Origin of the sequence: Acinetobacter defluvii, from assembly GCF_001704615.3 — a bacterium.
GTDB classification, from domain to species: Bacteria; Pseudomonadota; Gammaproteobacteria; order Pseudomonadales; family Moraxellaceae; genus Acinetobacter; species Acinetobacter defluvii.
In genome coordinates this window covers 2,768,231-2,825,901 of record NZ_CP029397.2, presented here as the reverse complement: position 1 = coordinate 2,825,901, position 57,671 = coordinate 2,768,231, and the positions used below count along the sequence as shown (strand labels likewise).

Sequence of the window (57,671 nt, the reverse complement as noted above, 5' to 3'; positions counted from 1 at the left end):
TACGTGAGATCGTACAACCACGCCGTGAACTTGCACCGTTGTTGGTATCACGTATTAAAGTCATGGCAAAACTGGATATTGCCGAAAAGCGTATTCCTCAAGATGGGCGTATTTCCTTACGTTTGGCAGGGCGTGAAGTGGATGTTCGTGTATCGACTTTGCCATCGTCACATGGTGAGCGTGTCGTGATGCGTTTGCTTGATAAACAAGCAGGACGTTTGAATATGACGCATTTGGGTTTAATGCCAAATGATTATGAACGTTTGACACAATTGGTACATCGCCCACATGGGATTATTTTGGTGACTGGTCCTACAGGTTCAGGTAAAACTACGACACTTTATGCAGCTTTATCAGACTTAAATGATGGTTCTAAAAATATTCTCACGGCTGAAGATCCGATTGAATATCAGCTTGAAGGGATTGGACAGACACAAGTCAACACCAAAGTAGATATGACTTTTGCACGTGCGTTGAAAGCGATGCTCCGTCAAGATCCTGATGTGGTGATGGTGGGGGAGATTCGTGATCTTGAAACAGCTGAAATTGCGGTTCAGGCATCTTTAACAGGTCACTTGGTCTTATCGACATTGCATACCAATACGGCTATTGGTGCGGTGACACGTTTAAAAGATATGGGCATTGAACCCTTTTTATTATCGAGTTCTTTGATTGGGGTAATTGCACAGCGTTTGGTGAGAACGATTTGTTCGCATTGTCATACATGGCGTGAAGCGGATGATTTTGAAAAGGAAATATTTAAGCCAGTTTCAAATGCGACAGATTTAAAACTTCCTGTGCCAAATGGTTGTGATCATTGTTCGCATACTGGGTTTACTGGTCGTACAGCGATTTATGAAATTGTGCCGATAGATGAGCAAATGCGTCGTTTGATTCATGGTAATGCTGCGGAATATGAGCTTGAGGAATATGCACGTCGTGATGCAGGTTCGATTCGTGATGATGGTTTGCGTAAAGTCTTGGCAGGTAAAACGACGATGGAAGAAGTTTTACGTGTAACCAATGAAGCCGTAGAATAATAAAAACATAATTTATTTTTTGTTTTTTAGGAGGATGTGTTGAATATTCAGTTTGATTATTTAAGAAACATGAGCCAGCAAGATATTATTGAACTGAATACGAATGAACATGTCCTCAAACACATGCCTTTAGCCCGTGGTATTGTTTTTGATGAAGAGCAATGTATTGCGTGGGTCAAAGCAAAAGAACAACAGTGGATTAAATATGGTTATGGTCCTTGGGCATTTGTTGTTGATGGCAAATTTGCAGGTTGGGGCGGTTTGCAATATGAAGAGGGAGACGCTGATTTAGCATTAGTACTACATCCTCGGTATTGGGGCTTAGGTAAAACAATTTTTCATAAGATTTTAAAAAAAGCTTTTACTGAAATGGGCTTTGAATCAATAACTATTTTATTGCCTCCTACTAGAAAAAAGTTGGAAGCTATTTATTCGCTAGGATTTGAATTCGATGGAGAAGTGACGATAAATGATGAGCGTTTTATACGGTATAGATTGTATAAGTCAGTATCGATATAACTTAGCTTTATATCATGCTCCCTAGACGTCATTAAAAATTGTTGGAGAATGAAATTTAAAAAATCATAACCAGTCACAAAAATAACTACAAAATCAATGCCATGAAATATAAGCTAATCTAAGATAGATAAAAGAAGGGTTAAGATAAGGCGTATTATGACGAGTTACTCAATAGGTATAGATCTGGGTGGAACCAAATTATTAATTCTATATGACCAAATTGAAGAAAGGTTTGATACTGGTGTCTCGTTTACCCCTGAAAAATTAATATCACACCTTAGGTCTTTTATTTTACGACATAAAATTCAGCCAAAAAGTATAAGTTTAGCCGTACCAGGATTGGTGGCTGAAGATGAGTATATTGTTAATTGTGATGTTCTTCCTCACTTTACGGGGTGGCGAGCGAAAAATGCTCTAGAGTTATTTTGCAGTAAGGTAATGATATTGAATGACGTAAAAGCTGCTATGTATGAGGAACTTTATGAGCGTTTAGATCATACCACCAGTGGTATCATTATAAGTGGTACTGCTATTGGCGCTACCTTTATTATAAATGGCAAACCTTTGTTGGGAGCGAGTGGTTGGGCAGGAGAATTAGGGTATTTGCCTCTTCAATGTAATGCAGAAGTGAAGCGACTAGATGAAATTGCAAGTGGTTTAGCGATATCAAAATTCTGCAATCTAACCCCATCGAATCTTGCCATACGAGCCAATAATGGAGATTTGGAAATTTTAACTGCGATAAGAGAAGCGGGAACATTTTTGGGACTTGGGATAGCCGCAGTAATTAATCTTTTAAATCCATCATTGCTCTTGATTGGAGGGAGAACAACTGAATTACCAGGTTATTTAGAGTCCGCTTTCATAAGTGCTAAGCAAAACACTCTTTCGGAACTTTGGCAGGACTGCCATCTCTCAAAAGTCAAAGCAGGAAGAAAAGTGGTTGCATTAGGCGCTATACGTGCAGCTGAGAAAAAGTTTTATTAGTTTTATATCAACAATGTTAAATTAATTGATATTTCTAAATGTGTTAAGAATCTCTATCTTTCTTCGGCGATCTAAATCTTATAGTTAAAGTCTTGCTAATACTGAACGAGTTTTCGATGTTGCATCAAAGGCATGGAGGCACGTATTTTTTCTTGTTCAGCTAAATCAAAAGGTACTGTTAAAAGTTGAGCACCTTCTTGAGCAGTAATTTGCAAAATTTGCCCACGGCTATTGGTTGCACCTGCATGTCCCCAAGTTTGACGCTTTTCACCATGCCAACCTTGTTGTGCTGCACCTAAAACCTGACATTGACTGTCCATCGCACGTGCTTGTAGTAGTAACTTCCAGTGCATTTCACCTGTAGTATAGGTAAAAGCCGCAGGCGCAGTTAAAATATTGGCACCTTGCGAACGTAGGGTTAAAGCCAATTCGGGAAAACGTAAATCATAACAGACCATCAAGCCGATATTGCCAAAAGGGGTTTTCGCCACAACCACATCGCTACCAGGTTCAAAGAACTTGGATTCTTGATAACCCCCCACCGAATCACCGACTTGCACATCAAACAAATGAATTTTGTCATAACGTACTTCAGTACGTTCAGGGCTGATACATAAGCTTACCGTACGCACCCGACCATCTGAAATCGTCGAACCATCAGGACGGAAAGGGCAAGGCAAAGTGCCTGCAACAATCCAAATTTGATACTGAGCAGCAAGATGCTCTAAACGCTGTTGAAACTCTTCAAAACGTTCAGCCGTTTCTCGTTGTTTCCCAGCGGCAAAGCATACAAAGTTTTCAGGGAAAACGATTAAAGATGCACCATTTGCTTTACTTTGTTGTATCAACGACTCAGCCACACCGAAGTTTGCTTCAATGTCATTTTGTGAGTTCATTTGAACAACAGAAAGTAAAGTCATTGTTTTTCCTTATTTTAGCTAAGCGTTATGCTGTGGCTCAGTGTCAGATGCACATTCCATATCATCTTGCTGTTTTTCGAGTTGTTTGACCAATGGCTCAAACATATTTTGATTATTCTTATTGAGTTTCATTAAAGTTTTATGAGCATCTAAAACGGTCGTCAACATCGTGCTGTGATTTACATTATCATCGAGCAATGCCTGCGTACAGACAGTTGGATCACCGCAATAATTTAAGATGACAAAAACCTGCCCTAAGCCCATGCTATTGGCAAGCGTAGTGATGTCAGGATTTGTGGATAACATAACAGCTTGGATGTGATGGGCTTGTTTGAGCTTTAAGCCTAACTTTGCCAGTACACCTAAAACTGTACTATCTATAAATGTGGTTTGGGTTAAATCAACAATAGCGCCAACGACGTTTTCTTGTTGTTCAATCCGTGCCAAAAGTTTGTCTAAGCTTATACAAGATTGGGCTCGCACTTCACCAATGAGTTTGAAAATATGCGTTCCATTCAAGCTTGCATATTCAACATGACCTGTTGACATATAAATGCCATTTGCAGAGAAGGATTGGAAAATTATCACATAGCGCAACTCTATACTCAAGTATTGATGCGTTAGAGAATAGTCTATATTTGATTAAATTATTGAATTTTAACTTAATTCATTCTGCGTAAACTCAGAATAGCAATATCATCAGCAACGTGATTTGGTGTCTTGAATGATTGATTTTGCAAATGATAGACCAATTGTGAGAACTGTTCATTTAGACCACCCTTATAGGGCTCAAGTGCACCATCAGAACAAATAATAAAACGTGCATGACGATTTAAGACCAATTCAAATTCTTCAACCTCAAGGTCTTCCGTTAAGCCCAAAGGAAAGCTACTGGTATTTAATACACGAGGTGCTTGATTTGGCTCAAAAATAATCGGAGGAGGGTAATGCCCAGCACTAGACCATTTTAGGGCATGGGTTTCTAGGTTTAAAACACCCACGATCATGGTGATGTGTTTTTCAATATTTTCCTGTACCAACATTCCATTCAGTTTTTTGATCAATTCACGTGGTGTTTTAGAACGACCATGAAAAGCAGCCATCCATGAAGTAAGTAAAGAGCTGGTTACGCCATGACCTGAAACATCAGCTAAATAAAAAATAATTTCTTTATCGCTAATTTTCCAATAGTCATACCAATCACCTGATAAATAAGCCGAAGGCTTAAATAAAGTTTCTACCTTGTAGTTTTGTAGTTCAATTGGGTTGGGTAAAAGTTTCTTTTGTAATTCTGCAGCAGACGGTAAATCACGACTGTCTTGATTACGCTTATATTGTGCATCAATTTTTAATAAAGAATGTTCAGGATGGGCAGGTAGTCGTGTCCAAATCCAACCTGCTAAAGCACCAAGTTCCCAGGCTTGAGAAAGTGCAGTACCTTCATTTTCAAAAGCAATTGCAACCGTTGGAAGATTCCATTGATGTTGTAAATAATCTTGTACATCCGCAATCGCAATCACAGTGGGATCATATAAATGAATATCTTCAATGTTGATCATTTGCAGACTCGGAAGCGCATTTAGGACTTGGTCTAAATTGGGTATGGTGCGAGTGGGCTGAATGAAATACATAAAGTTAATCAATAATCCTAAAGTAAAACTTATGATGCTGAATACAAATATATGGTAGACGATGTAAATATGATAACCAAGAGGTGTTGAGCACTCTAAAGAGCGATCAACACCAAAGATTTTTTACAAAATATGTTTAAATATGCTCGAAATTATTGTTCGCTATCTATTGTTTCATCATCAGCTACATCATCAACAAAAGAAATCGCTTCAGCATCTAAGCCTTTTTTCTTTGCAATATTATAGCCTTGACGCTGTAAATAAATATCACGAATAGCTGCATATCTATCACCTTGTAATGCACTTTCAAACTCTAATAAACGGGAACGGGCATTAATACCACCCATTAGGCGATTACCCCAGATGTAACCATCTTGATCTGAATTATCGACCATATAAGTCAACGGGTTTGCATAACTTTCAGCAACGTAATCTAAAGAGTTACGCAAAGTACTTGGACCAAAGAGTGGCAACATTAAATAAGGACCACTTGGCACACCATAATAACCTAGGGTCGTCCCGAGCGTTTCATCTTCATTTGGCATGCCTAAACGTTTTGCTGGGTCGGCCAGACCTAAAGAGGTTACAGTATTGATCGTAAAGCGTCCTAAAGTTTTAGCTGCACGTTTAAAACGCCCTTGAGCCAATTGATTGACTGCATTCCATGGTTCACTGAGGTTTTTACGGAATGAACTATAAGAGCCACGAACATCTTGGGGGATTTTTTCAGAATATTGTACAGCCAATGGACGAGCAATGTGGCGATCTAACATATCATTAAAAGCATAAATTTCACGATTCAATGGCTGTAGTGGATCTTTTACTTCATCTGCTTGGGCAGCATTGGCATTTACTTTTAGGTTATCTACTTTGACATTCTTTAATTCTTTTAAAGCATCCAGACGAGGATGTTTACTATCAACAGTTGAGTCTGCCTCAATTCCAGTTTGAATATCCTCTACACTTTCATCTGCTTGAGTGAGAGTATTGTTTAAAGATGCATCTTGAGCAAATGCATTTGAGGTCAAGCCTATGCACAGCATACTTGCCCATAAAAAATTTAAACGATGCATATGAATCCTTGATTGAAGTCAATGAAACGAAATAGTGAAATCACGTAGTCACATTTAGTTTTCAGAATAAATCTATTCTAACAGCAGTTCATTGCGATGTATTTAACCAAAAACATTTAAAAAATGTAAAAAAAATGCTGTTTAGCTTAAAAAAACAACGCTTAGGCATAAAATTAATAAATTTTCTCAATAAATTTAAAAAAGGGGTTGCGTCTGTTTTGAAATACTGTAGAATGTACATCCATCGGCGGTGATGAAGATTAAAACTTCTGATAAAACAGTGACTTAGTATTAAATGATTAAGTTGGGTTTTAGAAAGAAGGGTTAAAAATAATTTTCATTACATGTTGACTTTCTACTTTAAGAGAGTAATATAGCCGACCTAGCTTGATGCTGATGAAGCATTAAGAAGATCATTAAGAGTATATGAAGAACAACTTGTGTGGATTTTTACTGATTGATTAATCGAAATATTATCATTGATTGATTGGTTTAAATTACTCGAAGTTTATTTGAGAGAATTTGTCAGTAATTGATGAGCCAGAATTGGTGTCTTATTCTATAATAAAGGCACAAATGATTTTAACTGAAGAGTTTGATCATGGCTCAGATTGAACGCTGGCGGCAGGCTTAACACATGCAAGTCGAGCGGGGTGAGTTACTTCGGTAACTGACCTAGCGGCGGACGGGTGAGTAATACTTAGGAATCTGCCTATTAGTGGGGGACAACGTTCCGAAAGGGACGCTAATACCGCATACGCCCTACGGGGGAAAGGAGGGGATCACTTGTGACCTTTCGCTAATAGATGAGCCTAAGTCGGATTAGCTAGTTGGTGGGGTAAAGGCCTACCAAGGCGACGATCTGTAGCGGGTCTGAGAGGATGATCCGCCACACTGGGACTGAGACACGGCCCAGACTCCTACGGGAGGCAGCAGTGGGGAATATTGGACAATGGGGGGAACCCTGATCCAGCCATGCCGCGTGTGTGAAGAAGGCCTTATGGTTGTAAAGCACTTTAAGCGAGGAGGAGGCTCCTATAGATAATACCTATAGAGAGTGGACGTTACTCGCAGAATAAGCACCGGCTAACTCTGTGCCAGCAGCCGCGGTAATACAGAGGGTGCGAGCGTTAATCGGATTTACTGGGCGTAAAGCGTACGTAGGCGGCTTTTTAAGTCGGATGTGAAATCCCCGAGCTTAACTTGGGAATTGCATTCGATACTGGGAAGCTAGAGTATGGGAGAGGATGGTAGAATTCCAGGTGTAGCGGTGAAATGCGTAGAGATCTGGAGGAATACCGATGGCGAAGGCAGCCATCTGGCCTAATACTGACGCTGAGGTACGAAAGCATGGGGAGCAAACAGGATTAGATACCCTGGTAGTCCATGCCGTAAACGATGTCTACTAGCCGTTGGGGCCTTTGAGGCTTTAGTGGCGCAGCTAACGCGATAAGTAGACCGCCTGGGGAGTACGGTCGCAAGACTAAAACTCAAATGAATTGACGGGGGCCCGCACAAGCGGTGGAGCATGTGGTTTAATTCGATGCAACGCGAAGAACCTTACCTGGTCTTGACATAGTAGAAACTTTCCAGAGATGGATTGGTGCCTTCGGGAATCTACATACAGGTGCTGCATGGCTGTCGTCAGCTCGTGTCGTGAGATGTTGGGTTAAGTCCCGCAACGAGCGCAACCCTTTTCCTTACTTGCCAGCATTTCGGATGGGAACTTTAAGGATACTGCCAGTGACAAACTGGAGGAAGGCGGGGACGACGTCAAGTCATCATGGCCCTTACGACCAGGGCTACACACGTGCTACAATGGTCGGTACAAAGGGTTGCTACCTAGCGATAGGATGCTAATCTCAAAAAGCCGATCGTAGTCCGGATTGGAGTCTGCAACTCGACTCCATGAAGTCGGAATCGCTAGTAATCGCGGATCAGAATGCCGCGGTGAATACGTTCCCGGGCCTTGTACACACCGCCCGTCACACCATGGGAGTTTATTGCACCAGAAGTAGGTAGTCTAACCGCAAGGAGGACGCTTACCACGGTGTGGTCGACGACTGGGGTGAAGTCGTAACAAGGTAGCCGTAGGGGAACCTGCGGCTGGATCACCTCCTTAACGAAAGATTGACGATTGGTAAGAATCCACAACAAGTTGTTCTTCATTGATGTATCTGAGGGTCTGTAGCTCAGTTGGTTAGAGCACACGCTTGATAAGCGTGGGGTCACAAGTTCAAGTCTTGTCAGACCCACCATTCTGACTAACAAAATATTTGAATGAGAGTTTAAGTATTGAATGCAGGAAATTAGATATATTGGTCTTAAGCTGGGGACTTAGCTTAGTTGGTAGAGCGCCTGCTTTGCACGCAGGAGGTCAGGAGTTCGACTCTCCTAGTCTCCACCAAGTACTTTCAAGAGTACGAGCTAAAATAGATTATAGAAATTAATGAATTTGATGAAAATTGAATTGATTAATTTCTGTGATTTATCACAGTTTACTACGTGCTGACGAGGCAGTAGTTAATCATTAACAGAATATATTTGAGTTGAAATAAATTGTTCATACTCGTTTCAATTAAACATAAGAATATGACACGCAAGTGACATGTTTGAATGTTTGAAAGAAATTGAGTTACTAGCGATAAAACTGAATCAAGCGTTTTGGTATATGAATTTAGATTGAAGCTGTACAGTGCTTAAGTGCACAGACAACAAACTGTAGGTTTGATAAATATGAATATTTATTAAATTGTCTTAATCCTACTTGTAGGGATTAACGACTGTTTGGGGTTGTATAGTCAAGTAATTAAGTGCATGTGGTGGATGCCTTGGCAGTCAGAGGCGATGAAAGACGTAATAGCCTGCGATAAGCTTCGGGGAGGCGGCAAATATCCTGTGATCCGGAGATTTCTGAATGGGGAAACCCACTTACCATAAGGTAGGTATCGCATGATGAATACATAGTCATGCGAGGCGAACGAGGGGAAGTGAAACATCTCAGTACCCTTAGGAAAAGAAATCAATTGAGATTCCCTCAGTAGCGGCGAGCGAACGGGGATCAGCCCATTAAGTTATATGTGTTTTAGCGGAATGCTCTGGGAAGTGCAACCGTAGAGGGTGATAGTCCCGTACACGAAAGGGCACATATAATGATGACGAGTAGGGCGAGGCACGTGAAACCTTGTCTGAATATGGGGGGACCATCCTCCAAGGCTAAATACTCCTGACTGACCGATAGTGAACCAGTACCGTGAGGGAAAGGCGAAAAGAACCCCTGTGAGGGGAGTGAAATAGATCCTGAAACCGCATGCATACAAGCAGTGGGAGCCGACTTGTTCGGTGACTGCGTACCTTTTGTATAATGGGTCAGCGACTTATATTCAGTAGCAAGGTTAACCGAATAGGGGAGCCGTAGAGAAATCGAGTCTTAATAGGGCGCATAGTTGCTGGGTATAGACCCGAAACCGGGTGATCTATCCATGAGCAGGTTGAAGGTTGGGTAACACTAACTGGAGGACCGAACCCACTGTCGTTGAAAAGCCAGGGGATGACTTGTGGATAGGGGTGAAAGGCTAATCAAACTCGGTGATAGCTGGTTCTCCCCGAAAGCTATTTAGGTAGCGCCTCGGACGAATACCATTGGGGGTAGAGCACTGTTTCGGCTAGGGGGTCATCCCGACTTACCAAACCGATGCAAACTCCGAATACCAATGAGTACTATCCGGGAGACAGACTGCGGGTGCTAACGTCCGTAGTCAAGAGGAAAACAATCCAGACCGCCAGCTAAGGTCCCAAAATCTATATTAAGTGGGAAACGATGTGGGAAGGCATAGACAGCTAGGAGGTTGGCTTAGAAGCAGCCACCCTTTAAAGAAAGCGTAATAGCTCACTAGTCGAGTCGGCCTGCGCGGAAGATGTAACGGGGCTAAAATATAGTACCGAAGCTGCGGATGTATACTATGTATACGTGGTAGGGGAGCGTTCTGTAAGCCGATGAAGGTGGATTGAGAAGTCTGCTGGAGGTATCAGAAGTGCGAATGCTGACGTGAGTAACGACAAAACGGGTGAAAAACCCGTTCGCTGAAAGACCAAGGGTTCCAGTCCAACGTTAATCGGGGCTGGGTGAGTCGACCCCTAAGGCGAGGCCGAGAGGCGTAGTCGATGGGAAATTGGTTAATATTCCAATACTTCTGTGTAATGCGATGAGAGGACGGAGAAGGTTAAGTCAGCCTGGCGTTGGTTGTCCAGGTGAAAGGTTGTAGGCATGTATCTTAGGCAAATCCGGGGTACTCTATGCTGAGAACTGATAGCAAGCTGTACTTGTACAGTAAAGTGGCTGATACCATACTTCCAAGAAAAGTCTCTAAGCTTCAGTTACACAGGAATCGTACCCGAAACCGACACAGGTGGTCAGGTCGAGTAGACCAAAGCGCTTGAGAGAACTCTGCTGAAGGAACTAGGCAAAATGGTACCGTAACTTCGGGAGAAGGTACGCTGCCGGTGGTGATAGAACTTGCTTCTTGAGCTGCTGGCAGCCACAGAAACTAGGCCCCTGCAACTGTTTATTAAAAACATAGCACTCTGCAAACACGAAAGTGGACGTATAGGGTGTGATGCCTGCCCGGTGCTGGAAGGTTAATTGATGGGGTTAGCGTAAGCGAAGCTCTTGATCGAAGCCCCAGTAAACGGCGGCCGTAACTATAACGGTCCTAAGGTAGCGAAATTCCTTGTCGGGTAAGTTCCGACCTGCACGAATGGCATAATGATGGGGGCGCTGTCTCCAGCAGAGACTCAGTGAAATCGAATTCGCCGTGAAGATGCGGTGTACCCGCGGCTAGACGGAAAGACCCCGTGAACCTTTACTGCAGCTTGACATTGAACTTTGATCTTACTTGTGTAGGATAGGTGGGAGGCTTTGAAACCGAGACGCTAGTTTCGGTGGAGCCAATCTTGAAATACCACCCTGGTAATATTGAGGTTCTAACTCTGTCCCGTTATCCGGGACGAGGACCATGTCTGGTGGGTAGTTTGACTGGGGCGGTCTCCTCCTAAAGAGTAACGGAGGAGTACGAAGGTGCGCTCAGCGTGGTCGGAAATCACGCGTAGAGTATAAAGGCAAAAGCGCGCTTAACTGCGAGACCCACAAGTCGAGCAGGTACGAAAGTAGGTCTTAGTGATCCGGTGGTTCTGTATGGAAGGGCCATCGCTCAACGGATAAAAGGTACTCTGGGGATAACAGGCTGATACCGCCCAAGAGTTCATATCGACGGCGGTGTTTGGCACCTCGATGTCGGCTCATCTCATCCTGGGGCTGAAGCAGGTCCCAAGGGTATGGCTGTTCGCCATTTAAAGAGGTACGCGAGCTGGGTTTAGAACGTCGTGAGACAGTTCGGTCCCTATCTACCGTGGGCGCTGGAAATTTGAGAGGATCTGCTCCTAGTACGAGAGGACCAGAGTGGACGAACCTCTGGTGTACCGGTTGTGACGCCAGTCGCATCGCCGGGTAGCTATGTTCGGAAGGGATAACCGCTGAAAGCATCTAAGCGGGAAGCCTACCTCAAGATAAGATTTCCCCGAGGCTTTATGCCTCCTAAAGAGCCGTTCAAGACTAGGACGTTGATAGGTTGGATGTGGAAGTACGGCGACGTATGAAGCTGACCAATACTAATTGCTCGTGAGGCTTGACTATACAACACCCAAACAGTTGTATGTTTCGATAAATTCAATGCAAAATACTTGATTTAGTGAAAAAGCTAGTTAAAATATCCAACTCAAATAAATTTCTGTTAATAACTCATTTGACCAAAGCTAGGCACATCGAAGCACAAAGCATCGTAATTAAGACCAAGTGATTAATCATAAACAGTTTGCTGGCGACAATAGCAAGAGTGAACCACCTGATCCCTTCCCGAACTCAGAAGTGAAACCTCTTTGCGCTGATGGTAGTGTGGGGTTACCCATGTGAGAGTAAGTCATCGCCAGCTTTTAAATCTAAAACACCCTCTGTCAGAAGACAGAGGGTGTTTTTTTATGGGGATAAAAGAATAAAGGAAATGCTAATTAAGCAGAAAAAATGTTAATTAAGAATAAAAGTGGAATTAGCTAGATCGAATAATTTATAGGATTTGTAAATATTAAAGAAAAGAGGAATAAAACTTTATTTATGATTTATTCTTCTTTATAAACTAAATGCTATTTTATTAATTGTCTTCTTGCATGCTTTAGAGCGGTTCTTAAGCCTTCTTCAAGTGTAGGATGATAATAAGGTTTATCTAAAATTTCATCTAATGTGACCTCTTCTGCAATCATCCATGCCAACAAATGAGCCATATGTTCCGCAGATTCAACAAAAAGTTCAGAACCAAGCAACTTTCTTGTTTTTTTGTCAATGTAGACTTCTACGGCACCTTTATTTTTACCTAAAACAATTGCACGACCTTGTTTTTCATATGAGACAAATCCTGTTACAAACTCAATATTTTTTTGCTTTAATGTTTTATAACTTTGCCCAACGGTTGCCATTTCTGGTGAGCTAAACATAATTCCTAAAGAAGTCAGTGTCTTAATATTCTTTATTTTTGAGTTATTTAAACAATTGTATACAGCCATTCTACCTTCGTGTGCTGCTTCATGTTGGATGGGAGTATTAGTAAAGGCATCGCCAACAATAAAAATTGGTAAATGATCAAGTTGTTTGGTCTCAGAATTAATCGGTAAACTTGTTATGTCCTGATATTGACTATTAATATTTTCAAGTGACAACGTATTTAATAAAGATTGTCTCCCTGTAGCCACTAAAAGATAATCTGCTTGTAACTGTTGATCTTCATTTTGATATAAATAGTTGATTTTTACACCATGATCTGTTTTTTGAATTTTTTGAGGGAGTGTTTCAAATAAAATTTTTAATTCTTGTGAAATAACATTTTGTGCAAGCTCTTGTAGCTGAGGACTAGAAAGTGAACCTACTTTTTTACTGCGTGCAAAAATAGTCGTTTCTACACCTAAACGCTGCATCGCTTGTGCTAATTCAATAGCAATTACGCCACTTCCAATAACTGCTAAGGATTTAGGAAGTTTTTCTAATTCAAAGATTTGATCTGAGGTAATTAGTCGCTCTCCTAATTCTTTTTTCCATGCTATGTCAAAGCTTGGTGTTGAACCTACTGCAATAATAAAGCTTTTGGCTTGAAATTGTTGCTGGTTAACTTGAATTGTGTTGGCATCAATAAATATGGCTTTACCATTTATTTTATGTGCTGGATTCCAACTATTTACATCTTTAAGTGTCGCCTGAGTAAAACGGTCACGCAGTTGACGAACATGGGTCATTATTTGGGAAGTATCAAACTTTGCTTCAATATTGAGTGCTACTTCATGCGAATTTTGGATGTCATGTAAGCGATTTGCACTTGAAATAAGGACTTTGCTTGGCATACAACCTACACGAGCGCATGTCGTATCCCAAGGACCGTCATTGATGATAAGAAGATTGTGTGTGTGTTTAATCGCTTCTTTATATGCAGCAATACCCGCGGTGCCAGCACCAATAATGATCAGATCTAACATTTTTAAATTCCTAACTAATAAAAAGATATTTAACCCACTCTTATCTATATATCATTATTTACAGAAAACATTAATTATGGTTACATAGCAAGGGTTTTAATTACAAATTTATTAAGAAAATAACCGTAGGGTTTGGGGGTACAAATGACAAATAATAAGGTCGGTTTAAAGCTTTCTACTATTGTAACTTCTGTTCTTTTAGCAAGTTGTGGTGGCGGTGGTAGTGATGGGTATTATGGAGGGGAAAGCTCAAATAATAATCAAAATGGAACAGGAACTGGTGGTAACCAGACAGCAATTAAAGAAGCTTCTGCTTTAGTATTAAGTTCCTTTGATAAAGATGGTAAATCGAAAACTAATATTAATCGTAATGGTGATACTTTAATTGTAAAATTACAAGCAGTAGATAAAGACGGTGGTGGAGTAAAAGATAAGAAGGTAAAGTTATCAATAACTGACTTTCAAAAATTTGGTATCACGAGTGATGCATCTGAAAAAATAACGGATGCTGATGGATATGCTATATTTACTGTTACCGTGCCTAAAATAACACAAGACATTCAAAAAATAACAATTACTGGTACAGTTGTGGGAACTTCCATCTCACAAGTAAGTTTAATTGGTGTTTCTGGAAGTACAGAGTCTATCGCTCAAAGTAAATTAGAGGCAGTTTTTGACCCAATTAATGCGATTAATGTTACAGGTGGTACCGCTGTTATTAAAGTAAGAGCAAAAGATGTAAATGGTGGTGGTGTTGCGAATCAAAAGATTGCATTAGCAATTCCAAAAGCTTTACAAAATGAGATTTCGATCACAGGAACTTCAGAGGTTATCACTGATGAAAATGGTTATTCGACATTCAATATAAAACTAGTGAATGGTAAAGAAATAAATCGTCAAGAATTATTAAAAAATGGAGTTCTACTAACTGCAACTTTGACAGATACAGAAGGAGCAGTTGCGAGTCAAAATACAACTTTACAGGTTCGATCAGCTGTTGGATTAGTCGATAAAGTGATATTTGATACGAATCTATCAAATAATAAAATTGCTGCATCGAATGGTAATGCAACAATTAAAATTAAAGTATTAAACCCGGAAGGTTTGCCTGTAAAAAAACAAAAGGTTAAGTTAGAAATTGTTGATACAGTTAAAAATATTGATGGTTTTATTTATACTGAAAATGCAGCAACGCGCGGTGCAAACATTATCAATCCAATGGTGGATACAGATGAGGAAGGGTTTGCAACTTTTACTGTGACTATTGCGGCTAATGAAAAAAATGTACAACAAATTTTAGCTGAGTGGGGAGTGAATTTAAAAGCAACAGTAACGGATTCAACCAATAAAACAGTGACGCAACAGCATAGACTGACTGCTGTCTCTAATATGAATGAATCAGTAACTCAATTGGCATTTTTATCACAACAGTTAGATATTACTGAAGGTAGTGGAAAGGTCGTAATTAAAGCAATTGATGAATATGGTGGTGCCGTTGCGGGACAAAATATTACACTTAAAATTAATGGAAGCGATCAGTTGGGAGTTATCTCTAACTCATCCTCATCATTAACAAGTGATGCAAAAGGTGAAGTTACTTTTGATTTGGCATTTACTAAATTGAATGATGAAGATACCTTTAAAGAGTTGATGGCAAAAGGACTTACTGTTGTTGCAACACATGTCAATACTAAGAATCAAACTATTAGCCAGACACATAACATTAAACTAACTTCTCAGAATAATAATACAAGTTCAACTGTAGAGCGCATTCAGATTACTTCAAATGTAGGTACTGTTGCTGCAACAGGTAATAATAAAGTTAAATTTACTATAACAGCATTCAATGGTGATGGTACTAAGGCAATAAATCAACGTATCGGTTTGGGTTTAAATGAAGTTGCGCTACAAAATGGTGTGACATTCACTCAAGGTCAGACAGTTACAACGAATGCCCAAGGTAATGCTACTTTCGAAGTAAATGTAAATGCACAAAATTTAGATGCAATTACAAATCTAGTGAGAAGCGGTATTACTTTAGCTGCAAATTACAAGCGTACTGATGGTACTAGTGTAACTCAGGTATATAGAGTAGCTGTGACTGAACCTGCAGTAGCAGAAACCTTGGTTGATCAGTTAATTATTAAGCCGAGTGCAACAAATATTAGTGGCTTAGGTGGTGAGGTTACTGTAGTTGTACAGGCTGTTGATATAAATGGAAAGGGTTTAGAAGGTAAAACACTAACACTAGGTTTACCAAATAGTGTTTCCTCAAGAGTACAAGTGGATAACTCTACCGCAATAACAAATGCACAAGGTTATGCATATTTTAAATTATCTGTCACCTCTGGAACCATTGATGAAGCACTGGTTAAAGCAGGTATTACATATGCGATAACTGCAATTAATACAAGTAATGGCTCAATAAAAACTCAAGCAAATAAACTCGCAGTAGTTGTGCCAGAACAAGCTTTAGATGTTAGTTTAAGTACAATACGCAATAGTGTGTCAGAAGATGGTGATAGTCTAGACATTAATATTAAGGTTTCAAGCGCTGATATTGCAGTTACAGGTTATCCAGTGGCAATGGAAGTTATTGATGGAAATTTAACGGGTGTTAAACTAAATGCAATTAGTTATACTGTAGATGCAAATGGAAATGCTAAAGCAACATTAACTGTCCCTGCAGGTTTAACTGAAGCACAACGCCAAAAGTTGATTACTGATGGTATTAATATTAAAGCAACGATTACTTTGCCGAATGGAGAAAAACGAGGTAAAGTTTTAAAATTACAAGTTAAACAAGTAATGAATCAAAACCATTTGGCAATTTCATTGAATAAAAATTCAATGGTAAATATTGGTGAAAATAGTTTAGTTACAGTGAAATTACTTGATCCTAATAATGGTGGCGTAGCAAATCAACCAATTCAATTAAAAGTTGCTGGTAATACAGCAGTTAGTATTAATGGTGCTTCAACACAAATGACAAATGAGTTTGGTGAAGCTGTATTTGAAGTAAAATTAACACAGACAACTGATTTATCTGCGATCACATTATTGGCGACCAATACAAATTCAGCTTCGAAAACTATTCAACAAATTGGAGTAATTGGTGTTCATCAAGCAACAAGTTTAGCGCCATTACTTGATCTAAAATTAAAAGCATCAAAAGATAAATTGAATGTTAGAGGTGATGCGGTTGAAATTTCTGTACTGGTTACCGATACAGATGGATCAAGTCAACCAGGCAAAGCGGTAACATTAGCAATTCCAAATTATGTAAATAATGGAGCTTATATTCGCGGTGCTTCAACTGTAGAAAGTGATGAAAATGGCTGGGCAAAATTTACTGTAGTTGTAGATGAGTCATTGAGAAAAGCCAATTATCCTACTGCTAGTTTTGTTGCTGAGGATTTAGCTGTATTGGCATCATTGAAAGATAAAAACTCAACGCAAGTTGCTCAAACATTGCTTGTTGATATTGTCAACTCAGAGGTTCCTGTACCAGTAGGTTCTATTTCAGTAAATGTAAATAGAACTGCTTTAAGCTCATCTTCAAATGGTATTTATTATAATCTTGAAGGTTCTGCGCAATTGGTAGATGTTGATGGTAAACCAATTGCTAACCAAGATGTTGTACTTAATACACGACCGACATCTTATACTATTGGTCAATATTTATTTGCTATTCAAAAAAATCCATGGAATAAAGAGGGTGAGTTGAATGGTGAGTATCCATTTGATGCTTTAAAAGCTTGGATTGAACCTTATAATCAGTATTTTGCACTGAAAGGGACAATTCCAGAAAAAACTATGACAACAAACCTTGCAACAACATGTAATATTAATGTGGCAAATACCTCCTGGGTTGCAAATGGTGCAGCCTTACGTGTAGTGAGATTAATAGGTAGTGATACAAGTCATCCATCTACAGCAACTTATAGAACTAATAATTATGGACGTTTTGATTTCCAAATTGAATATCCTAAGGCAAATGCATATTGGGTAGATGTAACAATTGGTGCGAAAACAAACTTAGCAAAAACACCTATTCATGGAAGCTTAGAATTCAAACTGCCTGCTTCAAGTGCTGATTATGCTACAGACGGAAGCTATGCACCAAATAGAGTAAGTCCATATACTACTTGTAAAAACTAATGAAATGATTATAAAAAACAGCGCTTCGGCGCTGTTTTTTATTTACAGGCTAAACTTAAATTGAAGTCCCCATACTTACCCCCACAGTTGGCTTAACATTCATAGAACTACATGCAGCTAGACTCAAACAACATAAAATAACTAATAACAACTTATTCATAACTTTAATTCCCACGTATGTTTAATTGCTAGATTCAATTTAAAATATTCCTATAAAGAATAAAGCAATAAAAGAAGAGAATCTGTTGTAGATATTTACTTGAGTTGTTTCATTAGAGCGAGATAGTGAAAATTAAAAATATGTTGATCTATAACCCTAAATCCATTTAGAAATACAACATATAGCTGTATGCTATAGATCAAACATCATATTCAGTAATCTATCAGTCGTCTAACAAATCCATTTGTTTGGCAAGTTGATAAAGATTATTTGAACGATTTCCTGTACGACAGAACATTAATATAGGTTTTGGAAGCTCATTAAAATGGTTGGCAAATGCACGTACATCGACTTCAGTAATCTGTCCTGAAACAACAGGTTGATAGACATAATCTAAACCTGCTGTACGGGCAGCTTCTTCAATTTGTACGCTGGTAGGTTGTTCAGCACCACCTTCCAGATCAGGACGGTTATTAATAACAGATTTAAAGCCTTTCTCCACCACTTGAGAAATGTGTTCAGGACCAATTTGACCAGCAAATCCTACATTTTCACTCATTTTGTCACTCCAAAATATTTAAAATAGAACTATGCTAGTATCATAGCATTAAGCTTTACATTACTATTTAGTGAAAAAGCAGATTTATAAGATAAAACTAACAAAATATAACGGAATGGAGTGCCTATGTACGCTTATACAGTCGAACCACTGTATGTTCCAAGCGGTCAAGAGGTGATTGCTGCTGATTTTTATCGACCTAAAAATATTAAAAAACCCGCAGTGATTGTGATGGCGCATGGATTTGCTGCCTTAAGACAATTTCGCTTGATTGATTATGCTAAACGTTTTGCCCAAGCAGGTTATGCTGTGGTGTTATTTGATTATCGTTATTGGGGAGGAAGTACAGGATATCCACGAGAACAAATCTCATTAACAGATCAGTTGGATGATTGGAAGACAGTTATTTATTATATCAGTAGTAAAAAATGTATTAATTCACGCAAAATTGTATTGTGGGGAACATCATTAAGTGGAGGTTATGTTTTAACACTCGCTTCAGAGGTCAAAAATATTCAAGCAGTCATGGTGCAAATTCCTTATGTGGATGGTGCAGCAACTGCAAAGCTTTACCCAATTCATTATTTGCCCAAAGCTTTGAAGCTGTCTAGCCAAGACTATATGAGTGCAAAAATCGGTATGCAGCCGAAAACTTTGCCTGTAGTGCATCCTTTTAGTTTGTGTTTTATTCCAACCCAAGATAGTTATAACGGCTATATGTCGATTGTAAATCCTGATTACTATTGGAGTGGGGAAGTTCCAGCTCGTGTGTTTTTTAATCTCATTCGTTATCGTCCTATTCAAACAGTTCGAACGATTAACATTCCTGTATTGTTTATTGCAGCGAAAAAAGATGCCGTTGTTCCGATTGAGTCTAGTCGTGAAACAGCCACCAATATTGCGCCCTTTGTGCAGTATTATGAATGGAATATGTCACACTATGATATTTATCATGGGCAATGGTTGGAAAAAGCAATTTTGACCCAATTAGAGTTTTTACATCAACATATTGGAGTGAGTTCATGATTATTGTATGTCCATCATGTGGCGCTAAAAATAGGATTCCTGAAGACAAATTGGATGCACAGCCAACTTGTGGAAAATGTCATGAAAATCTAATTCCATTCGCACCCATTGAGTTAAATGAACAAAATTTTAGTAATTTTATCTCTCATAGTGATTTACCGATTTTAATTGATCTGTGGGCGGACTGGTGCGGTCCTTGTAAAATGATGGCACCACATTTTGCAGAAGTTGCACAACATAATCCGCATGTCGTATTTGGTAAAATTGATACCGAAGCGAATCCTCGTTTAAGTAGTGCATTTAATGTGCGTAGTATTCCAACATTAGTTTTAATGAATAAAACCACAGAAATTGCTAGAATAAGCGGTGCTTTACGTTCGAGCCAATTACAAGATTGGTTAGATGAGCAATTAAAATCTTTTCAGTAAATTGACCAATTTGGAGTTCATGTGTCAGATTCTCATGTAAAACCTGAAGGTACGCTTTCCCTTCAAACCATCGCAATGCCTGCAGATACCAACTGGAGTGGTGATGTCTTTGGTGGATGGATTGTTTCACAAATGGATTTGGCAGGTGCAATTCATGCAGAACGTTTTAGTAAGGGGCGCTGTGCAACGATTTCAATTAATCAGATGACCTTCTTAGTGCCTGTGAAAGTGGGTGATGTGATCAGTTGTTATACTAAAATTTTAAAAGTGGGAAATACCTCGATTCAAATGCAAATCGAAGTGTGGGACAGTCATGACAGCTCACGTTCTCCAAAACGGGTTACTGAAGGCGTATTTACTTTTGTTGCTGTAGATGTAGCGGGCAATAAACGTAAAATTCCGGAAGATGTAAAAGAGAAATTTCTAGCATCATAAAATACTTAAATTTGCCTAAATATTGAAATAAAAATCCCAACACTGTTTGGGATTTTTTATAGATGACTTTAACAATAACATCTTAAAACATTGTATTGCGGTTGGCACTTTATTCAGGAATAGCCTGTTGTACATCCCAATGTTCTACGATTTTGCCATTTTGCACTCTAAAAATATCGACAATCGCTTCACCACGATCTTGTGCATTTTGACTTGAATGTACGTGTAATACGACCAAATCATCTTCAGCAATCGCACGCTTGATGACATTTTTCGCCTGCGGATTCTCTTTAAAATAGCCTGTAAAATAATTCACAAAAGGTGCTTTCCCATCAGGCACATGTGGATTATGTTGAATATATTGATTACCAATATAACGATCTGAATATTTTTGTACTTGATGTTTTAAAAATACGCCTTCATAAAAATCTGTAACGATTTTTTTATTTTGTGCTGCAAGGTTTTGAGCTGTTGTGACATTGGGTGGCATTGTATTTTGTGAGTTTTGTATTGGATTTTGACTACAAGCCGTCACGAATAATGGCATTAAAATGACACTAGAAATGAATACCTTTTTTAAAAGTGATTTTAACATGATGTTCTCAAGATGATTATTTTAGAAATATCATCTTGAGGGTTTAGTCTGATGATTTACAGTATGTTCTCGTCACTGAATTTCAGGAGTTTAGTAAATTTTTAACTTACCTAAAAGTAAGTTTTATTTACATTTTTTCATTTTTCATTTATTGGCTTTAAGCTGTGATTTTGCCACCCAAGCCCATAACATTTCACATTGAATTGGTTCTTGACCAGATTCATCTGTAACCGTCACAGCGACAATGGTTTCACCTTTTTCTGTTTCTTGCATCTGTTTACGTTGTTCTTCAGTCAACGTTGCAATCGCAGTTAATCCACCTTTGGATGGGCGTTTAAATTGAATATTCATGTGTTTAATGAGTACGATGCATGAATCAGGAATGTTCATGCCAGTGACAAAACCTGTTGCAGTTTCTGCAACTAATGCCATCGCACAAGCATGTGCTTGTCCGATATGGTTTTGCATATTTTTGTTATTTGCAAGCTTAACTTCAACACGTGATGGAGTGATGTCGATGTAACGTAGTTTTGCCGTTCCGACCATTGGAACAACTCGACCAAACGCTTTACTTAATACTGTACTACGAATGCCCGCAGGTAATTTAGACGTTGCTTTAACGATTTTTGCTAAACGGTTGGTCTGAGTCATATTAAATTCCTGAGCGAAAGAGCTTAGTCTTTGAAGTTGTTGAATTATAAAATTAATTTAATTTTTTGATCATGTTGGTCTAATTTTTTAATTTCAAAGTTGTACTCATTTTAAAACGGATACAAACAAGTAAAGAATAAGCCCAACATGGGGAGCATATTAACAAATCAATTGGAATTAGGAAATGAAATCTGATTTTTTAAAAAAGTATATTGCTCATATTTTACATTAAAATCTAAAATTAAGTATTTAGCCTTGAGCCAAGCTCTAAATTTAAGTAAGGTTATTCTTATAAATAAAATGAATAGGAAAATAAATGATGATGGTTTTAGAAGAAACTTACAAAAGTAAGAAAGCACAAAAACTCAGATCCATTTAATTTAAGAATCCATCGGGGCTTAAGCTGGTTAAAACAGGCAGTATTATTAGATGAAGCCTTAGATTTAAAATTTATTAGTTTATGGATCGCATTTAATGCCATATATGCTAAAGATGGGGAGGAGATTAAAGACAGACAACAGTTTAGACAATTTTTATCGGATGTTTGTCAGGCAGACAGCGAGCATAAAATTTATCATTTAATTTGGACTAAATACAGTCATGCAATCCGTATTTTGCTCGACAATCCTTATACATTTCAACCTTTTTGGGATTATCAAAATCAAAAAATCAGCCAACAAGTTTGGAGAGAGAGTTTTGAGAAAGATAAAAATAAAGTTCATCGTGCCCTACAGCAAAAAGACAGCATCGAAGTCCTTTATGTAATTTTTAATCGATTATATACGCTGCGTAATCAAATTATGCATGGCGGTTCTACTTATAATAGTTCATTAAACCGTGCACAGCTGCAAGATGCATGTAATATTCTGACCGCATTATTGCCTGCATTTATCCATATTTTATTGGAGAACGAAAAAATTCTAAACTTAGGTAAACCTTTTTATCCAGTCGTGCAAATGTCTTAAAGTTATTCATATATTTAAAGTCCCTAAATTAGGGACTTTTTATTTATTGGGTAGTTTGAGTTTTATTTAAAAATAGACGATCTAATACTGCGAAAAAAGCTGATCCAATAACCAAACTTAAACCGACTATACAACTCATTGTCCAGCCACCATGATGCCATGCGTAGATGCCTAAAGCAGAGCCACAAGCACCTCCTGTAAAATACGTCGTCATATAAATAGAGTTAATGCGTGATTTTGCATCAGGGCGTAAACGGAAAATAATATTTTGGTTGCTACTATGTACGATGGCTAAACCTAAACTGATAATGCCATAACCGAGAATGTAGCTGATTAGAGATGTTCCACCAAAATATAAAAAGCCCCAGCTGAGTGCTAAAATGGCAATTCCAATCCAAGTTAAACTATTGGTATAACCTTGATCAGCAATTTTACCGATTTTCGTGGTACTTAAAGCACCAAACACGCCGATTAAAGTTGCAACACCGACCATCACATCAGGTAATTCAAAAGGTTTTGACGTCAATAACACTGCAATGGTGGAAAATAAAATACTCATGGCTGCAAAAGCAAAACCACCAATCAATGAACGAAAAACCAAACGTTTTTCTTCAACAATTAATTGTACCATCGACTGAAAAATACGGTGATAACTCATTTTAAATGTGGTGACTGTGGGTAAGCGAGTACTCAACAAAAAAGCGAGAATGAACATGAAAATGGCACTCACCGCATAGATCACTTTCCAATGAAAAAGGTCTGATAATAATCCCGCTAAACTAGTTGAGAGTAATAGACCCACCAGTAAGCCACTCATTAAAAAGCCAACAACTTCACCTGTTTTTTCAGGTTTAACTGCCATGGTTGCAAGGGGAATCAGAACTTGAGCTGCAACAGAAAATAATCCTGCGATAATTGTGCCTATCCAAAGCATAGGTAGATTTACTGCAAAAGCACAGAGCAATAAACCTAAGGCGGCAAAAGACATCAGCAAAGGAATAAATTTGGTTTTATTAACAATGTCACCGATAGGTACGATAAATAATAAACCTAAAGCATACGACACCTGTGCAAATGTAACGGTGAGTGCAACTTGTGACTCAGGAACATGAAAATATTGCTGTATGGAGTGCACCAAGGGCTGACAATAATAATTTGCTCCCGCACATAAACCACAGGCAATCGCCATTAGCCACAATAATGCTTTATTTTGGCTAATATCGAGTTCAGCTTGCATAAATGCTCCGCATCAGGGTTATAAACAATAAGCTGTTGCTTCAATTTCTATTTGCATTGCAGGAAGCGCAAGACAAGGCACAGGAATCAAAGTACATGCAGGAAAAGGGTGATTTTTCCATAATGTTTGCATTTCTTGAATTAAAAATTGGTGTTTTTTTGTGGAGTGATCGACCACGAAAATGCGTAAAACAGCGATATCCAATAATGAAGCATCCAGATGTGCCAAAGCCAATTGGAGGTTCAGAAATGCTTGATGCGTTTGTGCTGAAAAATCACAGGATAATTGACCTTGTTGGTTTTCTCCACCTTGTCCAGAAATGTGAAGCACACGTAAAAAATGCTTTACTTCGGCAATGTGACTATACGCAAATGCACGTGGATTATAAAGTGTGTTTGGGTTAATAAGCTGAAAGGCTTGGATACGTGAAAGAGAAGTTTCTGAGTTCATAGAATGACGTTCTATATAGCAAGATATAATTTTGCTAGTATCAAAGCTAAAGTTAACTTGAGGTCAAGTGGTTGGTGAAAAATAATCAAACGTATACGTGGCTGACGATTGGCGAACTGGCAGAGCGTAGTGGTGTAAGCATTCCGACGGTACGTTTTTATGAAGAAAAACAATTGATTTGGAGTACTCGTACACAAGGTAATCAACGCCGATATCAACGGGCGATGTTGAGAAGAATTGCAATTATCAAAGTTGCCCAGCAGGTTGGAATCAGTTTGCAACAAGTCAAAGATGCATTTTCAGTCTTACCCAAACAGCAAATTGCCAGTAAAAAAGATTGGGCAAAAATGTCTAAAACATGGCAAGCACAACTTGATCAGCAGATAATTGCTTTATTGCAATTGCGCAATCAACTCGATAAGTGTATTGGTTGCGGATGCTTATCCTTGCAAGAATGCCCACTACGTAATCCTGATGATCAGTTTGCAGAGCATTCATCAGGAGCACATTTTCAAACTGTTCTGCTGTCATTGTTGGAAAATGGTCAAAATGAAAATTAGATCGTTAATAATCCGTCTTGAATACTGCCTGTTTTACCGAGCCAAAAAGGGCGATTATGCTCACCATGCCCAAACCAGTCACATTGATATAAAGGAATATTCAGGGCTTCAAGATGTTCATTTAAAATTTGTGTCAAACTATGTGGCACATTTTTTTGTGGACAATGATAAAAATCACCTAAAACCACCGCTGTTAATAAACCAGTATCAATACTTTGTAATAACTGTATAAAAGAGCGTTCAATACGATAGTACGGTTCACCGACATCTTCAATCAATAAGATCGAAGGTTGTTTTAATTGAAGATGATATGGCGTGCCTTGTAATGTACATAGAACTGTTAAATTGCCCCCTAAAATATGGGCATCTGTAATGCTAAAACACTGTGCAAAACTATTTAATGCCGTTAAAGCATAAGTATGCGCTGATTGAGTGTTGAGTAAGGCGATACTTTCTAAGGCATCAGTAGAAAGTGGTGCATTTTCTAGATTTTTACAGGCGATTTCCTGAAATACCGGGGCATGCAGCGCAAAGCCGCCTTGCATGGCAATATAATTCAACAAAACTGTACTGTCTGAATAGCCAATGATTGGTTTGCTTAAAATCCATTCTTGTAAATAAGGCAGAAGCATTGCTGCGCCTGTGCCACCTCGTGCACACCAAATTGCATCAATTTTGGGATCTTCACAAGCCTTTTTTAAATCTTGTAGACGTTGCTCTGTAGTTCCTGCCAAATAACGATATTGTTCAAACACATGCTCAGCAAGACTAACTTCATGTCCTAAACGTTGTAACTTTTCTTGTGCGAGTTCAACTTTTTCAATATCTACACACGCACTTGGCGCAACAATGTGAAAATGCATAATTTACCCAGATTATTGTGCGAGTTTCTTTTTCGACAGGGTGATCATCATGACACCAATGATATTCAAGATGCAACCTAACCATTGAATTGTATTCATATGCTCGCCTAATAAAGCAACAGCCAAAATGATCGTTAGGATCGGGCCCATTGAGCCAATCATGGCAGATTGTGCTGCACCTAAACGAGAAATACTCTGTGCAATTAAAATGGTGGGTAAGACTGTGACGAGTAGACCGAGAGCGATACCATACCAAATAATTTCACTTGGCAAGCGTATAAGTAAAGTCAAAGGTTGTGGCGTGGTGAGCATAAAATGTAGCAATGTTCCAATGCATGCAATGCTCAGCGCTAAACCCGTATAGTTCCAAGAACCAAAGCGCACAATCAAACGGGGTGTTAATAAAAGATAAGCAGCAAAGCAGACCGCACTTGCAAACACCAAACTTACCCCTAACCAAAAATTACTTTCGTGTGCGACGCTACTTTGTTCTTGAAGCATGACCATAAGCGTTCCACCATAGCTCAGTACAATGGCAACACTACTTTTTAAGCTCAGTCTTTGTTTATAAATGGCACAAGATGCCAATACAGTTAAAGTTGGGTATAAAAATAAAATAATACGTTCTAAGGATGCACTGATATACATCAAGCCAGAAAAATCTAACCAACTTGAAAAATAATAGCCCAGCAGACCTGCAAAAATAAGCAAAGTCCAATCTTTCCATGCGATATTTTGATTACGTTTGAGGTTTAACAAACAAATTAATAAGAAAAAAGGTAAGGCACTCGCCATACGTAATGCCATTAATACCGTACCATCAACCAAGGGCGATAAGGCATACGCTTGTTTAATAAAAATTGCTTTAGTGCTAAAAAGAAAAGCGGCAACCAGTGCAAACAATGAACCCAATTGCATCTGCGATAACGAAAGTTTCATGGCTTTTATTCACCACTCAATTGAGTGTATGTCGGATGTTTAAGTTGAAGTATAAAACTTATGAACTGAGAGATGAAATGCAAAAAAAGAATCAATCTCATCAAAATATGGAATGAAAAATAAATGAATGATCACTTATTTCATCAACAGAGCATTTGAAAGTGAATTAAATCAAATAATCATGATGAGAAACAGTTGCCTGAATAATAAATGCACTATAATTGTGCAATTTATGGCAAAGTGTTTCGAGATTGCTATTTTGTCATCATTTGGCAAAATGGCTAATGAAAAAAGTTAAAAATTTTTTTATTTAAAAATGGACTGAAATAGGGCATTTTAATTTATTTCGCACAAGTACTTTTATTTATTAATGAAATTAAAAAAAGTAATAGAAAAAACTTGGCATAATTGACAGTTTTTGCCTGAAATTAAGTCAATAAAATATCTTGAATAACACTATAAAATTGTCAGAAAAGCTAATTCTAGAAAAAAATAGGATAAATGGCTTGTTTTCTAAATAAATATCTAAAAGCAATAAAGAGTGCTTTTTAAGCTATAAATGTAGTTACAGCCAATTTTAATTTGTATTTGAGTTTTTAAAGCATGATTTAAGCAGATAAAAAGAAAGAAAAATCATTAAATATTTTCCCTTTAGGTCAAAAAACACCCTTAAATATCCCAACTATTATCAATCTAAATAAATATCAGGTATGTCTTTAATTTATAAAAGTGAATGTTGAGTTCAAAATAACCTCATTTATTAAATAAATATTGGGTAGTATTTTAAAAAAGTTCAATTAGAATCCAAAAATTAGAAGAAAACGCATCCTAGGGGGAAGCATCGTTCATACGATGTTTACTTGAAGAAAAATTAGCTTGAGGAACGCTCATGCAGATCGGAATCCCAACCGAAACTGTCGTCGGAGAAAGTCGTGTAGCTGCTACACCTGAGACAGTAAAGAAGTTGATCAGCGCTGGTCATAACGTAGTCATTGAACGTGGAGCAGGTGTAAGAGCCGCTTATATCGACAGTGCTTACGAACAGGTCGGTGCCAAAATTACGGATGATGCCTACACAGGTAGTCAATTAATTTTGAAAGTTCGCGCACCTAAGGGTGAGGAGATTCAAAAGCTTGCGCCAAACACAACGATTGTTGCTATGTTTGACCCATATCGTAACCCTGAACTTGACCAATTTGCATCACAACAGGTGTCTGCATTTGCATTGGAGCTTTTGCCACGTACATTATCACGTGCGCAAAACATGGACGTATTGTCATCTCAAGCGAACCTTGCAGGTTATAAGTCTGTGCTTTTAGCTGCTGCAGAATATCAGCGTATGTTCCCAATGCTCATGACTGCTGCGGGTACAGTAAAACCAGCACGTGTCGTGATCATGGGGGTTGGTGTTGCAGGTTTACAAGCGATTGCGACAGCAAAACGTCTAGGTGCTGTGGTTGAAGCAACAGATTTACGTCCTACTGCACGTGACCAAGTTGAGTCATTAGGTGGTAAATGGTTAGACGTTCCAATGTCTGACGAAGAAAAGCAAAAAGCTGCTGATGCTGCTAAAAATGGTTATGGTTGGATGCCGGGTGAGCAGTACATTAAAGACCAAGCAGTTATTGTCGATAAAGCTGTATCTAATGCAGATATCGTGATTACTACAGCGCTATTACCGGGTCGTGATGCACCTCGTTTAATCAAAGCTGAAACAGTTGCGAAAATGAAACCAGGTTCAATCATTTTGGACATGGCAGTAGAAACAGGCGGTAACGTTGAAGGTTCTAAGTGCGGTGAAAATGTCGTAACTGAAAATGGCGTGACCATTTTAGGGATTCCAAATATTCCAGCGACTGTATCTACAGAAGCATCTGCACTATATGCACGTAACGTGTTTAATTTCGTAGAAACTTTATTTGATCAAGATAAAAACTTTAAATTGAATCAAGAAGACGAAATTCAAAAAGCACTTCTAGTAACTCACGGCGGTCAAGTACTGCTCAAGCGTGGTTAAGGAGAGTCATCATGGTTGAAACTATTACTATTTTCGTCTTAGCCATTTTTGTTGGTTACTACGTGGTTTGGGGGGTAACGCCTGCATTACATACACCACTGATGGCAGTAACGAATGCATTGTCTTCGATCATTATCGTGGGTGCGATGATTCAGACTGTCGGTATTCCGGGTATTGTTGATGCAAGTGTGCAATTCCAATCAATTAACGTTGTGAGTGTGCTTGGTGCAGTTGCAGTGTTCTTGGCAAGTATTAACATTTTTGGTGGTTTCGCTGTAACTGCGCGTATGCTCGAAATGTTCAAGCCTAAGCAAAAGAAAAAAGAGGGCTAATTTATGGAATTTATTCGAGAATATGCGGATTGGTTCTACCTTATTGGTGCTGTCCTTTTCATCTTAACTTTACGTGGTCTTTCAGGTCCTAAAACTGCAATTGCAGGTAACCGTTACGGTATGATCGCCATGGCGATTGCTGTGATCACAACTTTCTTTGTTGCAGAACATCCTGTGATTTGGATGATTGGTGGGGCAATGGTGCTCGGCGCGGTTGTCGGTATTGCACGTGCTCGTACAGTTCCAATGACACAAATGCCTGAAACTGTGGCATTGATGCACTCATTGGTGGGTTTGGCTGCAGTATTGATTGCGATTGCTGCAATTCTACATAACAACCAATTAACTGCATTGTTTGCTGAAAATGAAGCTGCTTTAACTGCAGCAGGCGTACAACATGCACACATGAGCAATGTTCATTTATTTGAATTGTTTGTCGGCTGTTTCGTGGGTGCGATCACGTTCACGGCATCAGTCTTTGCTTATGGTAAATTGGCTGCGAAGAAATGGGCAAAAACCATTTCAGGTGGTTGGGTTAAGCCAGTTCAAGCGATCATTTTTCTTGCAATGCTAGCGTGTGGGATTTACTTCTTCACGACTGGTAATATGAATGCATTCTGGGCAATGACTGTCCTTGCGCTTGCGTTTGGTTGGGTTTGGATTGCACCAGTGGGTGGCGGTGATATGCCAGTTGTGGTTTCACTCCTTAACTCATTCTCGGGTTGGGCTGCAGCAGGTATTGGTTTCACACTTGAAAACAACATGTTGATCGTTGCAGGTTCGCTTGTAGGTTCATCTGGTGCGATTCTGTCTTACATCATGTGTAAAGCGATGAACCGTTCTATCATCAACGTATTGTTTGGTGGTGCAATGGGTGGTGCAGCAGTTGCTTCTGCTGACAAAGGCGAACAAGTTCAACGTAACTACCGTTCAGGTTCTGCGGATGATGCTGGTTTCTTGATGTCAAATGCGGACAGTGTTGTGATCGTACCAGGTTATGGTATGGCGCAAGGTCGTGCGCAAAATGCTGTAAAAGAATTGTGTGAAATCTTAAAAGAACAAGGTGTAACAGTTCGTTTTGCGATTCACCCAGTTGCTGGTCGTATGCCTGGTCACATGAACGTACTTTTAGCTGAAGCTGATGTTGCTTATGAAGACATCCTAGAAATGGATGAGATTAACTCAGATTTTCCTGCAACAGACGTGGTACTTGTGATTGGTGCGAACGACGTAGTGAACCCTGCTGCAAAAGATGATCCAAGCTCGCCAATCTATGGGATGCCGATCCTTGAAGCACACAAAGCACGTACCATTATGGTGATCAAACGCTCTATGGCAACAGGTTATGCTGGTTTAGACAATGATTTGTTCTACAATGAAAAAACCATGATGATCTTCGGTGATGCGAAGAAAGTGGTGGAAGATATGACCAAAGCTATTAATGGTGGCGGACACTAATTCAATATTGTAAAAGCTTCTTTAAAAAGACTTAGCGAAAAATAAAAAAACCACCTTCGGGTTAATGCCAGTCAGTTAAGAAATTGACTGGCATTTTCTTGGATATTTTTGTGCTTTAATTTTCACGACTCGTGAACATTCTCTCTGCCTTTTTTCAGGTAATACAAATATTTTTGATTGTTCAAATAATTGTGCTAAATGTTTAGGTAAGTTTCCTGCTGACTCTAAAGGCGTATGTCTTAAGATATTGATAATACCTATGGATGCAATATGGAAACTGATCCTTAAAGGACTGACATTTGCATGTTGGGCGATAAATTTCATCTGTCGTCTCAAAATATTATAAGCTATAAATACACCCCACAATTCTTGATACACCAAATCAGGTTGCTTACTTCTTAAAACCTTTGAATCCTGTAAATCACTTTTAATTTCTCGATAACACATTTCTATTTCCCAACGCTGCATATAAAGCATCGCAAGGTCTTTGAATGGATACGCTTTAGAATCTGTCAATGATGTAATGTAACGCCTCGTTTTTCCTGCATATTCAACTTCAAGCAAACGGGCTTCCCAATAATCACCTAATGCTGGATTGATCTTTTTTGCTCTTGGTGAAACAGGCATTTTTATCTGAAAGTCATGGGCGGCATTATTGTGAATAACTTCATAACGAAGGTTATCTTTTGCACGCATCAACCAATGACTTTCTTCTGCCTGAGATTGCCAACTCACTAAAAAATCAGCAGAGAAGTAAGCACGATCAAATAAGGTAATACTATGAGCAGGTGCTTTTAATTGACTAGCTAAGGTTAATTCACCTTGATCCATACTGCCAATTTGGGCATCGATCATTTCATGTGTATTGGTATTCACAAGACAAGTTGCTCTAACTTGTGGATAAGGAACAACTGCTGTTTTCCCTTTAGAAGAGCCAAAGTGCTTAAAGTTTTCTTCGGTATGAGGCATAGACCAAACCACGCCGTCTACAGCACAAACGCACAGACCATGAAAGTTATTATATTGTTGTTGTGAGTCTTTAAGCCATGCCTGACTTAATGTTGAAAATAAAGCACTCATAGGTTCTAAACCTAAGCGCTGTCTTGCCTGTACCGATGCACTAGGTACACAGTATTCTGTTGTACCGAAAACAAGTTGTAATTGCTGAACTACATACCAAATTGGTTGGTTTCGAAATAGAGCAAGTCCAATGACTAACCAAACAACATGTTCAGCAGGAAGTTTTCTTTTTCGAATGGATGCTTTACCTGTTTGATTTAAGCAATCTTCAATCCAGTTTAAATCAATTAACTCACTAAATTGAGAAAGTGAAGGCAAGGTTTGTTGTAATGTTATATCTAAATTCTGAGATAATTTCATAAAAAAAAGAGCGTATTTACATACACTCTTTTTACAGCATTTTAACTTTTTTTGCTTAACTGACTGGCATTAACCTTCGGGTGGTTTTTTATTATTTTAAAATTTTAGAACTTATTAGCAGTATATAAAATTACGCAAAATAAATACTGCCCAATTCTATATATTGATTTTATAGAGAGCAATACCATATAAAAGAGGTCTTATTCAAAGAAAGAATTGAATTAAATAAAAGTTATTTGATAAACTGAAGTAAATTTCAATTAAATATTAATCTAGTTTTTGATTGGGAATAAAAAACAATTGGAATATAAAAGAGATTTTAACGTGGATAATTAGTCTGTATATGTATTGGGGTTTAGTTTTTGAAGCAATCTATTATTGGTCTTGTGATATTGTTGTGCATATCTCAAAGCTATGGGGTGACCACTGTATCACCCGAAAAGTTTAACGCTTTAAATATTTTTTCTGATTTTTCATTAATTATTCTAGGAACACTTTTTGTTTTAATGGCTCAAATAGGTTTTGCAGTCATTGAAGGTGGTTATGTTAAAAATTCTAAGGCATTCTATAACTTAGGTATAAGTTATTTATCAGCCATTGTTGGAAATATATTTTATCTCATTTTTTGCTTTTTATTGGTGTTTTTTAACATCTTAGATAATGACAATCAGGCAGGTGATTTAAGGCTTTATGGGTGGCAATGGCAAATTTTCATTTTTTATATATTGATGTCCTCCACCATAACGACCATTGTAGGCAGAATTATTCCCATTAATCTTTCCTCTAAAGTTTTTTGGGTGATTGGTTTACTTGTCTCAGGGATTATTTTTCCTATCCTGAGTATTGCTGCTTGGGGAGATATTATTATTAATTGGCATTGGTTAAAGGATTTAGGTTTTGTAGATTATGTAGGCGCTACAGTAATTCATTCTTTTGCGGCTTGGATTGTGTTGGCTGGCTATGTGGTATTTTGGCAGCATCATCAGCAATATCCAGAAGAAACACATTATATTTTTCAAGAACAAAAAATGTTAATTTTTTCACTAGCAGGTTTTGTTTTGTGGTTGGTTTGGTCGTGTTTGAATGTGGCATTTATCACAGGAATCAGTATTGATATCAGTACCACCTTAATGAATATTGTTGCTGTACTACTGGGTATTTGTGCAGCGATCTTGTTTTTTGCAATTATATTTCCTCGGCAATTACAGCGCGCTATTTTAATTAAAGCAATTTTTGGAGGCTTGGTTGCGATTACAGCAAGTTGTGGTTTGATTAATGGGTATATGGCATTTGTAGTGGGTTTTGTTGCAGCCATAATAACGTTTCTATTGCCACGATTGCTTAAACCATGGATTAAAATTCGAAGTGTGGTGGATGTTGTAGTGATACACGGTTGTTGTGGTATTTGGGGAACCTTAGCTGTATTAATGAATCAATTTGAAAATAAACCGATTGGGGTAAATTTAGAGGCTCAGCTTTCTGGTATTTTATTTACGTTTATTTTAGGTTTTGGTTTGATGTATATTGTTTTTAAACGCATTGTATTACACTCAAATTTGATCAATATCAAATAATAAAGCGATCATGGCGATCGCTTTATTTATAATATAACTTTGTTGATATTGTTTAAGCTACATGCTCAGGCGTAGTGCGCCATAAACTTTCAAGATCATAGAATTTACGTGCTGTTGGTAGCATCACATGAACAACGATAATGCCAAGATCAATCAAAATCCATTCAGCATCACGTTCGCCTTCGACTCCAATTGGGCGAAAACCTGCTTTACGTGCTTCTTCAGCAACATTGTCTGCAAGTGCTTTAACATGACGGGTTGATGTACCGCTCGCAATGACAATTGCATCTGCGACATTGCTAATAGTGCTGACATCAAGTTCAAGAATATCTTTGGCTTTTACATCAAGTAGAGCTTCATGTACAACTTTTAAGCAAGTTTGCACATCTTGTTTGTGAGATTTCATTGCAAGTTCAAGAGAATTAGAAGCGCTGGGCGATGGTTCTAAATTCATAGTAAGGTATATTTTCCAGACAATTACTCATCCTCTAATATAGCGCTTTTTGTAATTAAATTCAAATTTATACATACAACACGTGTTGATAATTTTTCGTTTTAAGTTTGATGATTATTTGAAAAATATTGGCTTTTCCATGCAAATGATTGATTAGAATCAACTTGTGGTTTGTATTCAGCAGCAACAAAACCTGGGTATGAACTTTGTGCAAGCCATTTGAAAATTTCAGCATAATTGATTTGTGCGGTATTTGGTTCATGTCGTCCTGGGCAATCTGCAAATTGAATATGCCCAATCCAGTCAATATTTTCTTGAAGAGCTGCGAGAATGTTTTCGCCCATCATTGCCATGTGATAACAATCGTATTGCATTTTTAGTGCAGGATGCTGTACGGCTTCGAGCATCTCTTGCGCTTGGGCAATGTTTTGCACCAAAAAGCGTGGCATATCTGTGCCATTAATCATTTCAAAAACAGGTTGAATGTTGTGTTCTGAACACAGATGGCAAGCAAGTTTTAAGTTCTTAGATAAAGCATTTAGACATGGTAATAGATCAGCATCCAAAGGTTGCTTACCTGCTAAGATATTGATGCTTGGGACATTAAGTGCAGTGGCATATTCAATCGCTTTGAGTAAAGCTTGATGGAATTCAAGCTCTTTGCCAGGAATTCCAGCTAAACCATTGCCACCTTGCATCAAATCACCCGCAGGAACATTGATTAGGCACAGGCTGAGTTGGTGTTGATCAAGCTGTGTTTGAATTTCTTCAATACTCAGTTCATAAGGAAATTGAATTTCTACATGTTGAAAACCATGTTGATGTGCTAAAGCAAACCGTTCAATTAAAGGGACTTCAGTAAAAATCATTGAAAGATTTACTGCGAGTTTGTCCATATTTCTTGCTCCATGTCCACTCATTGTTTTGGTGTAATCACACGATTATTTTAAATTTCAACGTGTTTGATCACGGTTGCTAAGTCTGAATCAGCATAACCATTGTTTTGGTGGACTTGCAATTGCGAAAGTGCTTTTTTTGCAACGGGAATATCAAGTTGGAATTTTTCTGCCAAAACCACTGCATTGTTTAAATCTTTAGCTAAGGTTTGCACTTTCCATTGTACAGGTTCGAAATTATGTGATGCCATACGAGGCGTTAAAATCTGGAATGGTTTAGAGTCGGCAAAACCACCTGCCAATGCAGGGGCAAGTAGTGTGGTATCCACACCCGCTTGTTGCGCCAGTGCGACAGCTTCAGCGATCAGCGTACTATTTGCTGCCACAATCAGTTGATTACAGATTTTAGTGGCTTGTCCTGTGCCTGAGTCGCCCATACGTGTAACACGCTGCGAAAGAACATTGTAGATTAAGCTTAAACGATTGATGCTTTCAGCATTTCCCCCTGCAAAGATAACCAACGTGCCATTTTCTGCTCCTACTGTGCCGCCTGAAACAGGAGAGTCAATCCAAGTAACACCCAACTGTTGAGATTTATCCGCAAGTGAAAGGGTTTTATCCACAGACAAACTAGAAAAATCCACGATTATCTGTTCAGGTTTGAGATATGCAGCAATAAGATCAAAGACATTTTGTACAGCAGTATCATCTGCAAGACAGCTTAGAATGACAGGATAATCTGCAATATTTTCCAGTTGAAGCGCATGTGCGCCTAAATCAATCAAAGGCTCACATGCGCTTGCTGTACGATTCCATACAGCAACTTGATAGCCTGCTTGGATTAAACGGGTTGCCATGCGGCTGCCCATCAAACCCATACCTAAAAATGCAATTTTAGTATTACGATCAAAACTCATCATCGCGATCTCAAACCATTCCTTGTAAATTATTTAAATTGGCGAGGTAAAAATTCAATGTCAGGATTTTTATCCTTTTTACGTGCCAATTGACTATTTTTGCCTAACAGTAACTTGAGTTGCCAAATTTTTTCAAGACGTAATGATTTTTTAGGTGCATGTTCCATTGCATCGAGTACTTGCTTGGCTGCCATGAGGGCATCAGGTGAGCGTTGTAACATTTCTGCTGCGATTTGTTGGGCTTTTTCTAGCGGTGCTGTATCGACATGGGTGACTAAGCCAATGTCTTTGGCATAATTGCCATCAAAAATACGTGCAGTTAAGGTTAATTCTTTGGCTAAATCCAAACCGATTACTCCCTTGATTGAGCGAGATAACCCCATATCTGGTACCAAGCCCCAACGACTCTCCATAATTGACATTTTGGTGTCTGGGTGAGCAATGCGAATATCTGCTGCAAGTGCCAATTGCATGCCTGCACCAAAGCAAAAACCTTCTAGGGCTGCGATGACAGGAATTGGGAGTTCTTGCCAAATTAAAAACGCTTTTTGAAATAGGCTTTGTCCGGGTTTTAGTAATTCCCATGCAGCGAAAGCGGTATTTTTAGGACTATTGAGATCTGCTAAATCAATACCTGCGCTAAATACATTGGCTTCGCCTGTTAAAATAACGCAACGAATACTGCGATCTTTTTTGATTTTTTTTGCCGTCATGACCAATTCTTTGAGTAATGCAAAGCTCATCGCATTGCGTTTTTCAGGGCGGTTGAGATAAACGGTTGCGATGCCATTTTGTTTTTCAATGCGTAATAGTGACATGGTTGTTACTCTTATTTGATTTGCTGTTCAGCATAGCATGTGCATGTCATGCGCGCGTGACAGTACAGTCACAGAAAATTATGATATCGACTCAGGGCTATTGAATATTAGTGATTTAAGATTTGCTGCGCTGCGGACTCTACTTCATGAATGACCAATTGCAAATGGTCTAAACGTTGCAAAACTTCTTGGATAAATGCTTCATCTGCTTTGCGACGTTCTTTTCTTAAAGTTGAAACAAACTGTTCAAACTCGCCTGTTGCTTGTTGTAATTTTGGTGTGCCGACATAACGTGTTGCACCATATAAGCGGTGTAAAACATGTTCAAGTTGTGGGAAATCTTCGAGTTCAATTAATTGTGAAATTTCTTCTAGCTCATCGGCAAAACTATCCACCAACATTTTTAATAAATCTTGTGCCAAGTCTTCTTTATTGGCTGCCAAAGCTAAACTTTGTTTCCAGTCTAAAATTTCAGGATCAAGTGCATCAACAAAGACTGTATTTTCAGTAGAGTGTTGTAGTTGAACAAAATTATCAGATGTCCACTGTGTTAGGATTTGAATTAATTGATCAATTTGAATCGGTTTAGTGACATAGTCATCCATCCCAACCTTGAGTAATTTCTGTTTTTCATCTGCCAGTGCATGTGCAGTCAGCGCAATGATCGGCATACGCATGCCATCTAGAGTTGACTCTAAAGAACGAATTGCACGTGTAGTATCAATCCCTGACATCACGGGCATTTGAATGTCCATAAACACTAAATCATGGGGTTTTAAACCTTGTTCAATACGTTGCTGAATAATGGTTAAGGCTTCTTGACCGCTTTGGGCTTTGGTAGTTTTAACGTTTAGTTCACCGAGTAAAGCTTCGAGTACGATCAAGTTCGGTAAATGGTCATCGACTGCCAAGACATGCAGATTGCGTGCTTTAAAGTCCTGATGTTGCTCAGGTTCAAAAATTGGCTGATTGCTCAATAATTGAATCACGCCAGTACGGCTTAAAGGCTGATATAGCGGACGAGCACGATATTCATTGAGCATATTTGGCTCTAATGACATTTGATAACCGTACACCGCTAAATTACCTTGATAACGTCCTCGTATTTCTTTGAGTAATGCTTCCGTATCACCACTATGATCTACAATTAACCACGTATTTTCAGGCAACTGATTGAGGCTGTTGAGTCGACTGAATAAATCTAAAATCGACTGTGTTTCGGTGTGGCTGACTTGATAGTCTTCAAGATAATGACGAAGTACATTGGCTGTTGCAGGATGTGCCAAATAAGACACTACATGCATATCACTAAAGACTGGATGGACGATTTCTTCATCTTCATCCACAGAGAACGTTGCAGTGAACCAGAAGGTGGAACCTTTTTCTGTCGGGGCACGTTCCTGATTGTCTTCAAAGCCGATTTGACCTTGCATCAAGTTGACAAGCTGTTTGGAAATAGCCAGTCCTAAACCAGTACCCCCGAACTGACGTGTAACCGAAGCATCCCCTTGAGAGAATGATTCAAATAATTTTTTGCGATCTGTACCACTTAAACCGATGCCACTGTCTTGTACACTAAAGTGCAATAAACATTGCCCAATATCATCATGTTCCATACGGACACGAACGATAATTTCGCCATCAGGCGTAAACTTAATCGCATTGGAAATAAGATTGGTCAGAATTTGTTTAAAGCGTAATACGTCACCCACGACATATTTCGGCACGTTATCTGCGTAGTAAAATGCCATTTCAATCTGCTTTTGTGCAGCCAAAGGTGACAGCATATCCATCACATCAAAAATGGCTTCTTCTAAATCAAAAGGTGCCGTTTCAAGTTCTAATTTACCTGCATCAATTTTAGAAAAGTCTAAAACATCGTTAATTAAAGCCAGTAAATGCGCTGAAGATTTACGAATGGTTTGTAAATATAAGCTTTGGTCATTGCTGAGATTATCTTGTCTAAGCAATAAATGAATAAAACCATCAATACTGTTCAAAGGGGTGCGTAGTTCATGACTGATATTGGCTAAAAATACCGATTTTGCTTGGTTCGATGAAATCGCTTGGTCACGGGCTTGTTTGTAGGTGATATTTTGCACTTCTAAGGTATCCAATGTCCGTCTTAAATCATCCTCAGTTTGCTCAGTATGTTCTTTGAGTTCTAAAAAACTAAAATGCAGACGTTTGACTACATTGGCAATGTCACGTTGCAGTAAACGTAACTCGCCTGTGCTGTTAATGACCATGTGTTGATCAAGTGTATCGGCATTTAAACGTTGTAATTGCATGCGAATCTCGTACATGGGCGCAATCCAACGACGAGAATAGAAATTTAGACACAATAACAATAAAAGTAGCGTAAATAATCCTGTGGTAATCAGCACGATCATGACGCGATAATGTGCGATTTCTAAAGGTTGATTATCCAGTTCAATCATGAACCAAATCGGCATTTTTGATTGGGTGTTTTGTAGGTGAATGGCATAAATATTATTGTATTGTGCTGATAAAGGTCCTACAAAAGTTCCTTGTTTCGGTGCAGTAGGCCAGGCTTTTTTACTTTGATAGCCAATATTTAATAAGATTTCATTATTTGATGAAATTATTGCGGCACGAATCAAATATTTTTCATTAAAAATATGCTGCAAAATAGTTTCAGCATGTTGTTTTTGTTGTGGGTCTGATTGTACCAACTTGAGCAGTTGTTCAGCCGTGGTTTGGTAGCGGCTTAAGATCGCAATTGCGGCATAACGTTGATTGGACTTGGCTGCCGAAGAGGTTTCTTTCATCACCAACAGCGCCCCTGCACAAGCTAAAATTGTGATGGGTACAAAAATCAACGCAATTAACTGTCCATAAGCGTGATTGAGTTTTAGACGTTTAAACAGCTTTTTATTAAAATTTGACATGCATCAAGCCAGACCTTCCCCGTAGCAGGAATATTAGCATGCTTTAATCAGGACTGGATATTTTGCCTGAAAGGATTAAACAAATGCCTGTGGAAATCAACTAAGCTGTTTTAGAGATAAACTTATCATTTCTAATTCTAAGCATGATTTGTATTTTCTATGTATTTCATTTTATTTAGCAAATAAATGAAAAAACAAATATGCAAACGGAATTTATGAATTCAGTTTGCGCATTTTCATTCAAAAACAAATAGAAAGCTGTGCAGGGTGTTTTATTTTTTCATACAATATGTCCACCTCAATATAGGTGCAACACATGCGTAACACACAACCTGATTTTTTCACTGATGATTTTTTGCTTGACCATTATGTCGGAAAAACGCCTTTGGTGCGTTTGCAGCGATTGGCAAATCATACTCAAGCAACCGTACTGGCAAAACTTGAGGGCAATAATCCAGCAGGTTCTGTTAAAGATCGTCCTGCATATAACATGATTATGCAAGCTGAAAAACGTGGTCAAATTCAGCCAGGTGATACCTTGATTGAAGCGACCAGTGGAAATACAGGCATTGCCTTGGCGATGGTGGCTGCTATGCGTGGTTACAATATGCGTTTGATTATGCCTGCTGCATCGAGCCAAGAACGTAAAGATGCGATGCGTGCGTATGGTGCAGAGTTGATCGAAGCTGCAAGCATGGAAGAAGCGCGTGATATGGCTTTACAAATGCAACAAGAAGGACAAGGTTTAGTTTTAAATCAGTTTGGTAATCCTGATAATGTTGAAGCACATTATCTGACCACTGGTCCAGAAATTTGGCAGCAAACGGGCGGTAAAATTACCCATTTTGTGAGTGCTATGGGAACGACTGGCACAATTATGGGGATTTCAAAATATTTAAAAGAACAAAATCCAGAAATTCAAATCATTGGTTTACAGCCCTCTGAAGGTTCAAATATCGCAGGGATTCGTCGTTGGCCACAAGAGTATTTACCAACGATCTTTGATCCATCACGTGTTGATCGCATCATGGATATTCCACAAATCGAAGCTGAAAAAACTGCACGTACGTTGGCACGTCAAGAAGGCATCAGTGCAGGAACCTCATCGGGTGGTGCGGTGTGGGCTTCGATTAAAATCGCTGAAGAAAATCCTGAAGCCGTGATCGTCTGTATCGTATGTGATCGTGGTGATCGTTATTTGTCGACAGGCTTATTTTCAGTAGAGGATTAAACTTTTTATAAGCCCTTGCAATTATTTTATATAGGGCATTGCTTCACTGAAAAGAAGCAGGTTAATGTGTAAAATAGTCAAAGTCTTTTAGAGAAATCTTAGTTATGCGTTTTCCCGTACTTGTTTTTGATATTGAAACATTGACTGATCACCAATCGGGTGCACATTTGTACGGGTTAGATTTACCTGAAGATGATTTAGAACAAGCGTTAATGAAAATCCGACGTCAAGAAGCAGGCACGGATTTTCAACGTTTACCCCTGCACGAAATTGTCTGTATCTCAGGCTTATGGATTGATGAAAGTGGTGCGATGAAGTTGTTTTCATTTAGCCGAGAGCATTTTTCTGAAGCAGAAATTTTAACTAAATTCCTTTCGATCTTTGATAAACGTCATCCAACCTTAGTGAGTTGGAATGGTTCACAGTTTGATTTGCCTGTGATTTTGTTCCGTGCTATGTATCATGGTTTATCTGCACCAAGTTTGTTCGATCAAGGTGAGATTGACACACAAAAACGGTATAATAACTATCAAAATCGTTATCACCATCGACATGTTGATCTGATGGATGTGATGGCGATGTTTAATGGTCGGCATTTCCAGAAATTAGACGATATTGCGCATTTACTTGGTTTTCCGGGTAAACGTGGCATCAAAGGATATTTTGTTCCTGAGTATGTCAAAACCGAGCAGTGGTTGAAGTTGACCAGCTATTGCGAAGGTGATGTGTTAAATACATGGCTGATTTTTTTACGTTGGAGTTTACTTAAAGGTCAGATTTCTTTATCAGATCATCAACTTTGGATTCAAGCCAGTATTCATTATTTACAAGGTCAACCCCAACAAGCTGAGTTTTTGCAGATTTGGCGTGAAACGTCACAAAAAACTGCATTCAGTGCCAAAGATTTTCCCTCCACTGCAAATTAGGTTATTCCTTTGAAACATCGCGCTAAACCTCGTCCATCTCAACTTCCACAATATGCTTTTAAGGTTGAGAGACTTTCACATGAAGGGCGAGGTATAGCACGCTATAGTCATGATTCAAATCATCCTACAGAAAAGCAAGGTAAAAGTGTTTTTATTCGCTTTGCTTTACCCGGTGAAACTGTTAAAGCACAAATTACCCGCCAAGTCGCTAAACTCGAAGAAGCTGATAGTCTTCAGCTTCTAAGTGAACCGCATCCGCAACGTATTCAACCGATTTGTCCACATTTTGGGGTGTGTGGCGGTTGTAACTTGCAGCATCTACATCCAGATGCGCAAATTGGTTTTAAACAAGACGTTTTAAAGTCACATTTTAGTCATTTTGCAGGTTTAGAACCGCAACAATGGTTAACCCCCATTCGCTCTTTAAAACAAGATTATCGTCATAAAGCCCGTATTGGCGTGCGTTATTTTCCTAAAAGTAAACAATTGTTGATGGGTTTTCGTGAGGCACAAACCAATCATCTCGTAGATATTCAAACGTGTAAAATTTTAGATCAAGAATTGGATCAAGCCTTACCTGAACTGCGTCAGTTACTCGAAAGTCTAACAGGCAAAGCAGATATTGGTCATATAGAATTAGCCAAAGGCGATACAGAAGTTGCGTTATTAATTCGTCATACAGCAAATTTGTCAGCACAAGATGTCAACCGATTTCAACAATTTGCGTTACAGAAACAATGGCAATTGTATTTTCAGCCTGCAGGCAGTGACAGTTTACATCGTGTTGATGATCCTAAGGCGAGTATGCATTTGCATTATCGACTTTCTGACTTTGATGTTGAGTTTACCTTTAATCCTACGGATTTTACGCAGGTTAATCCGAGTGTAAATCCACAGATGGTCAGTTTGGCATGTGAATTGCTAGATTTAAAAGAAGGTGACCGAGTCTTAGACTTATTTTGTGGTTTAGGGAATTTTTCTTTACCACTTGCTAAAAAAGTCGGCATCACTGGAAGCGTTATCGCAGTAGAAGGCAGTAAAGAAATGGTTCGGCGAGGTACAGAAAACGCACTGAAAAATTGCATAACTAATGTTACTTTCTACGCACAAGATTTAACAAAAGATTTTTCTCAATATTCTTGGGCAAATCAAGGATTTGATGCATTATTGATAGACCCACCTCGAACTGGGGCGGAACAAGTTATGCATTATGTGCCTAATTTTGGTGCAAAAAAAATCGTTTATGTGTCTTGTAATCCTGCTACTTTGGCAAGAGATGCTGGAATTTTAGTGCAACACGGCTATCAATTGAAAAAAGCAGGGGTGATGGATATGTTCACACATACAGGTCATGTCGAATCCATTGCTTTATTTGAAAAGAATGTAGAGATAAACGATTTATAATGAACTGTATATTTACGGGAGAAGGGTATGGTCACAGTACGTGAACAGCTTCCAGAACAGCTAAATGAGTTGTCAGAGGAAGCGACTGTAGAACATGCCGTAGAAGCGCAGCAGGCTTTAGCCACTTGGTTAGATCGTGTGCGTGGAATTTTAGACGGTGCGGCGCTTAATCAGCTTGAAGAAGTTGCTCAGTTGGTTTTACAAAAAGAATTAGCAAGCATGGCAGATAGCCGAGTCAATACCTTTGCAACGGGTATTGGCATGGCAGATATTTTGGCACATTTGCATGTCGATGAAGACACGCTTTCTGCTGCGGTTTTATATCGAAGTGTGCGTGAGGGAATCATCACGCTTGAAGAGATCAAAACACATTTTGGAGAGCAGGTGTATAATCTTGTCAAAGGTACTTTGGCAATGGGGAAGCTGTCTGAACTGATTGAGAAAAATAAGCGTTTAGAAGATCATTTTAATAATAATCAACGTGAGCATTTGTCAGGCATTTATAAAATGCTGATTTCTGTGACTGAAGATGTACGTGTTGTGTTGATTAAATTGGCAGAGCGTACGTATGCTTTGCGTGAATTGGCAAAATCACCCAAAGAACGTCAAGAGCGTGTTGCACGTGAAATTTTAACGATTTATTCACCTTTAGCGCATCGTTTAGGCATTGCACAGTTAAAATGGGAGCTTGAGGATCTCGCTTTCCGTTATTTAGCGCCTGAACGTTATAAAGAAATTGCCTCTTTGCTCAATGAAAAACGTTTGGAACGTGAGCAATATATCCAGTTTGTCGTTGAAAAGCTCAAAGATGAATTGGCTGCACATGATATTTATGCAGAAATTTCAGGACGAGTGAAGCATATTTACTCGATTTATCGCAAGATGAAGAGTAAAAACCTGAGCTTTGATCAACTTTATGATATTCGTGCAGTGCGTGTGTTGGTCAATAGTGTTCCTGAGTGTTATCACGCTTTAGGTATCGTTCATCAAATTTGGCGACATATTCCGCATCAGTTTGATGACTATATTACCAACCCTAAAGCCAATGGTTATCGCTCATTACATACCGCTGTGATCGCTGAAAATAAGTCTCTTGAAATACAAATTCGTACCATAGAGATGCATGAAGAAGCAGAGCTTGGTGTATGTTCGCACTTTAACTATAAAGAAGGCTCTAAAAACACCGATTATTCATTTAATCACCGTTTACATTCCTTGCGTTCAGTTCTTGAGCATTATCAGGAGCGAAATGATGCCAATGTGCATCCAAATGAAGATGAAACAGAAGATTTTGAACATATTCAAGATTTTGAAGGCTTTGAAAAAATCTATGTGTTTAGTCGTGATGGGGATATTAAAGAATTACCTCGCGGTTCAACAGTTTTAGATTTTGCTTATCATGTGCATACCGAAGTGGGAAATAAATGCTATGCAGCACGTGTTAACCAACGTTATGTACCACTTACCTATACTTTAAAAACAGGTGAGCAGGTTGAGATTTTAACCAAGAAAGACCGTGAACCAAATCGTGATTGGTTGGTAAACTCTTTAGGTTATATCAAGACTGCCCGTGCGCGTGACAAGTTACGTCACTGGTTTAGACAGCAAGATCGCAGTAAGAACTTGGAAGTTGGTCGAGAAATTTTAAATAAAGAACTTTCTCGCTTGGCGATTCATCCGAAAAGTATTGATTTAAATGATTATTGTAATCATTTTAATGTCAAAACAGGGGATGATATTTTGGTGGCATTGGTGAGTGGGGAGATTAGCCTGCATGCCATGATTAACCAAGTTAATCGTCATATGCATTTAGATCAGGACGAACCTGAACTGGTGTTAAAACCGACGTTAAATCCACGTGCCAGTCATACTTTGTCTGCACATGGTATTTTGATTGATGGTTTGGATAATGTCGAGCTACATATTGCACAATGTTGTCAACCTGTACATGGTGAGTCGATTGCAGGTTATATCACCTTAAATCGTGGGGTCAGTATTCATAAAGTTGCATGTCCTGATTATATGCGAATGATCGGTTTAGAACCTGATCGTGCAGTAGAAGCAGATTGGGAAATGCAACCGACACGGGGTCAAAGTGTACAAATCGTAGTAGAAGCTTATGATCGTCGTGGTTTGTTGAAAGATTTAACTCAGGTGATTTTTTCTGATCAAATCAATATTCGTCAGGTCAATACGATTTCAGAAGCAGATGGTATTGCCAATATGAAGCTTTTGATTGAGGTAAAAGGATTGGCACAGCTGTCTCGATTGTTGGCACGTTTAGAGCAGCAGCCTGGTATTATCAGCGCAAGACGTTTGGTTCAAGGCAATTAGATTGAAGATAAAAAAAACCTGCAAAATGCAGGTTTTTTATTGGCAGAGAGGGTAGTTAATTTTTTATTTCCGACTTAAAAGCATATTGCTTAAACGATTGAGGATTTGTGGGCTGATCGTTGAAAGCTGATACATGATTTTGGTTTTCAAGCCAATAGGATGATGTGTTTGGGTGAAAATCGTCCCCTTACTGTTTACCAAGTTAAAAACTTCATCCGCAATATCTTGCGGTTTTAGATCTACACCAATATTTTGAATCGTGCCTGCATCCATATCTTTGACCATTGCGGTTTGTACAAATAACGGCATAACGTCTAAAACACGAATGCCGTATTTTTGCCATTCAATATCCAAACCTTCCGTAATGCCACGTACTGCAAATTTGCTGGCAGAATAAGAGATAAGATCGGCTTGACCGTAGATTGCAGAAGCAGAAGAAAGATTAATGATGCGTGCAAAAGAGGATTTTTTCAAAAAAGGTAAAGCGACATGACAACCATTGAGCACCCCTTTGACATTAATATCGATGGTACGATGATGGGCTATGATCTCGGTTTTTTCAAAAGCACCTGAGTATAAAATCCCTGCATTATTGACTAAAACATTAAGTTCGCCTGCCCATACAACAAACTCGTTGAGCGCAGTTTGCCAGTCCGAATATTGCGCAACGTCCAGACGACCAGCTTTGGCATTTTCCCCTAACTGTGCTGCTAAATGCTGTGCTGCAGTTTCATTAATGTCATAAATACCCACGTTATAACCCTGTTGGTAAAATAGTCGGGCAATCGCAGCACCAATTCCTTGAGCTGCACCACTAATAAAAATACTTTGGCGCATAGGGTATCCTTTTTGTTTTAAACGTATCAATCTCAACTCAGTTGAACATAAAATACTTAACGCTGACAAGTCTAGATCGTCATTGAAATTATTGTGTTAGAAATGGGACATTTTATGGAAAAGTTACTCAATATCATGCAGCAGTTACGTCAAGAATGTCCTTGGGATCGTGAACAAACTCCTGAGTCTTTGACTAAATACGCCATAGAGGAAGCCTACGAAGTTGAGGCAGCAGTGCGCTCAGGCAATGTGGATGATGTGCGTGATGAGTTAGGTGATCTACTGTTGCAGGTGGTATTTCAGTCACAAATGTATAGTGAACAAGGTGCTTTTGATTTTAATGATGTGGTAGAAGCGATTTGTCAAAAACTGATTCGTCGGCATCCACATGTTTTTGAAAAAGAAAAGATTAATGATCTAACACCTGAAGGTGTTTCTGAGCTTTGGCAAGCCATTAAACAACAAGAAAAACAAGGCAAAGCACAGTCTCGGTTGGATGAGGTGAAGCATGCTCCAGCTTTAGTACAAGCTGAAAATATTCAAAAAAATGTAGCTAAAATTGGTTTTGATTTTCCTAATGCGGCAGACGCTTATGCCAAAGTGAAAGAGGAGTTGGCTGAATTTGAGGATGCAGTTACTGCTAATAAATCCGATGAAATACGAGATGAATTTGGAGATTGTTTATTTTCTTTGATCAATGTCGGGCGTAAACTAGGAATCTCCAGTGAAATGGCATTACTGGGTACCATTCATAAATTTAAAAAGCGTTTTGCTTTTATAGAAGATCAAGTATTACAACAAGATAAAAGATTAGAACAGATGAACTTAGAACAATTAGATCAACTATGGGAGCAAGCCAAAATACATTTAAAACAACAGGCTATGTATGAACAACAAACCTTACAAACACACACTTAAGATATATTTTTCATTTTTAATTGGATTGCTATTTTTCAGTATGTCGATTCAAGGACATGCTGAAAAATTTGATCAACGTTATCTACAATGGAAAGCGCAACAACAAGCTCAAGACGCTCGTTTAAAAGGTAATGACCCAAATTATTATTTAGGTAAACCCACACTAGAGCCTAACGCTAAGCAAACAGTTACAATGGGTACTACAAGCTCATCTACTGCAAAGGTTAATGTTAATACAGCAGATCTGCAACAATTACAGCAACTTAATGGTGTTGGTGCAAAAAAAGCCCAAGCGATTTTGGAGTATCGGCAACAAAATGGAAAGTTTAAAAATATCGAAGATCTAAAAAATGTCAAAGGTATTGGTCCAAAAATGTTAGAAAAGAATCGGGCAATGATTATTTTATAGTGAGCTATTGAAAATAAAAGTTGCTCTAAATTGCAAATTTTCACTGAATATTTGAAGCAAGATTGAGAGAATCAAATTGCCCTTTGATTGTGTTAGAGATATCATTAGCACAATCATTTTTTTACGTCCTGACGTAGGAGACAGCGTCTTTTGCAAACTTTGCGTGCGTCAAAGTGTGGGTTATCCACCGCTCAATTACCTTCTTCCATTTTAGATGTTATTGATTCTTTAACAAAAGCAGGCTATGAAGCTTATATCGTCGGTGGCGGTGTTCGTGATTTGATGTTGGGTCAAAGCCCAAAAGATTACGATGCTGTGACCAATGCAACGCCATCTCAAGTCAAAGAGGTCTTTGGACGTCGTTGTCGAATTATTGGTCGTCGTTTTGAGTTGGCGCATGTCTACTCTGGGCGTGAGCTGATTGAAGTTGCAACCTTCCGTGCCCCCCCAAAAAAAGCCATTACTTCTGCTGCTGGCATGATTTTGCGTGATAATAATTGGGGAACAATTGAGCAAGATTTTTCTCGTCGAGATTTTTCAATCAATGCACTTTACTATCAACCACGTAAGGGCATTGTGTTGGATTTTTGCAATGCAGTGGATGACATTAAAAGTAAAACTTTACGCTTACTTGGCGATCCTGCGCTGCGCTTTGAAGAAGACCCAGTGCGGATGCTAAGAACATTGCGTTTTGCAGCTAAGCTTAATTTTAATATTGATCCTGCGATTTTAGAGGTTTTTACCTTAGAAATGACGCAACTATTGCGTGATGTGTCACCGCATCGTTTATATGATGAGTCACAAAAGTTATTCACCATGGGGCATCTCAGTCAAGTGATGCCCATGTTGATTGATTTTGATATTTGGCAACAACTCTTTGCAGATTTAAAAACTGAAATTACGCCATTTATGGCGCGTGCTGCAAAAAATACAGATCAACGTATTCAGATAGGTAAAACCATTAATCCTGCTTTTTTCTATGCAGTACTATTGTGGGAAAATTTTTTACGCCGTTGTGATTTTTATCAAGCTAAAGGTGTCGTGGCTGCGGAAGCTCGTGCGCAAGCAGGTTTGGATGTGTTAAAACGCCAAGCGACCCGCACAATCATCCCACGTTTTGCTGAAACATTTATTCGGGAAGTCTGGGAAATGCAAACTCGTTTGCTTAACCCGAAACCACAACAAATTGAAGCACTTTCAGGGCATGCTCGTTTCAGGGCAGGTTTTGACTTCTTATTATTACGTGAAAAGTCTGGTGATCCATCGACACAAGGCATGGGCGCTTGGTGGGAGGCATATCAAACTATGTCTACCGATGAGAAAGAACGTGCAATCAGTAGTTATAATCGCCAACGTGCTAAAAATCGTCGCAAAGTAACAACAGAAGAACCTGTTGAAAGCAAAGTTTCAGCACAAATTGAACCTTTGGTAAAGGAAGCTGAAACACGCAGTCGTCGTTCAAGAAAAGCGCCAGTTGAAGAGAAAAAATCACTGACAAATGTCGTTTCTCATCAAACGGATAGTATTCATCCTGACCATCCAATCTTAAAACGAAAACGTGTACAACGTGATTTGTCTAACGTAATTTTTGGACCAACCCAATGAGTACTATGACCTACATTGGCTTGGGAAGTAACTTGGGTGATTCACAGCAGATTTTAAGAGAAGCGGTGCAAAAGCTTGGTGGTCTTGGACAAGTCAAAGTGTCTAAGTTGTATCAAAGCCCACCGATGGGACCACAAGATCAACCTCCCTATCATAATGCGGTTGTACAATTGTGCACAGACTTAGAACCGCTGCAATTATTAGATGAATTGCAACGTTTTGAATATGAAGCTGGACGTGTGCGTTTACGTCGTTGGGGAGAGCGTACGCTAGATTTAGACCTTTTGCTTTATGCAGAAAAAAACATTATAAATGAGCGACTCACTGTGCCACATGTTGGTATTTTAGAGCGAGATTTTGTTGTCATCCCATTGTTAGATTTAGACCCCGAACTGTGCGTAAAAGGTCAATCTTTGAAAAACTTGGAACTACAACAACATTCAACTTTAACGGTTTTAGCTGATACCAATTGGGCAAACATTTAAGCCCGTTGAACGCTAGAAGAACTCTTCATAATAGAGGAATATCATCATGATTAGTCTAAGTGATTTACGCAAATTTAAAACGCAAGGACGTAAATTTTCATGTTTAACTTGCTATGATGCAAGTATGGCAAAAGGCATGGAAGTTGCTGAAATTGATAGTATTTTAATTGGTGACTCTTTGGGGATGACCATTCAAGGTCATGATTCAACTTTGCCTGTTAGTGTTGCAGATATGGCCTATCATACCGCTGCTGTACGCCGTGGTAATCAACATTCATTTATTTTGTGTGACTTACCCTTTATGAGTTATGCCACACTCAATGATGCCTTAGTGAATGCTAAAACGGTCATGCAGGCTGGCGCGCAGATGGTCAAAATCGAAGGCGGTGAATGGTTAGCTGAAACAGTGCAGACTTTGACACGAAATGGTATTCCTGTATGTGTGCATTTGGGTTTAACACCTCAGTCTGTGCATGTGTTTGGTGGCTATAAATTACAAGCAAAAACCCGTGAAGCAGCAGACCAACTGATTGCGGATTGTAAAGCAGTGGTGGCAGCAGGGGCGGCAATTTTGTTACTTGAATGTGTTCCTGCGCAGTTGGGACAAGAAATTTCTGAATTATTCCCTGAAGTTCCTGTGATTGGTATTGGTGCAGGTGTAGAGACTGATGGTCAAGTCCTTGTCGTTCAAGACATGTTAGGTTTAACTTTTGGTCGTGTCGCACGCTTTGTCCGTAATTTTATGAAAGAACAAGCAGGGGAAACAGCTATTATAGATGCCTTTAAAGCCTATCATGCAGCAGTACAAGATCAGTCTTTCCCTGCGGCTGAACATACTTTCCAAGTCGAGCTATAAATATGAAAACTGAAACTACCATACAAGGATTATCTGCATCATTAAATCCTGCTCGAGCAGCACGTAAAATTATTGGTTTTGTTCCAACCATGGGGAATTTGCATGAAGGGCATTTAAACCTGGTGCGTGCTGCACGTAAATTGTGTGATGTAGTGGTGGTGAGTATTTTTGTTAATCCAATCCAGTTTGGTCCAAACGAAGATTTTGATAATTATCCACGTACTTTAGAACATGACAGCCATCTTTTGGCTGAAGTGGGCTGTGATATTGTTTTTGCACCCTCTGTAGAACAAATGTATGGCAAACAACCACGTTTGACCAATATCAGTGTGAGTGAAATTACCAATGATCTTTGTGGCTTACAACGTCCGGGACATTTTGATGGCGTTGCGGTTGTTGTGACCAAGTTGTTTAATATCGTACAGCCAAATTTTGCATTTTTTGGGCAAAAAGATTATCAACAATTGGCTGTGATTAAGCAATTGGTACGTGATTTGAATATGCCGATAGAAGTGATCGGTGTGCCGATTACTCGTGCAGAAGATGGTTTGGCATTAAGCTCTCGTAATGGTTATTTGTCTGAACAAGAGCGTGCAACTGCACCAAGTATGTATGCAACTTTGCAAGCGGCTGAAAAACAATTGCAAAATGGGCAAAGCTTAGATGTTGTACTGTCGAATATTCGTCAACAACTGACTGAAGCTGGTTTTGATGTGGATTATGTGGAAGTACGTACTCCAATGTTACAAAAAATTGGTCAATTCGATCAAGATATAGTATTGTTTGTCGCAGCAAAACTTGGAAAAACACGTTTAATCGATAATTTACAGGTTAAGCATTCTACTTAAAACAAAAAACTTAGGGTCGCCATGCCATGAAGCGTATACTTATCGTGACAGGACAATCTGGATCAGGAAAATCATCTGCATTGCAGGTTTTAGAAGATTTGGGTTATTACTGTATTGATAATTTACCTCTAGCATTGCTTCCCGAAATCGTTGAAAAATTAGATAAAGAAAATAATTTAGAACAATTGGCTTTGGGGGTAGATGTACGCAGTACACAAGCTGATTTACAAGGGTTTGATGATGTTTTTCAAATGTTGCAAAAACATGGTGAAGTGGATGTAATTTATCTTACAACACGAGATCAAGAATTGATTTCTCGTTTTAGCGCATCACGTCGACCCCATCCATTATCTACACGTTTTAAAAGTTTGAATGAATGTATTCAGGAAGAAAAAAATTTATTACTTCCAATACAATTACGTGCCACAGTACATATTGATACTTCTGATAAAAGCGTACATGATTTAAAAGATATATTACTATCCAAACTTGGGCAGTCAGATAATCTAATTTTGATCTTACAATCTTTTGGTTATAAATATGGCATCCCTTTAGATGCTGATTTTGTCTTTGATGTGCGGCATTTGCCTAATCCGCATTGGGATTTAGAGCTTCGTAAATTTTCAGGTTTAGATGAACCTGTTAAGAAATTTTTAGAAGATAGTCAGCAAGCCAATGAGATGTATGAAGATATTTATGAGTTTTTAAATAAATGGCTACCAGCCTTTGCTGAGGGGCATCGCCATTATATTACGGTATCTATAGGTTGCACGGGTGGGCAACACCGTTCAGTTTATATCGTGGATCGACTGAAAAATGCGTTACAGTCGAAATGGACGATTCAAGTATTACATAGAGAAATGAAGCACTGGTCATGATTGACACAACTGTTGACGTAATTAATAAATTAGGGTTACATGCACGGGCATCTGGGAAACTCATTGAAGTGACCACTAAATTTCGTTCATCCATTCAAATTGGTAAAGGTGACAAATTGGTGGATGCAAAGAATATTCTTTCTTTACTCATGCTAGGTGCAGGGAAAGGAACTACTTTACGTCTAGTGATTGATGGTGCAGATGAAGAAAAAGCTTTGTCTGAAGTTCAAGCACTATTCGCAGCTAAATTTTACGAGGCAGAATAATCGTGGCACGTCGTCCGCAACGTTTTACTGAAGATGATTTTGAGTCTTTAGAAGGGCGTGCAAGTAAATCAGAACAGAAAAGAGCTGTACAACGTATGGCTGCTTTAGGTGAGCAACTGGCTGAGTTGTCTAAAAAACAAATCGAGGCTTTGCCTGTTGAAGAGCGTTTAATCGAAGCCTTGCTTGATGTACAGTTGATTACATCCTTTGAAGCACGTCGTCGCCAGTTTCAGCGTATTGGTAAATTGTTGCGCAATGAAGATGAGGCAATAATTTTATCTTACTTGACCCCAAAACAAGGTGCGAAAAAACTTGCACAACTGGATCGTTGGGTAGAGCGTATGATTGAACAGCGCGACCCTGCAATTAAAGAATTTTGTAAGTCTTATAATGCCGCAGAAAGTCATTCATTGCGTCAGCATGTGCTTCGTATTCATCGTGACAAATCGTTACAAGCAACTGAAGAAGAATTGGCTGAATCTAAACAGAAATTTTTAAACTATGTTCAGCAAGTGGCACTGTTGTCTGAGCAAGGGCGAGCAAAGTAATTTTATTTACCTAAGTTTGATGATAAAGAACGACCTTTTGTGGGTCGTTTTTTTATTTTGTAGGCTGTCATATACATTTTTATCAAAATGAAAAAGCTATGATCTAAATTGTGAGGAAATTGAGTTTAAGGAAGTCTATAAAGTAATCTATCGTATATAAGGGAAACTGTTGATAAATTAATGATTAAAATAATAAAAAAATTATATTGATCAATGGATGAGCAATTTTTGTGGGTCGTTTATTTTTACCTTTTCCTAGCCCTCTCCTAAAAGGAGAGGGGATATTTTAAGGATTAACCAAACTCACCTACAGAACGCTCTTTTGCCCAGTCACGAAGAATAAATTTCTGTAACTTACCTGTGGATGTTTTTGGAATTTCACCAATGACCACATCTTTTGGCACTTTAAAGCGAGCTAAATGCTGCTTACAGAACTCGATCACTTCTTCTGGCGTGGTCGTTGCTCCTTGTTTTAATTCAATAAAAGCACATGGTACTTCTTGCCAACGTGGATCAGGTTTTGCAACCACAGCAGCGGTCATAATCGCAGGATGAGTATAAAGGACTTCTTCAACTTCCAAGGATGAAATATTCTCACCACCAGAAATGATAATATCTTTAGAGCGATCCATGATTTTTGCATAGCCATCAGGTTGGCAAACTGCTAGATCCCCCGTATGGAACCATCCCCCCTTGAAAGCTTCTTCAGTCGCTAGAGGGTTTTTCAAATAACCTTTCATGACGATGTTACCACGGAACATAATTTCTCCCATGGTTGTACCATCGTTGGGTACAGGTTGCATGGTTTCAGGATCAAGCACACGCATCCCATCTTGCAATGGATACGGTACGCCTTGACGCGAATGGAGTTGCGCTTGTTCTTGAATGGATAATTCACTCCAGCCTGCTTGGGATGCACATAGCGCAGATGGACCATAGGTTTCAGTCAAACCATAAACATGATTTACTTGCACGCCAATATGATGCATGCCTTCAATGATCGCAGCCGGTGGTGCAGCACCAGCGACCATCACTTCAACACGATGATCGAATTTAATTTGTTTGTCTTTCGGTGTATTGATGAGCATAGACAATACAATCGGTGCGCCGCAGAAATAATCTACTTTATATTGATCAATCAATTTATAAATCAATTCAGGATCGATTTTACGCAAGCAAATATTGGTTCCACCGTTGGCTGCAATGGTCCATGCAAAACACCAGCCATTACAGTGAAACAAAGGTAATGTCCAAAGATATTTACAACGTGGTGTCATGCCACAAGCAATGATATTACTCGCTGCATTGATGTACGCCCCACGATGATGATAAACCACACCTTTTGGATTACCTGTTGTGCCTGATGTATAATTTAAGCTGATTGCATCCCATTCATCGTTGGGTAAATGCCATTCAAAATTTGCATCACCGCCTTTGAGCCAGTCTTCATATTCGACTTGTCCAATACGTGCGGTGGTGTCATTAGCTTCATATTCAACATCTGCGACATCAATGATATAAATATTTTGTTCAACCAATGACACAGCTTCTTGGGCAAGTGCTGCAAACTCTGGATCTACCAAAAGCACTTTGGTCTCAGCATGTTCCAACATAAATGCAATGGTTTTAGCATCTAAACGCGTATTCAAGGTATTTAAAACTGCACCTGCCATAGGCACAGCAAAATGTGCTTCAACCATGGCTGGAATGTTAGGCAATAAGACCGAAACAGTATCATTTTTTTGAATGCCTAAATTTTGTAATTGATGTGCAAATTGGCGACAACGGATATAAGTGTCACGCCAAGAAATATGCCGTGCGCCATGAACAATCGCATCTTGATGTGGGTAGATATATGCCGCACGCTCTAAATAACGCAAAGGGGATAATGCGACAAAGTTTGCAGGTGTGCGTGGCAATTCATCGTATGCGCTTAGCATAGTTAACTCCATTTAATATTTGTTTTAATTCCATGCCTAAAAGATATGCATATCTGTATCGTAAATCATTACTGCTTTAGTCGAGTGCTTTTTAGCGAAACAAATACAAAAATTATTTTATTTTATCTTTCTAAGGAGCTGATATTTAATAATTTTATTTAAATTGAAAAATTAATTTTTTTATATTGAGCTGAAAAAATTAAAAATAATGAACCAATGTGTCTAATTTTTATAGTTGTTATTTCTGTTTAAAAAACCATAGATTTGTGCTGAAATGTTAGCGTGTATGAATATAATTTTTATTTTAAGTGATTGAAAATTATTAAAAATATGATAATTTTTAGATTTTCTAAAATCAAATCTGTATAAAAATTCAAAAATAAACATTATTTGCTTGATTTTAAACTTTCGAGCTTACAAAGGTTTATAAAATATAATGAAGGGTGTAAAATTTTCCACACTTTTTATTTGTTCCACCGATTTTATCTTTTGAGCTTCGCTCGATCATAATCTCGCGGTGATATGCTCTATTGTACGGGGCATCACTCCTTAAGGATTTTAAATTATGCCTATTATCACATTGCCAAATGGCGATCAAAAAAGTTTTGACCAAGCAGTTTCTGTGATGGAAGTTGCGCAAAGTATCGGACCTGGACTTGCAAAAAATACGGTTGCAGGAAAGGTAAATGGTCGCCTCGTCGATGCAAGTGATTTAATTACCGAAGACGCAACACTGGAAATCATTACCCCTAAAAATCAGGAAGGTGTTGAAATTATTCGTCATTCATGCGCACACTTGGTAGGGCATGCAGTAAAACAACTATTCCCCGAAGCCAAAATGGTGATTGGTCCTGTCATTGAAGAAGGTTTCTACTATGACATCTGGATGCCACGTCCATTTACTTTGGATGATATGGCAGCCATTGAAGAGCGTATGAAACAGCTCATCAATCAAGACTATGATGTCATCAAAAAAATGACGCCACGTGATGAAGTGATTGCAGAGTTTACCAAGCGTAGTGAAGATTATAAATTACGTTTGATCGCAGACATGCCTGAAGAAACTCAAATGGGCTTGTACTATCATCAAGATTATTTAGACATGTGTCGTGGTCCACATGTACCGAATACTAAATTTTTAAAATCATTTAAACTCACTAAAATCTCTGGTGCTTACTGGCGTGGTGATGCGAAGAATGAGCAGCTTCAACGTATTTATGGTACGGCTTGGGCTGATAAAAAAGAACTCGCAGCTTATATCAAACGTATTGAAGAAGCTGAAAAGCGTGACCATCGTAAAATTGGTAAAGCTTTAGATTTGTTCCATATGCAAGAAGAAGCGCCAGGTATGGTGTTCTGGCATGCCAATGGTTGGACGATTTACCAAGTACTTGAACAGTACATGCGTAAAATTCAACAAGACAATGGTTATGAAGAAATTCGTACACCGCAAATTGTTGATTTCACGCTTTGGGAAAAATCAGGTCACGCAGCGAACTATGCAGAAAACATGTTTACGACACACTCTGAGAGTCGTAACTATGCAGTGAAACCCATGAACTGCCCATGTCATGTACAGGTTTTCAACCAAGGTTTAAAATCTTATCGTGACTTACCGATTCGTTTGGCTGAGTTTGGTTCATGTCACCGTAACGAGCCGTCAGGTTCATTGCACGGCATTATGCGTGTTCGTGGCTTTACCCAAGATGATGCACACATTTTCTGTACGACTGAGCAAATTGGTCAAGAAGTCGCAGACTTTATTAAACTCACTTTAGATGTGTATAAAGATTTTGGCTTTGAAGAAGTGCAAATGAAACTGTCTACACGTCCTGAAAAACGTGTGGGTGCTGATGAACTTTGGGATGTTGCAGAAAAGTCTTTGGCAGATGCTTTAGACAATGCAGGTCTTGAATGGGAAGAGCAGCCAGGCGAAGGCGCATTCTATGGTCCGAAGATTGAATTCTCCTTGAAGGATTGTTTAGGTCGTATTTGGCAGTGCGGTACAATTCAGTGTGACTTTAACTTACCGTTACGTTTAGACGCTTCATATGTAACAGAAGATAACGATCGTGACCATCCTGTAATGCTTCATCGTGCAATTCTTGGCAGTTTTGAACGTTTTATTGGTATACTTATTGAACACTACGCAGGCTTTATGCCACCATGGTTGGCTCCAATCCAAGCATGTGTCATGAATATTACCGATTCTCAAGCAGCAGCGTGTGAAAATGTGGTTGCAAAACTCAAAGAAAATGGCATTCGTGCAATTTCAGACTTGAGAAATGAGAAAATCGGCTTTAAGATTCGTGAGCGTACTTTAGAACGAATTCCATACTTATTGGTACTTGGGGATCGAGAAGTAGAGGAAGGGACTGTGAATGTCCGTACTCGTTCAGGGAAAAATTTAGGTACTATGTCAATTGATGCATTTGTTGACTTAGTGAAAGCAGCCGTAGCCGAACGTGGCCGGTATATTGTGGAGTAAGAAAGATTAAACAGCCTGACCGTAACCAACAACAAGGTGCTAAAAGCAATCGTCCTGCATTAAATGATGAGATTAAGGCAAAAGAAGTCCGTCTCGTTGCTGCAGATGGAGAACAAAAAGGTATCGTGACGCTTGCAGAAGCGTTACGTGCTGCTGAAGACGTAGATCT

47 protein-coding genes, 2 tRNA genes, 3 rRNA genes and 1 pseudogene (2 of these 53 running past the window's edge) are annotated in these 57,671 nt (G+C 38.8%); 33 read left to right on the top strand and 20 right to left on the bottom strand.

Translation table 11 applies throughout. The annotated features are described in order from the left end of the window. From gspE to DJ533_RS15940, 3 genes are all read left to right on the top strand, one after another. A protein-coding gene (gene gspE / locus DJ533_RS15950) for a type II secretion system ATPase GspE (protein ID WP_065993545.1) crosses the window boundary here: on the top strand, positions 1–1,040 show its 3' portion. Its footprint begins 448 nt before the window's first position; only the last 1,040 of its 1,488 coding nucleotides appear in the window; its start codon lies off the left edge, out of view; the stop codon is at positions 1,038–1,040. 39 nt (positions 1,041–1,079) lie between these two features. After that, entirely contained in the window at positions 1,080–1,559 is a 480-nt protein-coding gene (locus tag DJ533_RS15945; protein WP_065993546.1) for a GNAT family N-acetyltransferase, read from the top strand. Between the two features lie 156 nt (positions 1,560–1,715). Next, on the top strand, positions 1,716–2,546 hold the full coding sequence (locus tag DJ533_RS15940) for an ROK family protein (RefSeq protein ID WP_065993547.1): 831 nt from the start codon (positions 1,716–1,718) through the stop codon (positions 2,544–2,546). A 95-nt stretch (positions 2,547–2,641) separates the two neighbouring features. On the opposite strand, the gene DJ533_RS15935 is transcribed toward DJ533_RS15940, so the two are convergent. The 4 genes from DJ533_RS15935 to DJ533_RS15920 all read right to left on the bottom strand — a co-directional run bounded on the left by DJ533_RS15935 (position 2,642) and on the right by DJ533_RS15920 (position 6,170). Continuing rightward, on the bottom strand, positions 2,642–3,466 hold the full coding sequence (locus tag DJ533_RS15935; protein WP_065993548.1) for a carbon-nitrogen hydrolase family protein: 825 nt from the start codon (positions 3,464–3,466) through the stop codon (positions 2,642–2,644). 18 nt (positions 3,467–3,484) lie between these two features. After that, positions 3,485–4,015, bottom strand: a complete 531-nt coding sequence (gene gigB / locus DJ533_RS15930) for an anti-anti-sigma factor GigB (protein ID WP_065993549.1) — start codon at positions 4,013–4,015, stop codon at positions 3,485–3,487. Positions 4,016–4,128: 113 nt separating this feature from the next. Beyond that, the gene (gene gigA / locus DJ533_RS15925; protein WP_065993550.1) at positions 4,129–5,097 is read right to left on the bottom strand and encodes an RsbU family protein phosphatase GigA; all 969 of its coding nucleotides are present in this window, start codon (positions 5,095–5,097) and stop codon (positions 4,129–4,131) included. A 152-nt stretch (positions 5,098–5,249) separates the two neighbouring features. Next, entirely contained in the window at positions 5,250–6,170 is a 921-nt protein-coding gene (locus DJ533_RS15920) for an MlaA family lipoprotein (protein WP_065993551.1), read from the bottom strand. Positions 6,171–6,753: 583 nt separating this feature from the next. Between DJ533_RS15920 and DJ533_RS15915 the strand changes: the two genes are divergently transcribed. The 5 genes from DJ533_RS15915 to rrf all read left to right on the top strand — a co-directional run bounded on the left by DJ533_RS15915 (position 6,754) and on the right by rrf (position 12,157). Continuing rightward, positions 6,754–8,292: ribosomal RNA gene (locus tag DJ533_RS15915) — 16S ribosomal RNA — on the top strand. A 59-nt stretch (positions 8,293–8,351) separates the two neighbouring features. Further along, positions 8,352–8,428, top strand: a tRNA-Ile gene (locus DJ533_RS15910). Positions 8,429–8,501: 73 nt separating this feature from the next. After that, positions 8,502–8,577 (top strand) — tRNA-Ala (locus tag DJ533_RS15905). 392 nt (positions 8,578–8,969) lie between these two features. Next, positions 8,970–11,862 (top strand): 23S ribosomal RNA (locus tag DJ533_RS15900). A gap of 180 nt (positions 11,863–12,042) precedes the next feature. Next, positions 12,043–12,157 (top strand): 5S ribosomal RNA (gene rrf / locus DJ533_RS15895). The 16S, 23S and 5S rRNA genes sit together here with 2 tRNA genes alongside, the layout of an rRNA operon. Positions 12,158–12,365: 208 nt before the next feature. Here rrf and DJ533_RS15890 read toward each other — a convergent pair. Beyond that, positions 12,366–13,742, bottom strand: a complete 1,377-nt coding sequence (locus tag DJ533_RS15890; RefSeq protein WP_065995493.1) for a dihydrolipoyl dehydrogenase — start codon at positions 13,740–13,742, stop codon at positions 12,366–12,368. 144 nt (positions 13,743–13,886) lie between these two features. Between DJ533_RS15890 and DJ533_RS15885 the strand changes: the two genes are divergently transcribed. Continuing rightward, complete coding sequence (locus DJ533_RS15885) at positions 13,887–17,903, top strand: hypothetical protein (protein WP_065995494.1); 4,017 nt, start codon at positions 13,887–13,889, stop codon at positions 17,901–17,903. A 383-nt stretch (positions 17,904–18,286) separates the two neighbouring features. On the opposite strand, the gene DJ533_RS15880 is transcribed toward DJ533_RS15885, so the two are convergent. Continuing rightward, positions 18,287–18,622 carry a TIGR01244 family sulfur transferase gene (locus tag DJ533_RS15880; RefSeq protein ID WP_065995495.1) on the bottom strand — a complete coding sequence of 112 codons (336 nt, stop codon included), beginning with the start codon at positions 18,620–18,622 and terminating at the stop codon, positions 18,287–18,289. 126 nt (positions 18,623–18,748) lie between these two features. Here DJ533_RS15880 and DJ533_RS15875 point away from each other — a divergent pair, with 126 nt between their 5' ends. The 3 genes from DJ533_RS15875 to DJ533_RS15865 all read left to right on the top strand — a co-directional run bounded on the left by DJ533_RS15875 (position 18,749) and on the right by DJ533_RS15865 (position 20,511). Continuing rightward, positions 18,749–19,648 carry an alpha/beta hydrolase gene (locus DJ533_RS15875; RefSeq protein ID WP_065995496.1) on the top strand — a complete coding sequence of 300 codons (900 nt, stop codon included), beginning with the start codon at positions 18,749–18,751 and terminating at the stop codon, positions 19,646–19,648. Then, on the top strand, positions 19,645–20,076 hold the full coding sequence (gene trxC, locus DJ533_RS15870; RefSeq protein ID WP_065995497.1) for a thioredoxin TrxC: 432 nt from the start codon (positions 19,645–19,647) through the stop codon (positions 20,074–20,076). The genes DJ533_RS15875 and trxC overlap by 4 nt, the downstream gene beginning before the upstream one ends. A 75-nt stretch (positions 20,077–20,151) precedes the next feature. Beyond that, positions 20,152–20,511, top strand: coding sequence for an acyl-CoA thioesterase (locus tag DJ533_RS15865; RefSeq protein WP_216076920.1), 360 nt, complete (start codon positions 20,152–20,154; stop codon positions 20,509–20,511). 109 nt (positions 20,512–20,620) lie between these two features. Here the strand turns inward: DJ533_RS15865 and DJ533_RS15860 are convergent, their stop codons facing one another. Then, positions 20,621–21,106: a nuclear transport factor 2 family protein gene (locus DJ533_RS15860; protein WP_065995499.1), complete on the bottom strand. Its 486-nt coding sequence runs from the start codon at positions 21,104–21,106 to the stop codon at positions 20,621–20,623. 144 nt (positions 21,107–21,250) lie between these two features. Next, the gene (locus DJ533_RS15855; protein ID WP_065995500.1) at positions 21,251–21,757 is read right to left on the bottom strand and encodes a DUF4442 domain-containing protein; all 507 of its coding nucleotides are present in this window, start codon (positions 21,755–21,757) and stop codon (positions 21,251–21,253) included. Positions 21,758–22,076: 319 nt separating this feature from the next. Here DJ533_RS15855 and DJ533_RS15850 point away from each other — a divergent pair. Beyond that, a pseudogene (locus DJ533_RS15850) lies at positions 22,077–22,722 on the top strand (hypothetical protein). A gap of 43 nt (positions 22,723–22,765) precedes the next feature. Here DJ533_RS15850 and DJ533_RS15845 read toward each other — a convergent pair. Both DJ533_RS15845 and DJ533_RS15840 read right to left on the bottom strand, forming a co-directional pair. Then, positions 22,766–23,959, bottom strand: coding sequence for an MFS transporter (locus DJ533_RS15845; protein WP_065995501.1), 1,194 nt, complete (start codon positions 23,957–23,959; stop codon positions 22,766–22,768). A gap of 18 nt (positions 23,960–23,977) precedes the next feature. Beyond that, positions 23,978–24,409, bottom strand: a complete 432-nt coding sequence (locus tag DJ533_RS15840; RefSeq protein ID WP_065995502.1) for a RidA family protein — start codon at positions 24,407–24,409, stop codon at positions 23,978–23,980. 74 nt (positions 24,410–24,483) lie between these two features. Between DJ533_RS15840 and soxR the strand changes: the two genes are divergently transcribed. Beyond that, on the top strand, positions 24,484–24,969 hold the full coding sequence (soxR, locus tag DJ533_RS15835) for a redox-sensitive transcriptional activator SoxR (RefSeq protein ID WP_065995503.1): 486 nt from the start codon (positions 24,484–24,486) through the stop codon (positions 24,967–24,969). Here soxR and DJ533_RS15830 read toward each other — a convergent pair. Together DJ533_RS15830 and DJ533_RS15825 are read right to left on the bottom strand one after the other, a co-directional pair. Next, positions 24,966–25,832, bottom strand: coding sequence for a S66 peptidase family protein (locus DJ533_RS15830; RefSeq protein ID WP_065995504.1), 867 nt, complete (start codon positions 25,830–25,832; stop codon positions 24,966–24,968). The two genes, soxR and DJ533_RS15830, sit on opposite strands and share 4 nt — an antisense overlap. A 12-nt stretch (positions 25,833–25,844) precedes the next feature. Continuing rightward, positions 25,845–26,771 carry a DMT family transporter gene (locus tag DJ533_RS15825; RefSeq protein WP_065995505.1) on the bottom strand — a complete coding sequence of 309 codons (927 nt, stop codon included), beginning with the start codon at positions 26,769–26,771 and terminating at the stop codon, positions 25,845–25,847. A gap of 889 nt (positions 26,772–27,660) precedes the next feature. Between DJ533_RS15825 and DJ533_RS15820 the strand changes: the two genes are divergently transcribed. The 3 genes from DJ533_RS15820 to DJ533_RS15810 are packed head-to-tail and all read left to right on the top strand — an operon-like array spanning position 27,661 to position 30,578. Continuing rightward, positions 27,661–28,788 carry a Re/Si-specific NAD(P)(+) transhydrogenase subunit alpha gene (locus DJ533_RS15820; RefSeq protein ID WP_065995506.1) on the top strand — a complete coding sequence of 376 codons (1,128 nt, stop codon included), beginning with the start codon at positions 27,661–27,663 and terminating at the stop codon, positions 28,786–28,788. A gap of 11 nt (positions 28,789–28,799) precedes the next feature. Further along, positions 28,800–29,120 carry a proton-translocating transhydrogenase family protein gene (locus DJ533_RS15815; protein ID WP_065995507.1) on the top strand — a complete coding sequence of 107 codons (321 nt, stop codon included), beginning with the start codon at positions 28,800–28,802 and terminating at the stop codon, positions 29,118–29,120. A 3-nt stretch (positions 29,121–29,123) separates the two neighbouring features. Continuing rightward, positions 29,124–30,578: an NAD(P)(+) transhydrogenase (Re/Si-specific) subunit beta gene (locus DJ533_RS15810; protein ID WP_065995508.1), complete on the top strand. Its 1,455-nt coding sequence runs from the start codon at positions 29,124–29,126 to the stop codon at positions 30,576–30,578. A gap of 75 nt (positions 30,579–30,653) precedes the next feature. On the opposite strand, the gene DJ533_RS15805 is transcribed toward DJ533_RS15810, so the two are convergent. Then, positions 30,654–31,958 carry an IS4 family transposase gene (locus DJ533_RS15805; RefSeq protein ID WP_109849248.1) on the bottom strand — a complete coding sequence of 435 codons (1,305 nt, stop codon included), beginning with the start codon at positions 31,956–31,958 and terminating at the stop codon, positions 30,654–30,656. A gap of 362 nt (positions 31,959–32,320) precedes the next feature. Here DJ533_RS15805 and DJ533_RS15800 point away from each other — a divergent pair, with 362 nt between their 5' ends. Continuing rightward, a complete protein-coding gene (locus DJ533_RS15800; RefSeq protein ID WP_065994371.1) occupies positions 32,321–33,532 on the top strand; it encodes a hypothetical protein in 1,212 nt (403 codons plus the stop codon). Positions 33,533–33,584: 52 nt separating this feature from the next. Here DJ533_RS15800 and rsfS read toward each other — a convergent pair whose 3' ends face one another. The 5 genes from rsfS to DJ533_RS15775 all read right to left on the bottom strand — a co-directional run bounded on the left by rsfS (position 33,585) and on the right by DJ533_RS15775 (position 39,529). Continuing rightward, positions 33,585–33,986: a ribosome silencing factor gene (gene rsfS, locus DJ533_RS15795; protein ID WP_065994372.1), complete on the bottom strand. Its 402-nt coding sequence runs from the start codon at positions 33,984–33,986 to the stop codon at positions 33,585–33,587. Positions 33,987–34,087: 101 nt separating this feature from the next. Further along, complete coding sequence (locus DJ533_RS15790) at positions 34,088–34,882, bottom strand: hydroxypyruvate isomerase family protein (RefSeq protein WP_065994373.1); 795 nt, start codon at positions 34,880–34,882, stop codon at positions 34,088–34,090. 50 nt (positions 34,883–34,932) lie between these two features. Beyond that, on the bottom strand, positions 34,933–35,799 hold the full coding sequence (locus DJ533_RS15785) for an NAD(P)-dependent oxidoreductase (protein WP_065994465.1): 867 nt from the start codon (positions 35,797–35,799) through the stop codon (positions 34,933–34,935). Between the two features lie 29 nt (positions 35,800–35,828). Next, entirely contained in the window at positions 35,829–36,617 is a 789-nt protein-coding gene (locus DJ533_RS15780) for a crotonase/enoyl-CoA hydratase family protein (protein WP_065994374.1), read from the bottom strand. A gap of 107 nt (positions 36,618–36,724) precedes the next feature. After that, entirely contained in the window at positions 36,725–39,529 is a 2,805-nt protein-coding gene (locus tag DJ533_RS15775) for a GacS-like sensor histidine kinase (RefSeq protein WP_065994375.1), read from the bottom strand. 316 nt (positions 39,530–39,845) lie between these two features. On the opposite strand from DJ533_RS15775, the gene cysM reads away from it, so the two are divergent. The 4 genes from cysM to DJ533_RS15755 all read left to right on the top strand — a co-directional run bounded on the left by cysM (position 39,846) and on the right by DJ533_RS15755 (position 45,424). Continuing rightward, the gene (gene cysM, locus DJ533_RS15770; protein WP_065994376.1) at positions 39,846–40,760 is read left to right on the top strand and encodes a cysteine synthase CysM; all 915 of its coding nucleotides are present in this window, start codon (positions 39,846–39,848) and stop codon (positions 40,758–40,760) included. A gap of 104 nt (positions 40,761–40,864) precedes the next feature. Beyond that, entirely contained in the window at positions 40,865–41,686 is an 822-nt protein-coding gene (locus tag DJ533_RS15765; RefSeq protein WP_065994377.1) for a 3'-5' exonuclease, read from the top strand. Positions 41,687–41,695: 9 nt separating this feature from the next. Then, positions 41,696–43,090 carry a 23S rRNA (uracil(1939)-C(5))-methyltransferase RlmD gene (gene rlmD, locus DJ533_RS15760; protein WP_065994378.1) on the top strand — a complete coding sequence of 465 codons (1,395 nt, stop codon included), beginning with the start codon at positions 41,696–41,698 and terminating at the stop codon, positions 43,088–43,090. A gap of 27 nt (positions 43,091–43,117) precedes the next feature. After that, positions 43,118–45,424, top strand: coding sequence for a RelA/SpoT family protein (locus DJ533_RS15755; protein ID WP_065994379.1), 2,307 nt, complete (start codon positions 43,118–43,120; stop codon positions 45,422–45,424). 63 nt (positions 45,425–45,487) lie between these two features. On the opposite strand, the gene DJ533_RS15750 is transcribed toward DJ533_RS15755, so the two are convergent. Further along, a complete protein-coding gene (locus tag DJ533_RS15750) occupies positions 45,488–46,261 on the bottom strand; it encodes an SDR family oxidoreductase (protein WP_065994380.1) in 774 nt (257 codons plus the stop codon). Between the two features lie 114 nt (positions 46,262–46,375). Between DJ533_RS15750 and mazG the strand changes: the two genes are divergently transcribed. The 9 genes from mazG to yjgA all read left to right on the top strand — a co-directional run bounded on the left by mazG (position 46,376) and on the right by yjgA (position 53,074). After that, positions 46,376–47,179, top strand: a complete 804-nt coding sequence (gene mazG / locus DJ533_RS15745; RefSeq protein WP_065994381.1) for a nucleoside triphosphate pyrophosphohydrolase — start codon at positions 46,376–46,378, stop codon at positions 47,177–47,179. Positions 47,180–47,219: 40 nt separating this feature from the next. Then, positions 47,220–47,588, top strand: coding sequence for a ComEA family DNA-binding protein (locus DJ533_RS15740; protein ID WP_228716490.1), 369 nt, complete (start codon positions 47,220–47,222; stop codon positions 47,586–47,588). A 150-nt stretch (positions 47,589–47,738) separates the two neighbouring features. Next, the gene (gene pcnB, locus DJ533_RS15735; protein ID WP_065994383.1) at positions 47,739–49,193 is read left to right on the top strand and encodes a polynucleotide adenylyltransferase PcnB; all 1,455 of its coding nucleotides are present in this window, start codon (positions 47,739–47,741) and stop codon (positions 49,191–49,193) included. Continuing rightward, a complete protein-coding gene (folK, locus tag DJ533_RS15730; protein ID WP_065994384.1) occupies positions 49,190–49,678 on the top strand; it encodes a 2-amino-4-hydroxy-6-hydroxymethyldihydropteridine diphosphokinase in 489 nt (162 codons plus the stop codon). The genes pcnB and folK overlap by 4 nt, the downstream gene beginning before the upstream one ends. Positions 49,679–49,724: 46 nt before the next feature. After that, a complete protein-coding gene (gene panB, locus DJ533_RS15725; protein ID WP_065994385.1) occupies positions 49,725–50,534 on the top strand; it encodes a 3-methyl-2-oxobutanoate hydroxymethyltransferase in 810 nt (269 codons plus the stop codon). A gap of 2 nt (positions 50,535–50,536) precedes the next feature. Beyond that, the gene (gene panC, locus DJ533_RS15720) at positions 50,537–51,382 is read left to right on the top strand and encodes a pantoate--beta-alanine ligase (protein WP_065994386.1); all 846 of its coding nucleotides are present in this window, start codon (positions 50,537–50,539) and stop codon (positions 51,380–51,382) included. A gap of 26 nt (positions 51,383–51,408) precedes the next feature. Continuing rightward, positions 51,409–52,260 carry an RNase adapter RapZ gene (gene rapZ, locus DJ533_RS15715; protein ID WP_065994387.1) on the top strand — a complete coding sequence of 284 codons (852 nt, stop codon included), beginning with the start codon at positions 51,409–51,411 and terminating at the stop codon, positions 52,258–52,260. Next, entirely contained in the window at positions 52,257–52,526 is a 270-nt protein-coding gene (locus tag DJ533_RS15710) for an HPr family phosphocarrier protein (protein ID WP_065994388.1), read from the top strand. The genes rapZ and DJ533_RS15710 overlap by 4 nt, the downstream gene beginning before the upstream one ends. Positions 52,527–52,528: 2 nt before the next feature. Next, positions 52,529–53,074 (top strand): ribosome biogenesis factor YjgA, encoded by a 546-nt coding sequence (gene yjgA, locus DJ533_RS15705; protein ID WP_065994389.1) that lies wholly within the window; start codon positions 52,529–52,531, stop codon positions 53,072–53,074. Positions 53,075–53,367: 293 nt separating this feature from the next. Here yjgA and DJ533_RS15700 read toward each other — a convergent pair whose 3' ends face one another. After that, positions 53,368–55,014 (bottom strand): acyl-CoA synthetase, encoded by a 1,647-nt coding sequence (locus DJ533_RS15700; protein ID WP_065994390.1) that lies wholly within the window; start codon positions 55,012–55,014, stop codon positions 53,368–53,370. A gap of 565 nt (positions 55,015–55,579) precedes the next feature. On the opposite strand from DJ533_RS15700, the gene thrS reads away from it, so the two are divergent. Together thrS and infC are read left to right on the top strand one after the other, a co-directional pair. Continuing rightward, complete coding sequence (gene thrS, locus DJ533_RS15695) at positions 55,580–57,502, top strand: threonine--tRNA ligase (RefSeq protein ID WP_065994391.1); 1,923 nt, start codon at positions 55,580–55,582, stop codon at positions 57,500–57,502. Between the two features lie 5 nt (positions 57,503–57,507). Next, on the top strand, positions 57,508–57,671 hold the start of the coding sequence (gene infC, locus DJ533_RS15690; protein WP_081406112.1) for a translation initiation factor IF-3. The gene runs 388 nt beyond the window's last position; only the first 164 of its 552 coding nucleotides appear in the window; it begins with the start codon at positions 57,508–57,510; its stop codon lies off the right edge, out of view.

What these genes read in the sequence shown, in the direction of transcription:
- DJ533_RS15810 (WP_065995508.1), top strand. Translation starts at nt 29,124, where the DNA reads ATGGAATTTATTCGAGAATATGCGGATTGGTTCTACCTTATTGGTGCT.
- DJ533_RS15710 (WP_065994388.1), top strand. Translation starts at nt 52,257, where the DNA reads ATGATTGACACAACTGTTGACGTAATTAATAAATTAGGGTTACATGCA.
- folK (WP_065994384.1), top strand. Translation starts at nt 49,190, where the DNA reads ATGAGTACTATGACCTACATTGGCTTGGGAAGTAACTTGGGTGATTCA.
- DJ533_RS15785 (WP_065994465.1), bottom strand. Translation starts at nt 35,799, where the DNA reads ATGAGTTTTGATCGTAATACTAAAATTGCATTTTTAGGTATGGGTTTG.
- gigB (WP_065993549.1), bottom strand. Translation starts at nt 4,015, where the DNA reads ATGTCAACAGGTCATGTTGAATATGCAAGCTTGAATGGAACGCATATT.
- DJ533_RS15700 (WP_065994390.1), bottom strand. Translation starts at nt 55,014, where the DNA reads ATGCTAAGCGCATACGATGAATTGCCACGCACACCTGCAAACTTTGTC.
- DJ533_RS15845 (WP_065995501.1), bottom strand. Translation starts at nt 23,959, where the DNA reads ATGCAAGCTGAACTCGATATTAGCCAAAATAAAGCATTATTGTGGCTA.
- gigA (WP_065993550.1), bottom strand. Translation starts at nt 5,097, where the DNA reads ATGTATTTCATTCAGCCCACTCGCACCATACCCAATTTAGACCAAGTC.
- DJ533_RS15855 (WP_065995500.1), bottom strand. Translation starts at nt 21,757, where the DNA reads ATGACTCAGACCAACCGTTTAGCAAAAATCGTTAAAGCAACGTCTAAA.
- DJ533_RS15865 (WP_216076920.1), top strand. Translation starts at nt 20,152, where the DNA reads ATGCCTGCAGATACCAACTGGAGTGGTGATGTCTTTGGTGGATGGATT.
- DJ533_RS15890 (WP_065995493.1), bottom strand. Translation starts at nt 13,742, where the DNA reads ATGTTAGATCTGATCATTATTGGTGCTGGCACCGCGGGTATTGCTGCA.
- DJ533_RS15840 (WP_065995502.1), bottom strand. Translation starts at nt 24,409, where the DNA reads ATGAACTCAGAAACTTCTCTTTCACGTATCCAAGCCTTTCAGCTTATT.
- thrS (WP_065994391.1), top strand. Translation starts at nt 55,580, where the DNA reads ATGCCTATTATCACATTGCCAAATGGCGATCAAAAAAGTTTTGACCAA.
- DJ533_RS15860 (WP_065995499.1), bottom strand. Translation starts at nt 21,106, where the DNA reads ATGTTAAAATCACTTTTAAAAAAGGTATTCATTTCTAGTGTCATTTTA.
- rapZ (WP_065994387.1), top strand. Translation starts at nt 51,409, where the DNA reads ATGAAGCGTATACTTATCGTGACAGGACAATCTGGATCAGGAAAATCA.
- DJ533_RS15825 (WP_065995505.1), bottom strand. Translation starts at nt 26,771, where the DNA reads ATGAAACTTTCGTTATCGCAGATGCAATTGGGTTCATTGTTTGCACTG.
- DJ533_RS15765 (WP_065994377.1), top strand. Translation starts at nt 40,865, where the DNA reads ATGCGTTTTCCCGTACTTGTTTTTGATATTGAAACATTGACTGATCAC.
- DJ533_RS15790 (WP_065994373.1), bottom strand. Translation starts at nt 34,882, where the DNA reads ATGGACAAACTCGCAGTAAATCTTTCAATGATTTTTACTGAAGTCCCT.
- DJ533_RS15815 (WP_065995507.1), top strand. Translation starts at nt 28,800, where the DNA reads ATGGTTGAAACTATTACTATTTTCGTCTTAGCCATTTTTGTTGGTTAC.
- DJ533_RS15755 (WP_065994379.1), top strand. Translation starts at nt 43,118, where the DNA reads ATGGTCACAGTACGTGAACAGCTTCCAGAACAGCTAAATGAGTTGTCA.
- cysM (WP_065994376.1), top strand. Translation starts at nt 39,846, where the DNA reads ATGCGTAACACACAACCTGATTTTTTCACTGATGATTTTTTGCTTGAC.
- rsfS (WP_065994372.1), bottom strand. Translation starts at nt 33,986, where the DNA reads ATGAATTTAGAACCATCGCCCAGCGCTTCTAATTCTCTTGAACTTGCA.
- DJ533_RS15820 (WP_065995506.1), top strand. Translation starts at nt 27,661, where the DNA reads ATGCAGATCGGAATCCCAACCGAAACTGTCGTCGGAGAAAGTCGTGTA.
- DJ533_RS15805 (WP_109849248.1), bottom strand. Translation starts at nt 31,958, where the DNA reads ATGAAATTATCTCAGAATTTAGATATAACATTACAACAAACCTTGCCT.
- panC (WP_065994386.1), top strand. Translation starts at nt 50,537, where the DNA reads ATGAAAACTGAAACTACCATACAAGGATTATCTGCATCATTAAATCCT.
- panB (WP_065994385.1), top strand. Translation starts at nt 49,725, where the DNA reads ATGATTAGTCTAAGTGATTTACGCAAATTTAAAACGCAAGGACGTAAA.
- DJ533_RS15740 (WP_228716490.1), top strand. Translation starts at nt 47,220, where the DNA reads ATGTCGATTCAAGGACATGCTGAAAAATTTGATCAACGTTATCTACAA.
- DJ533_RS15750 (WP_065994380.1), bottom strand. Translation starts at nt 46,261, where the DNA reads ATGCGCCAAAGTATTTTTATTAGTGGTGCAGCTCAAGGAATTGGTGCT.
- DJ533_RS15830 (WP_065995504.1), bottom strand. Translation starts at nt 25,832, where the DNA reads ATGCATTTTCACATTGTTGCGCCAAGTGCGTGTGTAGATATTGAAAAA.
- DJ533_RS15940 (WP_065993547.1), top strand. Translation starts at nt 1,716, where the DNA reads ATGACGAGTTACTCAATAGGTATAGATCTGGGTGGAACCAAATTATTA.
- DJ533_RS15885 (WP_065995494.1), top strand. Translation starts at nt 13,887, where the DNA reads ATGACAAATAATAAGGTCGGTTTAAAGCTTTCTACTATTGTAACTTCT.
- DJ533_RS15775 (WP_065994375.1), bottom strand. Translation starts at nt 39,529, where the DNA reads ATGTCAAATTTTAATAAAAAGCTGTTTAAACGTCTAAAACTCAATCAC.
- DJ533_RS15875 (WP_065995496.1), top strand. Translation starts at nt 18,749, where the DNA reads ATGTACGCTTATACAGTCGAACCACTGTATGTTCCAAGCGGTCAAGAG.
- DJ533_RS15935 (WP_065993548.1), bottom strand. Translation starts at nt 3,466, where the DNA reads ATGACTTTACTTTCTGTTGTTCAAATGAACTCACAAAATGACATTGAA.
- mazG (WP_065994381.1), top strand. Translation starts at nt 46,376, where the DNA reads ATGGAAAAGTTACTCAATATCATGCAGCAGTTACGTCAAGAATGTCCT.
- trxC (WP_065995497.1), top strand. Translation starts at nt 19,645, where the DNA reads ATGATTATTGTATGTCCATCATGTGGCGCTAAAAATAGGATTCCTGAA.
- DJ533_RS15880 (WP_065995495.1), bottom strand. Translation starts at nt 18,622, where the DNA reads ATGAGTGAAAATGTAGGATTTGCTGGTCAAATTGGTCCTGAACACATT.
- DJ533_RS15920 (WP_065993551.1), bottom strand. Translation starts at nt 6,170, where the DNA reads ATGCATCGTTTAAATTTTTTATGGGCAAGTATGCTGTGCATAGGCTTG.
- DJ533_RS15780 (WP_065994374.1), bottom strand. Translation starts at nt 36,617, where the DNA reads ATGTCACTATTACGCATTGAAAAACAAAATGGCATCGCAACCGTTTAT.